Here is a 55125-nt window from a genome sequence, read left to right as displayed (position 1 = left end):
CGTGCACGACCGCCGCCTTGTCCTTGTTCCGGCAGTGCACGCCCTCCTGTGCCAGGGCGTGCTCGGCGGCGGCCTTCGCGGCATCGTCCATCCCGTCCACGCTGCGCGCCAGTGACGCCGTCCGGGCGGCGGACCGGGCCGCCGCCTCCACCGAGCCGCCGGCGGTCTGCACCCGGCCCGCCGCGACCGCGACCAGGATCAGCGCGACCACGGCGGGCGCGACGATCGCCGCCTCGATCGCGGCGCTGCCGCCGTCGCGCCCGCGCGCCGACCGGGCGGGGCGGCGCGCGGCGAACCGCCGCACCCACCCGGCCGGCCCGCTCACCGGTGCGCTCACGGGCCCACCACCACCGGCGGGACGAACCGCTCGCGCGGGGCCTCGGCGAACTGGGTGACGGTCGGCCGCTTGATGAACGGCACGATCAGCGGCGCCTCCACCTCCACGGTCACCCGGATCAGCACCGGTGAACTGCCGTCCGTGACCACCCGGTGCTCCGCGCTCCCCTGCCGCCGGAGGAAGTCCTCCGCCTGCCGGCGCGCGGCCTCGTTCTTCTGCTCGTCGCTCCGGCTCCCCTGCATCCGCCCCGCGTCGACGCCCTCGCGGGCAGCGGTCAGCGCGAGTTGGCGGTGGTACCACCACAGCCCGGTCTGGGCGACGGCCAGGACCAGGAGCAGGACGACCGGGAAGACGATGGCCAGGCTCAGGCTCATCGACCCCCGGTCGCAGCGGCGGAGGCGACGACGACGGGTCACTTGGGGCCGTTCTCCCCGTGGTAGTCCGGGTCCTCGTTGACCTTGTCGACGACCTTGTCCTTGAGGCCGACCAGCGCGAACGTCACCAGGCCCGCGATGAACACCAGCGCGATGACGGCGAGCGCGAGTTCGATGCTGATGGCGCCCTTGTCGCCGCGCGCCCGGGCGGCCTTGGCCCGGCCCATCCGGAAGTGGAACAGCATCACGGCGAACTGGAGCGGCAGCAGGGTCGCGCCGACCAATCGGCCGGCGATTGTCTTGAGGTGGGCGTTCATCAGGTGCTCCCGAGGGGGTGAGGTGTGGTGACGGAGGCGCTGACCTCCGTGCGGTGCGGTTCAGTTGAGCATCTTGTAGAGCGCGGGGTAAATGATCAAGACGGTCATCAGCATGGTCAGCGCGGAGCCCGGCGCGACCATCCGCTCGCTGTCGGCGTTGGCCCGGGCGAGGTCCTCGGCCATCAACTCACCGCGCAGGCCCTTGGCGCGGGCCCGCAGCGTGTCGTAGACGGCCGCGCCGTCGGTGCCGGAGATCCGCATGATGTCGGCCAGGTCCTGGAGCGGGATCAGGCCCAGCTCCACGGCCAGCGCCTCCAGTCCGGCCCACGGCGGCAGCCGGTCGGTGGCCGCCCGGTCCAGCGCGTCACGGATCCGGCGGAACACCGCGCCGCGCCCGACCGCGGCGGCCCGGCGCAAGGCCTCCGCCGGACCGAGGTCGGCGGCCCGCTCCATCGCGACCAGCTCCAGGTAGGCGGCGATGCCGTGCAGGTACTCGACCCGCGCCTCCTTGGCCTCGCCGCGCACGATCGCGTCCGGCACGAACCAGAGCATGGCGGCCAGCAGCGGCCCGACCACCAGCGGCAGCGCGAACGGAAGGTCCACGTCCAGCAGCAGCGCCGCCACCAGCAGGTACGGCGGCAGCACCAGGCCGAGCAGGGCGAACAGCAGCTTGTGCGCCATGAACCGGGCCGGGGTGCGGCCGATCAGGGCGAGTTCCCGCTCGGGGACGCGCACCCCGCGCAGGGTGACGGAGCGCTCGCCGATCCGGTCGAACCAGCGCGGCCGCTCGTCCGGGTCGGGGGTGCGCTCGGCCGGGGTGCGGTGCAGCCGGTCCAGCGCCTGGCCCAGGTCGGGCGGCGCGGGCCGGAGTTCGGCGATCAGCATGGCGACGCCGCCGGCCGCCACCGAACCGGCCAGTACGGCCCACGGCGAGATCATCGCGCCTCCCCGAACAGTCGTGCGCCGCCCTCGGTCCCGGTCGCGGAGCCGGGTTCGGCCCCCGCGTCCGCACCCTCCGCACCTTCCGCGCCCTCCGCACCGGGCCGGCGGCGGCGCAGCGCCCGGCCGGGACGGCTGCGCCGGTCCATCTCCAGCAGCCGCGGCACCGGCGGGTACGAGGCCAGCGCCCGCATCCAGGCGATCACGCCGACGAACAGCGCGCAGACCACGCCGAGCACGATCTGCCCGAGCACCGTGCCGTACGGGCGGGTGTACTCGGTGTTGAACGAGCCCACCACCACGACCAGCAGGATGATGCCGACCAGCCAGCGGATGGTGGTGCGGTGCTTGGCCCGGTCGGCCTCGATGGTGCGCCGCTGGCGGACCTCCTCGCGCACCGACTCCGCCATGTCGGACAGCGCCCGGGCCAGGCCCGGACCGCTGTCCCCGGCCCGCAGCAGCAGCGCGGCGAGCACCTTGTCGGAGGTGGCGTCCGCCATGCTGTCGGCGAACAGCCGCAGCGCCTCCTCCGGCCGCCAGCGGGCCTGGAGCCGGGCGGCCAGCTCGCCGACCTCGGCCTCGATCGCGGCGGGCGCGGTGCGCCGGCTGGTGACGATGGCCTGGTTGAGGCCGACGCCGAGCAGCAGCACGTCGGCGATCCGCTGGGTCCACTCGGAGAGCGCCTCCAGCCGCTCGATCCGGTCGGTGTCCGAGCGGGTGGCGTCGAACAGCCAGGGCAGGCCGAACACCGCCAGCGGCACCAGCAGCACGGTCAGCGGGATGCCGGTGAACAGCCAGCCGAGCGGCGCCCCGATGAGCGCGATCGGCAGCTGGATGCGGCGCAGCCGCGCCACCCGGTGCGAGGCGGTGCCGGGCGCGCCGTACCAGAACACGTGCAGCCGGGAGGCCAGCGGGTTGAGCGCCTCCGGCTCCTCGGCGCCCTCCGGGAGGGGCTCGCTGCCGCGCGCCCAGATCACCAGGGCGACCAGCCCGGCCGCGACGGCCAGGCCGCACAGGACGAAGAGCGGCATCATCGGGCGCCACCGCCGATCCGGAGCTGGAGCGGTGCGGCCCAACTGCCGTACCGGGAGCCGAGCAGCGCGGCGTCGAAGCCGGCCCGGCGCAGGTCGTCCAGGCACTGCGGCGGGGTGTGCGGGACGGCGCGCGGCTCGCCGAGGTCGGGGCGCGGCCCGAACACGGTGTTCAGCGCGGGCCGGCCGCTCTCCCCGAGGCCGGTGACCTCCAGGACGTGCGAGACGAAGCGGTGCCGGCGCCCGCCGACGGCCGTCTCGTCCACCATCGCCACGTGCACGATGAGGTCGACCGCGTTGGCGGTGAGCCGGTAGGCGAGCGCGTCGGTCATGTGCGAGCCGTACTCCAGGCAGAGTTCCGCGATCCGGTCGACGACCATGTGCGGCCCGCGCGCGTGCAGGGTGCACATCGAACCGCCCTCGCCGTTGGTCATGACGCGCAGCATCGGGACGACCTCGCCGGAGCGGACCTCGCCGACGATGATCCGCGAGAGCGTCATCCGCAGCGCGGCCGGGATGAGGTCGCCGATGGTCAGTTCGCCCGCCGAACGGCCGTCCACCCGTTCGCCGTTGCCCTCGCGGGCCTCCATCGGGACGACCTGGCGCAGATGGCCGAGGGTGTGCAGCCAGAGCTCGAACTCCGACTCCAGGGTGCCGATCCGCTCGTCCGGCGGGATCTCGGCGGCCATCGCGCGCAGCAGGCTGGTCTTGCCGACGCCCTGGGTGCCGGTGATCATCACGTTCTTCCGGGCCCGGATGGCCGAGGCCAGGAAGGCGGCGAGGGTGGTGTCCAGGGTGCCGAGCCGGACCATCTCGGGCAGCGTCGCCGAGGCCACCCGGTGCCGGCGGATCGCCACGTAGGGGCGGGGGGTGACCTCGGTGAGCGCCTGGAGGCGCATGCCGCCCTCCAGGCGCAGGGCGAGGGTGGGGCTGGCGGTGGACAGGGTGCGCTCGCCGCCGCCGTGCTGGCGGGCGAGGTCCTGGAGCAGCTCGACGAGTTCGGCGTCGCTGTCGGCGACCGGCGGGACCTGGCGCAGCGGCTGGTGGACCCGGGAGACCCAGACGTCGTCGCAGCCGTTGATCAGGATGTTCTCGATCTCCGGGTCGTCGAGGTAGGGCTGGAGCCGGCCGGCCCGGAACAGCAGGTCGAAGACGGCCTCGGCGAGCGCGCGGTCCTGGTCCCGGGTCGGCGGGATGCCGTGGGTCTGCGCGTAGGCGTCGGACCAGCGGGCCACGGCCTCCTCGATCAGCGCGCGCCCGCGCTGGCGGCGGGTGGCGCGGTCCGGCTCGGTGCCGGAGCCGGCGGTCAGCCGGGTGATCTGCTGGTGCAGTTCGGCGGCGACCTGGCGCTTGAGCTCGCGGGCGACCTGCGGGTCGACGGCCGGGCGGGTGCCGGCGCCGCGCAGGTCGAGCGAGGGCAGCTGGGAGGGGACGGCGGTGGGCACGGCGGACGCGGCCGACGCGGCGGGCGCGGCCGATGCGGCGGGCGCGGCGGGCGCGGCCGGGGGGTGGGCCGCCTGCGGCTGCGGCGGCGGCTGGTCGGCCGGGGTGACCCGGCCGGGGGCCACCGGGTGGACGGGGCCTGGCAGCGGCGTCGTCCAGGGCAGCGCGGCCGGGTCAATCGCGGGCTGCTGGTGCAGCGGGCTACCGCGCACGGAGCACCTCCCCGTCGACGGGCTCGTGGTGGGGCTGGGCGTACGGGTAGGGCTGCGGCTGCCCCGGCTGTCCCGGGTGTCCTGGGTGTCCCGGGTGCCCCGGCTGCCCCGGGTACGGCTGGGGCTGGGCGCCGTGCCCGGGGAACGGCGCGGGGGCGGCCGGCTGCGGCGCCAGCCCGGCGAGCGGCGCCACCGGGCCGGTGGTGATCACCGGCGGCACCGGGCCGTACGGCTGCTGGTGGTGCGCGCCCCCGTACGGCGGCGCGGGCTGGGCCGGCTGGACGGGCTGCCCCGGCTGCCCCACCGGTCCGGGCTGCGGAACGGCGCCCGGCGCGGGGCGCGCGTAGTCGTACCCGGCCGGGCCGGGCTGCGGTCCGAACTGCGGTCCGGGCTGGGCGACCGGACCGACCGGGCCGACCGGCCCCGGTGCGGGGGCCGGCCGGGGAGCCTGGGCCGGAGCGAGCTGGGCGGGCTGCGCCGGAGCGGGCGCGAGCCGCTGGCGCCGCCGGCGCACCGCCAACTGGATCTCGTCCGCCGCCGAGCGCGCCGTCCGCATCAGCTCCGAGCGGACGAACCGCCGGTCCGTGACGTCCCCGCCGTCCGACAGCACCTTGGCCGTGCGCGTCGCGTGCGGCAGCAGCCCGAGCACCGGCAGCCCGAACTCGCGGGACACCTCCGCCCCCGAGTACGGCCCCTCGGCGATCAGCAGCAGGCCCAGCGTGTCCGAGCCGGTGCCGGCCGTGGCGAGGTCCTCGGCGAGCGCGGTCAGCCGGGGCCGGACGGCGCTCAGCCCGCGCAGGGTGGTGCGCACGGTGGCGGCCACCACGTCGGCCCGGCGGGCCAGCACCGCGCTGGTGCCGGACGCGCCGGAGCGGCCGAGGTCGAGTATGACGTCGTACCCCTGCGGCTCCAGCCCGCGCAGCACCTCCATCAGCGGCTCCCAGGTGTAGGCGAGACCGGGGGCCTGGGTGGGGTCGGTGAGGCCGGGCAGCAGCAGCCGTTCGGCGTTGCCCTCCGGCGAGATGTCGATCAGCTGCTCCCAGAGGGCCTGGGCGAGCAGCCCGCGCCGGTCGGCCACCGCGAGGTTGCGCAGCCCGTAGACCGCCTCGACCCGGCCCTCCAGGGCACCGGCCAGCACGGCGCCGCCGTCCGGGTCGCACTCGACGAGCAGGACGCGGCGGCCGGGCTGCAGCGGCCAGGCCAGCAGCAGCGCCAGCGCCGTCGTGGTCGCGCCGGGCGCCCCCGGAGCGCCGACCACCGCGATCACGGCCATGTCAGTTCCCACCCGCCCCGGCCGGGGCCCCGGGCGTCGCGGGCCGCCCGGCGGCCGGGGTCCCGGCGGGGGCGCCTGCGGCCGGTGCCCCAGCGGCGGCCGACGGCGTGCCGGTGGCGGGTGCGCCGGTGGCCGGGGCACCCGCGGCCGGAGCCCCGGTCGCGGTCGGAGCCCCGGTCGCGGCGGGTGCGCCGCCGGCGGGTGCGCCGGCCGCCGCGCGCGGCGCCACCACCACCTGGATCCGCCCGGTGGCGACCCAGGCGGCGAGCCTGCCGGCCTCCGCCTGGTCGACGACGACGTCGAAGACCTGGCTGCCGTCGGTGTCCACCCGGCCCACCGTGTAGACGGTGGCGGCGAGCGTCTCGGCCCGCGCGCTGTCCGGGGTGTAGACGACGATCACCGGCTGGCCCGCCTGGAGCCGGGTGGCCGGCAGCTGGGTGCGCCGGGCCGAGACGCCGACCAGCAGCTGCCCGGGGTTGAGGACGAGCGACTGCGCGAGGTCGGACTTGGTGAGCAGCCCGCCCCGGTGGAGGTCGGTGGTGGCCCGCATCCCGACCGCCTTGGCCCGGTCGGCGGCGTCCAGCGGCTTGAGCGCCGGGTCGGTCGCGATCCGCACGACCACCAGGTCGGCCTCGGTCAGCACCTGACCCCACGGCACGTCCCGGGCCAGCGCCAGCACCGCGACCCGCTGGCCGGTGCTGTTGTACAGCACCGCGCCGCCCAGCCCGCCGGCGGCTATCAGGGCCACCGCCATCGCCAGCACGGCGGGACGCCGGCGCCGCGCACCGAGCGTCCGCCCGGGGCTGCGCGGCGCCCCGCGCCGCGACTCCGGCACGGCCGCCGGGGCGGACGCGGCAGTGGCCGCGGTCGCCGTGGCAGCCGTGCCGGGGCCGGGCGTGGCAACTGTACGGTTCTCCACCGGGTTTCGGCCTTCCTCGCGTTCGTTCGTCGGGGTTGCTGTGCGTGCCGCCGTGTCCGGCGGACTAGTTGAGGACCTGGACCTCGGCGACGCGGAACTCGAAGTCCTCGATGACCGGGATCTCGATCGGATCGATCCTGGTGCCGTCGGACACCGTGACGTCACCGAACCACTGTGCTCTGACCTTGCCGAAGAACTTGCCGTCCTTCCTGGTGCCCGAGCCGGTCTTGAAGACGTGGCCGCAGGTGGGCGACGGGCTCGCGCCGAACTTGGGGTCGTACGGCGTACCGGCGCCTTCGCAGGTGACGCTCGTGCCGTCCCCGAACTCCCACTTCACCCACGCCAGGCGGGGAGTGACGGTGACGGTGATGGTGTTGCCCTGGGCCTTTCCCGGTGCGGGCGGCTGAGCGTCCCGAAGCCAGAGCCAGACCGGCGCACCCACCACGGAACTGCCCTCGGGGGCGACACCCGGTTTGGTGTCCGGGAAGTCGACCTGGGCCCTGGCCTTGACGGCGAGAGCCTGCGGGTTGTCCGGCGGTGGCCCGGCGGGCGGCGTGGCGAAATACTCCAGCGGTGCCGGGGTCACGGCGCCGTCCGACCCGATGCAGGTAGGGCTGTAGACCACTCCGTCGCCGGGTGTACGCCCGCCCCACAGCGGGTCGCCGGCCGGCGGCTGCGGCTTGGCCGGACGGAAGTAGCAGCCCCTGGAAGCGCTGAACCACCCCAGTTCGGGGTCGTTGCAGGCGAACTCCTGGTCGTTGAAGGTGCAGACCTGCGGCCCGCTGGAACTGCCGCCCGACCCGCCGCCGGTGCCCCCGCCGCCGGAGGTCGGCTTGGTGCCGGGCTCCTCCGTATCCGCGCAGATGGCCTTCACCTCGCACTGGGTGGCACCCCCCGTGGGGGCCGGTTCCGCCGCCGCCACGGGCCCCGCCGGTGCCAGGAGTAATCCGGCGAACAACGGCGCGCCGATCACCAGTCGCCGTGCCGGTTTCAGCATGTGCGTCCCACCTCCCGCTTGAACTCGTTGATCAGCCAACGCGTCTCGAACTGTCGCAGGGAAACGGTCGCCACGTACCGGGTGGCCCGGTCGGGCGGGTCCTTCACCGTGAGGGTGGCGGCGTCCGCCTGGTGCCACCCGGAGACATCCAGGCAGTCCTCGATCACGGCGGTGTTCGGATCGGCCGTCAGATCGACCGACTTCACCACCGGGGAACTCCGCGGTTTACCCGTCATCACCAGTTTGGCTTCGTGGAGTTGCTTCAGATTGACCAGCGCGTCGGTCAGCGCCTTCCCGGAGGCGAAGGTCTGGAATCGGGAACCGTCCGAATCCGCCCGCCCGTACGCCTCCGCCTGGGCCTGCCACCAGTCCTGATACGTACTCAGGGCATCCCGGGCAGCCGCGCCTTCAGGTCCATCGGTCGGCGCATTCCCGACGTTTGCCGAACCACCCGAAGGAGGGACCGCCGTCACCCCCGCGACCGTGGGCGCGCTCGTCCCCAGGCGATCGGTGGAACCACCGGACCCGCCGCTCGCGCAGCCGCCCAGCAGCAACGCCGGAATCAGCACTCCGACCCCAACCGCCCCAGGGCGCAACACATTTCCGCGCTGCCGCATCGCCCCACCTCGTCGCAGCCGGCCCCGGGTGTGGACCGGGGTCGCCAGAAGAATTCCGCCGTCCCGCCGGCGTTTCCCCGCGAGCATCGATTCTTCGCCAAACCGGGCCTTCACGGCAACACCTACGGCCCCCTGACCTTACGCGGAAGGCGGATCCGTCGGAGCGCTTTCCCGCCACAGCAGGGCCAACAGTTCCTCGGAAAGCGACAATCCGGCCAATGCACCCCGAACCGCCGCCCGATTGCGCATCAGAAGGCGCCCGCCCTCCGGCGGAACGAGCAGGCGCACACCCGGCGCGTCGGGCTGGTTCGACGGCGCACCGGCGCCCCCTCCCTCGTGCGGGGCGCCGCCGTCGAGCAGCGCGCCGACGGCCGGCTGTAGCTCGTGCGGTCCGACGGCGGCGGGTGCGCCGGGGACGCCCTGGCGCAGCACGGTGGTGAGCGCCTGGCTGAACGAGCCGGGGCCGCCCGGCAGGACGGCCTCCCGCCCGCGCCGGCCCGGGGTGTAGCGGCCGGGCGCGTGGCGGCCGATCCGGCCCCAGAGCGGGACCCGCGGGTAGCTGAGCAGTTCGCCCGCGCCGTCCTCGCCGCCGCCGCGTTCCAGCGACGCCCAGGTGTCCTTGTCGGCGACCGCGTCGACCAGGAGCATCGCCTCCTCCTGGTGGCCGTGCACCATCGCGCTGACCACCCAGTCCCAGGCCAGCCCGCGCCGGTAGGCGTTGTCGGCGGTGGAGCCCGCCGTCACCAGGGCGAGCCGGCGCCCGCGCGGGTCGGCCACCAACTGGCCCACCAGGCAGACCAGCAGCCAGCGGCCCGGGCGGGCGGCCGCCTCCCGGACGGCGGTGAGCATGGCGTTGGCGTCCGCGCCCGGCTCGACCACGGTGACCCGGCTGCCGGCCGCGCCGGCGTCGAAGCACATCCCCGGCAGGACGTCGGCCAGCAACCGGGCGCCCTCGGCCGCCTGCGCGGACCCGCCGAAGGCACGGTCCGGCCCGCCGTCCGCCCCGATGACCACCAGATCGACCCCACTTGCCACCCGCACCGCCCCCTCCTGCCCGGCCCCGGGATCCCGGGACCGCCGAACCGTTCCGCCGCGTCCGTTCCGGCCCTGCCGCGCGCGCCGTCCGCCTTCTCCGGCGGCGCCGTCCGGCTCCCGGCACGCCCGGCGTGCCGCGGTGCCACCGCCGGGCAGGCTACCGTCCCGCGCCGTCACCCTCGGGCCTCCGGGTGGCGTTCCGGGGCCGGATCCCGCGTCCGGGCGCCGTCCGGACGCGGGACGTGCCGTCCCGACGCGCCGCCCCGACGCCTCCCCCGGCGCCTCCCCCGGCGCCGCGCGACGGCCGCAAGGCCCTATCGCCCAGGGACCATGGGCCCTGTCGGCCCACGCCCCGGAGAGGGACCATCGGACCCATGGACCGTGACGACCCCCTGGAGGAACTCGGCGCGGACACGTGCCTGCGTCTGCTTGGCACCGTGCCCGTCGGACGCGTGGTGTACACCGAACACGCGCTTCCGGCCGTGCTCCCGGTCTCCTTCGAGGTCGTACCGGACGGGCGCCTGCTGCTCGCCGTGCGCCGGGGTAGTGCAACCGCGCGCGGGTTGGACGGCACCGTCGTCGCCTTCCAGGCCGATCAGCTGGACCCGGTCACCCGGACCGGCTGGAGCGTGCTGGTGCACGGCCGGGCCGACATCGTGCGCGACCCGGAGCAGATCCGCCGCGCGCTGCGCTCGGGCCTGCGGCCCTGGGTCGGCGACCCGGACCCGATGTTCGTCTCCCTGGTGCCCGAACTGATCAGCGGCCGCCGGCTGACCACGGCCGGCCGCGCCGTCCCGCACGCCTGACGGCCGTCGGCCCGCGCCGGGGAGCCACCGGCCTTCCTGGGAACCCCTGACAGGTGACCGGCGAGTAGGCATACTCTGCGGAGTTCACCGCAGCATCCGCACCGCCGACCGTCCCGCCTGCCCCAGGAGTGCCCCCTTGACGACCTTCGCCTCCCTCGCCGAGCTGACCGCCGCCGTCGGCACCGAGCTGGGGACCAGCCGGTGGCACACCGTCGACCAGGCCCGGATCGACCTGTTCGCCGAGGCGACCGGCGACCACCAGTGGATCCACGTCGACCCGGAGCGGGCCAAGGAGAGCCAGTTCGGCTCGACCATCGCGCACGGCTACCTCACGATGTCGATGATCCCGGTGCTGGCCAAGGAGTGCTACGGCGTGGAGGGCGTGCGGCTGGCGCTCAACTACGGCTCGGAGAAGGTCCGCTTCCCCTCGCCGCTGCCGGTCGGCACGGCGATCCGGGCGAAGGCCGAGCTGGTCTCCGCCACCGAGGTGGGGGGCGGCGTGCAGGCGGTGGTCCGGTTCACCATCACCAGCGCGGAGAGCGCCAAGCCGCACTGCGTCGCCGAGACGATCACCCGTTTCTACGCCTGAGCGCGCGGGAAGGCCCCTGGTCGGCGGACTGCGGCCGCCGCTCGCCGGGTCCGGAAGGCCGAGCGCGAGTAATCTCCGACGAGATGGTTGTCGTACCGAATCGGCGTTCCGGTCGGTGGTACGCGCCCCGGCATGCCAGGTATCCGTCGCCGTCCTTGGAGGTGCCGTGCCCCGCCCAGCCGCCCCGTGGTACTCCCGCGCCCTCGGCCTCTCCTCGGCCCTGTCCTCCGCCGCCTCCGCCGCGTCCTCCGCGCTCGGCACGCCCCCCGGCCTGGCCGGACTGCCCCGGGCGGCCTGGCACCGGGTGCGGACCGACGCCTTCGGCGCCGAGCCGCGCGGCGAACGGCTGGCCCGGATCCACCGCTCGCCGCAGTTCACCGACGGCGCCTTCCGCAACCCCGTCCCGACCCGCCGGCTGGTCTCCGCGCGCAGCCCGCTGGAGATCACCCGCGCCCAGCTGGCGGCCGACCGCGCCCGGCGGACGCCGGCCGCCGCCGTACCGCTGCACCGGCTGCTCCCGGCCGACCTCGCCGCGCCGCCCGCCTCCGGCCTGCGGCTCACCTGGCTCGGCCACGCGACGGTGCTCGCCGAGATCGACGGCCGCCGGGTGCTGTTCGACCCGGTCTGGGGCGAGCGCTGCTCCCCGTTCTCCTGGACCGGCCCCAAACGCCTGCACCCGGTGCCGCTGCCGCTCGCCGAACTCGGCCCGGTCGACGTGGTGGTGGTCTCCCACGACCACTACGACCACCTCGACATGGGCACCGTCCGGGCGCTGACCGGCACCGGCGCGGTGTTCGCCGTGCCGCTCGGCGTCGGGGCGCACCTGGAGCACTGGGGGGTGCCGGCCGGACGGATCGTCGAACTCGACTGGTGGGAGTCGGCCGAGGTGGCCGGCCTCACCCTGACCGCCACCCCCGCCCGGCACTACTGCAGCCGCGGCCCGCGCACCAGCCCGCTCTTCCTCTGGGCGTCCTGGGTGGTGGCCGGCGGCGGCCGCACCGTCTTCCACAGCGGGGACAGCGGCTACTTCGCCGGCTTCGCCGAGATCGGCCGCCGGCTCGGCCCGTTCGACGCGACGATGATGCAGGTCGGCGCGTACAGCGACTTCTGGCCCGACGTCCACATGACGCCCGAGGAGGGCGTGCGGGCCCACCTCGACCTGCGCGGCGGCCTGCTGCTGCCGATCCACTGGTGCACCTTCAACCTCGCCCCGCACCCGTGGGAGGAGCCGGCCGAGCGGGTGGTCGCCGCCGCCCGGGCGCAGGGCGCCCGGCTGGCGGTGCCGCGGCCCGGCAAGCCCTTCGAGCCGGCCGGGCCCGGCGGGCCGGGCGAGCTGCGGCGCTGGTGGCGGGCGGTCGCCGCACCGCCCCGGGACGGCGCGCCGCTGGTGGTGCCGGACGGCCCGGCCGCCGCCACCGACGGGTCACGGCCCCGGGCCGCGGCCGAGGGCGACGGCGTGCCGGTCTGACCGGTCCGTTCTCCCGGCGGCTCAGGCGGGCCCGCGGTCGGCGGCGGCCCGGCGGCGGATGCGGCGCCAGACGCCGTGCTGCACCAGCAGCGTGAGCACCCCCGCCAGCACGATCCCCGCCATGTTGAGCAGCAGTTGCAGGCTGGAGCCCCAGAACTGCCGGACGTCCCCGTACCCGAGGGCGACCGCCGCGTTGGCGGCGGCGGGCACCGTGGTCACCGAGATCGCCACGCCGACCAGCATGCCGGCCTTGGACGAGGTCAACGAGAGCAGTCCGGCGATGCCCGCGAGGAAGGCCACCACGAACGAGGTGGCGTCCGGCTGCCAGATGAACGAGGTGTTCGGCCGCGCCGCCTCGAACCTCTCGTGGCTGAACAGTCCCAGGCCGTCCATCAGCAGCGAGAACGCGACGGTCAGCGCCATCGCCACCGCGAAACCGGCGACCAGCGCGTTCAGCGAGCGCAGTGCGGGCCGCGCGCGCCGCTGCACCAGGGCCACGCACAGTCCGGCGAGCGGCCCGAACTCCGGTCCCACCGCCATCGCCCCGACCACCAGGATCGCGCTGTCCAGCACCGCGCCACAGGCGGCCAGCATCGTCGCCACGGCGAGGAAGGCCAGATAGACACCGGTGAGGGTGGACTCCTCGTGGGTGATCTCGGAGACCGACTCCCACACCAGCGCGTCCGCGCCCTCGCCCGGGGCGAGCCGCTCGGCCTCGTCGGCGGCGGCCGAGAGCGTCAGTCCGACGTCCTGGACGTCGATCGCGCCGCGGTCGGTCAGCCCCGTGGCGCGCAGCCCCGCCAGCACCTCGTCCGCCGACTCGCGGGCCACGTCGCAGAGCACCACGTCCCCGACCGGCCGGACGGCCGCGTCGGGCAGCAGGACCACATGGGTCACGCCGACGCAGTCGTCCAGGCAGGTCAGCACGGGGTCGCGCAGGTCGACGGGGACGATGAGGCGCAGGTGCAGCATGGGTGCTCCGGACGGGCGCGGCGGTGGGGCACCGATCACCCTAGACGGACGGACCGCCGGCGGCCGCGCCGGGCGGCCGCCGGCCCGTCACACGGCGGGCCGCTTGGCGTGCTCGACGAGGTCGACGGTGGCGCGCGGGTCGTCGACCTCCACGACCAGCCGGCTGTAGCGCTCGTCGGCGAGTTCGATCACCACGGCCTTGGCGGGGTTCTTCACGTCCCAGAACACCCACTCGCCGCCCGAGCGGAAGGTCCCGGCGGTGATCACGCCGGGGAAGTGGGTGCCCCCGACCCGGACGCCCTTGGGCTCCCGGAAGATCCCGGGGTCGACGGTCGCGCCGCGGACGTTGCCGATCGGGATCTCTATCCGGCTGCGGATCGCCCAGAGCCGGTCGAGGCCCTCGATCTCGACGACGAGGGTCTGGTCGGTGATGCTGACACGGGCCATGGAACTGTTTCCTCCCTGATGGATGATCTGTGGTGACCGAGGTGACCGAGGTGACCGAGGTGACCGAGGTGACCGGGGTGACCGGGGTGACCGGGGTGACCGGGGTGACCGGGGGTCAGCCGACGCGGTCGGCGAAGGCCAGCACCGCGTCGGCGGACGGCCCCCCTGCTCCGGCGCGGGCGCGCAGCCGCAGGCCGAGGACGGTCGCGGCGAGCACCCCGGCGGTTCCGGACCCGCTGCCGCCGACCCGCTCGACCGCGCCGTCCAGCGCCGCCAGCCCCTCGCCGACCAGCGCACCGACCTCCGGATCACTCCCCGCCCGCTCCACGGCGGCCGACAGCAGCAACCCGGCCGCCGGCCCGCCGTCGAACGCGGCGACCGCCTGCGCCAGCAGCGCGCCGAGCCCGTCGGCCTCCCGCAACGCCGCCGCGAGCGGCAGCACCTCCTCGTCGAGATGCCGGCGCAGCGCGGCGAGATACAGCCCGCGCTTGCTCCCGAACACCTTGTAGAGGCTCCCCCGGTGCACCCCGAGCCCGGTGACCAGATCGTCCACCGAGGTCCCCTCGTACCCGCGAACGGCGAACAACTCCGCCGCCGCCCGCACAGCCTGCTCCTCATCGAAGGCGCGTGGTCTTCCCATGCCGAGGACTCTACGAGTTAAAGAACGCTCGGTCAAGAACGACCGTTCTCAAATCCTTGGCCGCCCGCACACGCCTCCGCTCCGCCCCGGCGGCCAAGGCGCCAGGGCGGAGCCTCCACGCCTCCCCGACCGCTGCCGCCGAGCCGCCAGGGCGGCCGGCGGCAACCCGGCCCACAGCAACGGCTGCCACGCCCCGGTCACACCCCACACGGCACAAACACTCCGCCCCGGCGACCAGGGCGCCGGGGCGGAGCGACCAGGACACCGCCCGCGTCCCGGCGACCCCGGCGACCGCCCCGATGACGACCGCCGCAACGCCCCCGACCGTGGGGGTGCGCTCCGTAACGAGGAGGCCGAGGACGGCACGGCGCCCCAGCAGCCGCCACCCCCGACCGATGGCGCACAACCCCGGCGGGGCCGCCAGGGGGCGGCGCGGACCTTCTCGGGAGGAGGCGGCCCGGCGGGCGGCCCGGGGGTGGGGTTGGGGCCAAGTGGAGGCCAGAGGGGCGTGAAGGGTGCGCGCCTCCCCCGGGTAGGCGGGCCACCCGGCCGACACGGGTGGATCAGGAGACAGCCGCCGCCGAGGGCCGGGCCAGGAGGCGGCGAGGACATCCCGGAAACTGCGGACCTCCTCAGCGGACGGCTACCGCCGAGGCGGCGCGCCAGAGAACCACGAGGACGTCACACAGAGGGCGCCCCCCACGCAGGCGAGCCACCCAGCCGGCACGGGGCCGGGCCACCACAAGAGGCAACCGGCGCCAAGGCGGACGGCCCGCCCACCCCCAGGTGGACGGGCCGCCGGCGCGGGCCGGGTCAGGAGGCGGCGAGGATGTCGCGGAGGGTGCGGGACTCCTTCAGGAGGCGGCTGGTGCCGGGGCGGGCCGCGATGGTGGTGACTTCGGGGATCGGGCCGCGGGCGGCGCTGCGGCGGGCGGTGTCGGCGGATATGGCGACGAGTTCCGCGGTGCCGCGCTGGGCCTCGCCGGTCAGGAGGGCGGGGAGGGCGGCGGCCAGCACGGACCAGACGGTGGCGTGGGCGCCGGTGTCGGCGGCGGCGGTCAGGGACTGGGCGAGGCGGTTGGCCTTGACCGTGCCGAGCTTCACCAGCTCGCCCAGTTCGCGGCCGAGCAGGGCGCCGTCCAGGTCGCCGCGGGCGGCGAGGACGAGCAGGGCGTCGACGGCGGCGGCGCGGTCCTCCGGGTGGCGGGCGCCCAGGCCGTACGCGAGGGCGAGGTGGAGGGCGCGCCCGGCCGGGCCGCCGGCCTCGGCGAGCACGACCAGCATCCGGGCGGTGCCGCGCCCCTCCCGGTCCGCGCAGTCGGCGAACCGGTCCAGCCAGCGGGCGGCCAGTTCCTCGCGGTGGTGCGGAAGGATCGCGGCCCAGTGCGCGCTGGGCTCCCGGAGCCACCCCTCCCAGCGGCGGACCCGGACCACGCTGGGCTCGGTGCCCTCCAGCAGCGCCCGGAACTCGGCGGCGAGCCGTTCGCCCGCCGGGCCGACCGGGCCGCCGGTGCCGCGCTGGGTGACCGCGATCCGCCGCAGGTCCTCCCACCACGTGGTCCAACGCCGTTTGCGCGTGGAGTCGGCGGCGGGTGCGAAGTGCACCCGCTCCGAGGCCTGGTCCGGCAGGCCGCCGTCGCGCAGCCAGGCGGCCGCCCACCGCCCGGCCGCCGAGCTCAGCCGGTCGGCCGCCGCCAGCACCGCCGGGTCCGTCGTCGGGGTGACCCGCAGCAGCGCGGCGCTCAGGTCGGCCCGGCCGGCCGCCACGCCCGCCGCCTCGTACCCGGCAAGGCGCTCGACCAGCGCGGTCGCGGTGATCGCGCCGGTGACGTCGGTCGGCGTGGCGAGCAGGTACGGCGGGCCGTCGGCGGTGGCCCGCTCGGCGGCCTCGGAGATCCGGGCGGCCAGCACGTTGCCGTACTCGGTGGTGTCCGTGCCGCGCAGCGGGTCGTGGCCGTTCCTCCGCAGGACGAAGCCGGGCCGGTGCAGTTCGGCCTGCCCGGCGAGCACCGCGGCGAGGTACAGCACGTCGCCCGGGCCGCAGTCCCGCCAGCGGGCGATGTCCTGCCACTGGTGGACCCGCAGCACCGGCTCCAGCGCCCGCGCGAGCGCCGCCCGGTCGCGGTGGGCGTGCCGGACCAGGCCGTCCAGGACGCGCTCGAAGACGGCGACGTCCGGCCGCTCGGCCGCCCGCAGCACGGCCAGCTCCTCGGCGACCTCCTCCGGGGTGGCGAGCGGCTCGCCGAGCGGGGCGGGGACCGGGACGGGCGGCAGCAGTTCGGCCCAGGCGGTGTCGTCGTCCCCCGAGCCGGCCACGGGCGCGCCGAACAGCTCGCCGGCCCGGGCGTGGTGGGCGGGATTGAGCGCCTCGGCGGCGGCCAGCAGCTGCGGCAGCACGGCCTCGCCGGCCGCCTTGAGCCGGCGGGCGACCACGTTGAGCGCCCGTTCCTGGATCGCGCTGTCGGGGTGGCCGAAGGCCTCGGCCGCGGCCAGCACCACCGGTCCGGCCCGCTCGGGCGAGCGCTTCGCGGCCTGCTCCAGCCAGCCGAGCTGGGCGCGCACCAGCTTCTTCTCGCTGCGGAACAGCACCACCGCCGAGGCCTCGCCGACGACCTCCGGCTCGATGAGCCCGGCCTCGTCCAGGCCGAGGAGCACCTGCTGGGCATGACCGGCCACCGCCGAGAGGCCGTCGAGCAGCGCCAGCAGGTCGCGGACCCGGGCCGCGTACTCCTGCGGGGTGGGCGCGAGCGCGGTCAGCACGGCGAGGAACGCGCGCTGGTCGGCGAGCTTGCCCCCGCGCACCAGACGGCCCAGGCAGAGGCCGAGCAGTTCCTCGCGCCCGAAGTGCCCGGACTCGGCGAGTCCGGCGATCGCGGCCGGCCAGTTGTCACCCGAACGGGTGGTGTAGTCACGCTCCAGCAGCCAGGCGACGTCGTCGAGTTCGAACACCCGGGGCAGCAGGACGGGGGTGAAGGTGTCCGTCCACAGCCGCTCCAGCAGGGTGGTGGAGGTGCCGCGAGGGCTGTTCTCCGCCCCGGCGGCCGAGCGCAGCCACTCGGTGGTGAAGTCGTCGGAGGCCGGCACCGCGCAGCCGGTGCGCCGCACCACCCGCTCGATCAGCGGGTAGAGGTCCCAGCTCCAGCCGCTGCCGCGCTTGGCGGCGAGCCGGCCGACCACGTCGGTCTGCCATTCCACCGGCTGCGCCTCGACGACGTCGGCGAGCGCGGGGTGGCGGGCCCAGGAGCGGCCGGTGAAGTCCCGGGCGCCGATCCAGGTGGCGGCACCGGCCGCGCCGAGGTGGCAGCCGGCGCCGGCCACCAGCAGCGCGCCCATCCGCTGGCGGGCCTCCTTGGACCAGTCGCCGCGGTTGGCCCGGCGCAGTTCCTTGAGCTCCAGGAGGCAGGAGCGCCGCTCGGCCGGGCCGAGGGCGGCCAGCAGCCCCGGAAGCCGCCCGGTCTCGCCCTCGTGGACCGCCGCCAGCACGGCCTTCACCGCCTCCGTCAGGGCCGTCGCCGGCCGTGCCTTCACGGCCTTCACGGCCTTCGCGTCGTTCACGGTCCCGCTGCTCATCGCGCCGCCTCCTGTGCCGGTCCGTCCGCCGTGCCCTGCGCCCGCGCCTCGCGGACCATGCCGACCGCCAGCACGTGCTTGCACGGCCCGCGCCCGCCCCGGTACTTCGCCCACCACAGACAGGTGCAGCCGACCGCGCCGCCCGCGTCCGTGCGCACCCGCTGGACGTGGTCGTCCACCGTGACGACGGCCGTCGCGCCGCCCTTCTCCAACCGCACCGCCCCGGCCGCGACCAGAGCGCGGGCCGCCTTCAGCCGCGGGTTGGCCGCCTCCGCGCGCCCCGCGTCGTACGGGAGCTGACGGTGGAAGTACGCCGCCTCGGCGGCGTCGTAGCCGATCTGCCCGGCGGTGCCGAGCCTGGTGAGCGCGGCCCGCACCCGGGCCGCGGTGAGCCCGGACTGCTCGGCGAGGTCGGCGATCTCGATCCGCGGCTCCCAGGCGAGCAGCGCCGCGACCAGGTCGGCGTCCTGCTCGGCGGCGCCGGTGGCGAGCGCGCCGAGCACCCCGCCCTCGCCGCTGAAGCCCCGGGAGGCGTCCGGCGAGAGGGTGAGGGTCAGCCGCATCCCGGGCAGCTCGACCTCCCAGGCGGAGGCCGCCGGGCCGCTCCCGGTGACCGGCGGGCCGTAGACCCGCAGCGCCAGCGCGTGCCGCAGCACCCGCTGCAGGGCGGCCAGCCGCTCGGGCCCGGGCAGGCAGACCGCGCCGGGCACCGGCCGGGTGGTGGGCCGCAGCGTCCGCCCCGCCGGGACCACCCACTGCGCGACCCGGGCCCCGGCCCGGCCGCCGCCGCGCGGCAGCGAGCGCAGGAAGCGGACCGCCTCGGCGGCCGGCAGCTCGGCCCGCAGATCGAAGCCGGCGGCGGTGACCTGGGTCTCGGCGAAGCCGCGCAGCCAGCGCTCGGGCAGCGGGACCTTCTTCTCGACGACCGGCCCGTCGAAGGTGGTGACCTCCAGCGCGTCCGGGCCGACGGCGAGGTGCAGCGGCTCGGCGGGGCCGATCCGGGTGAGCGCCTCGCGCAGCGGGTTGTTGACGTCGACGTTGGTGGTGCCGTGGCCGATCTCGTCGCCGTCCAGGCCGGCCGCGAGCACGTCGAGGCGGGCGTAGACGCCGCAGCAGCCGGAGAAGGACTCGAAGCGCAGCCGGTCGCCGTTGGCGGTGACCACCGGGTCGAGCGAGGCGCGCAGCTGGGGCTGGTAGTAGCGGGCGGCGGCGACGTCGGCGACGGCGAGCAGCGCGGCGGCGGCCGGCGCGGGCTCGGCCAGGAAGCCCGCGAAGAACCGCGGGTGGGCGGCGGCCCCGAGCGGGGTGGTGCCGCCGGAGGTCTCCAGGGCGAGGCTCCGGCCGGCCGCACCGTCGAGGACGGCGGACGGGCGCAGATAGGCGTACGCGTGTGCGGATTGCGACATGCCGAGCACGCTAGGTGGGGGCACTGACAATCACCTTCCGGCAATCCCCCGCCCTTCGAAATATGGAACACGTTCTAGCAAGCGTGTTCGCCCGTCGGGGTTACCCAGGTCACACCGGCACCCGGCCCGCGTCTGCCACTATTGGGCCTGTGACAGAGCTGACCGAACAGGACAGACGGGCCACCGGCACGATCGGCCCGTTCGCCGAGCTGCTGCGGATCGAGCGCCTCGACGAGAACACGTTCCGCGGCCACTGCCACGCCGGTGCGCCGATGCGCGCGTTCGGCGGGCACGTCGCCGCGCAGGCCCTGGTGGCGGCCGGGCGGACGATCGGCACGGACCGCTCGGTGCACTCGCTGCACGGCTACTTCCTGACGCCGGGCGACCCGACCCGCCCCATCGAGTACCGGGTCGACCGGGTCCGCCAGGGCACCTCGTACGCCACCCGGCGGGTGACCGCGGTCCAGCGGGGCGAGGCCGTCTTCAGCCTCTCCGCCTCCTTCAAGCGCCCCGAGCCCGCCGCCGACCGGCACCGCGAGGGCCCGCCGCTGCCCGGCCCCGAGGAGCTGCCGGACGCCTTCTCGCTCTGGGACGAGGCGGCCCGCGCCGCGCTGGCCGACACCGGCTTCGGCGATCTGGAGCTGCGGTTCGTCCCGCCGGACGCCCCCGGCGTGCCGCCGGCCGTGCCCGGCATGCCGCAGCAGTTCGTCTGGCTGCGCACCGGCTCGCCGCTGCCCGCCGACGACCCGCTGCTGCACGTCTGCGCGCTCACCTACCTCTCCGACCTCACGCTCGCCTCCACGGCCGGGCTGCACGTCCAGCCGAACTTCTTCCAGCGCACCGAGGCGCCCCGGCTGCTGATGGCCTCCCTCGACCACGCGATGTGGTTCCACCGGCCGTTCCGGGCCGACGAGTGGCTGCTGTTCGCGCAGCGCAGCCCGTCCTCCTCGGACGGCCGCGGACTGGCGCTGGGCGAGTTCTACGACCGCGGCGGCCGTCTGGTGGCCTCCGCCGTCCAGGAGGCGCTGATCCGCGAACGCCTGGTCACGCCGCGCTGAGCCGCCTCCGGCCCGCCCCGGCCGCCCGCCGCCGGCCCGCCGCCACCACCCGGTGGCCGGGGAGCGAACGGCGGGCGGCCGGTCGGCGTCATATTCCTGAGCGGCCCCGGCCCGTATCATGGTGCGGGTGACCAAGGTTGACCTGTCACCACGACCGGTGGAGGCGATGTCTCCGCGTCAGCTCGAACGCCGCGAAAGCCTGATCGCGGCCGCGCTCGCCCTGGTGAACGAGATCGGCGTCGAGCGGCTGCAGATGAAACAGGTCTGCGAGCGGTCCGGAGTCGCCCTGGGGACGGCGTACCGCTACTTCTCCTCCAAGGACCACCTGCTGGCGGCGGCCATCGCCGAGTGGCACCGGCTGCTGCTCGCCGACCTCGTGGCGGAGCTGCGCGGACCGCGTGCCGGCCTGGGCGCCACCGACCGGGTGGTGCGGTTCGTCCGCGGCGGCATGCGGGCCTACCAGCGCCAGCCGGAGCTGGCCCGGCTACGGGTGGCCGTCGCCGCCTCCACCGACCCCTTCGCCAGCGAGTCCCTCCAGGGCATGGCCCGGGCCGACAGCACGGCGCTCCAGGCGGTGATGGCCGACGAGGTGCCGGCCGCCGCGAGCGACCTGGTGCGGCACATCGTCGGCCACGCCTGGCAGGGCGAGCTGACGGCCTGGGTGACCGGGCGCACCACGCTCGGCGACGCCCGGCGGCGGCTGGAGGACGTGGTGCGGCTGGTGCTGACCCCGTACGAGACCGCCTACCCGCCTCCGTACGAGATCCCGTCCAACGTCGGATGACGGCGGCCGGGAACGGTCCGGTCAGACCGCCGTCACCGGGTGGACCACCACCGCGTCGAAGAGGTAGCCCTCCCGGTTGAACACCGTCACCTCGGGCTGGGTCCTCCCCCGGCGGTCGGTCGCCCGCGCCCGCAGCTCGTACGGGCCGGGGCGCTGCGGGCGCCACTCGAAGCTCCAGCGCGTCCAGTCGCCGTACCGCGGCTGGTCGCGCAGCTCCGCCGGGCGCCAGCGCCGGCCGCCGTCGACCGACACCTCGACCCGGCGGACCGGCGCCGCGCCCGACCACGAACGCCCGTGCAGCCGGTGCGCGCGGCCGGCCGGGAGCACGGCGTCGCGGGGGAGTTCGAAGGCGCTCTTCACCACCTGGGTGGTCAGCGGCGCGCTGCCGCCGGGCGGGTGGTCCGGGCCGAACAGGCGGTAGGAGTCGGTGTTCCACGGCGAGAACAGCGGCCGGTCCGCGACCTCGATGCTGCCGACCCACTTGATCGAGGCGATCCCGACCCACCCCGGCACCACCACCCGGACCGGCGCGCCGTGGTCGGGGGTCAGCGGCTCGCCGTTCATCTCATAGGCCAGCAGCACGTCGTCGAGCGCCTTGGCGACCGGCAGCGGACGGCGCACCCGGCCCAGGTTCACCCCGCCGACGACCGGCTCCGGGTCCAGGCCGGCGGGCATCACGTCCACCGCGTCCGGCGTCAGCCCCGCACGGCGCAGCACCTCCGCCAGCCGTACCCCGCGCCAGCGGGCCGAGCCGATCCCGCCGAGCGTCCACGGGGTGCCGGGCACGGTCTGGTGCTGCTGGGCGGCGAAGAAGCTGCGGCCGTTGCCGGCGCACTCGATCAGCGCCGTGGTGGTGTGGGCGGGCAGGGCGCGCAGGTCGGCGAGCGAGAATTCGAGGGGCCGGTCGGCGGTCGGGGCGCCGCGCAGGCCGCTGCCGAACAGCCTCAGCCGCCAGGTGGCGGCGTCGATCAGCGGGGTGCTGGTGTGGTTGCGGACGAAGAACCGCTCCACCGGAACCAGCCGGCCCACCGGTGCGCCGTCCGCTCCGGCGCGCAGCGCGTCGAACCGCATCTCGGCGTTGGTCCCGCGCGGTACGAACCACTCGGCGGGCAGCGGTTTGACGATCCCGGGCACCGGCCCGGCGGCCGGGGGCGCAGCTGCCGGTGCGGGGGCGGCGGCGGGGGCGGACGGGGCCGCCGCCGCGGGCCGTGCCCCGGCCAGCGCGCCCGCGGCCGGGGCGGCGACGGCGCCGGCCGCCGCGAGCAGACGCAGCAGCTCGCGGCGTTCGATGCCCCGGCGGTGGCCGTTCGGCCCGTCGTGGGCGGCTTCCGAGGGGATGTCGGAGGACATCGGCACACTCCCGTTCGAATCAGGGGTCGTGGTCGTGGTCGTGAACGTGATCGTGATCGTGATCGTGAATCGTGGTCGTTGCGTCGGTCGTGGTCGTGACGCGGGAACAGCCACGGACGTTCGACGGCGCGCGCGGGGACTCAGCGACAGCGGCAACAGCGGCGACAGCGGCCGCGGTGGGACGGAACGGGCGCGCCTGCGGCGCCGACGACGGCCACGGGCCGCCCGGCGGGTATCACGGCGCGCACTCCCCCGGCCACGGTCGGATCATAGGGCCGCCGCGGACGCCGCGTCAGGCGAACCGGGGCTTGACCCTCACACCGGTGTGAACTCCTACCGTGCGGAGCGGGCCGACCGCCCCCCGATCCCCGGACCTCCCGTACAGGAGCACGCCATGGCCACCACGCCCGCCCCCGTCGCACCGCTCGCCCGCATCCTCCGCGGCACCGGCCCCGGCCTGCTGCTCGCCCACGGCGCGGGCGGCAGCGCCCACGACAACTGGGGCCCGCTGCTCGACGGCCTCGCCGCCCACCGCACCGTCGTCGCCCCCGACTACCCGGGCTCCGGCGACAGCCCCGACGAACCCGGCGCGCGGCACTCGCTCGACGAACTGGCCGACCGCCTGGTGGCCGCCGCCGACGACGCCGGCCTCGCCGGCTTCGACCTCGCCGGCTACTCGCTCGGCGCCGCCGTCGCCGTCCGGATCGCCACCCGCCACCCCGGCCGGGTCCGCTCGCTGCTGCTGCTCGCCGGGGTGGCCGGCGGCTCCCAGCGGTTCCGGCTGCTCGCCGACCATGCCATCGCCCTCACCGGGCACCCCGCGCTGTGGGCCGACCACACGCTGACCACCGGCTTCGGCCGCAGCTGGGTGGAGGCGCTGCCCGCCGAGGAGCTCGCCGGGCTGCGCACCGCCCTGGCCGCCGCGCCCGTCCCGGCGGGCTTCCGCTGGCAGTTCGACCTCGCCGCCCGCGCCGACGTGCGCGCCGAACTGGCCCGCGTCACCGTGCCGACCCTGGTCGTCTCCACCACCGAGGACGGCCTGGTGCCGCCGGAGCAGCACCGCGCCCTGGCCCAGGGCATCCCCGGCGCCAGGCTGGCCGAGCTGACGTCCGGCCACCTGCCGATGGTGGAGCGGCTGCCCGAGCTGCGGGAGCTGCTGGTGGGCTTCCTGGCGAACCCGGCCGGACCGGCCGGACCGGCCGCCGGATAGGGCGTGAGCGCCGGGCGGACGGGAACACCCCGCCGGGCGGAGGCGTTCGTCCGATCATGCGCATCGGAGAACTCGCCCGCCTGACCGGGGTGTCCACCCGCCTGCTGCGGTACTACGAGGAGCAGGGCCTGCTCCAACCCACCCGCTCGGCCGGCGGCTACCGCGAGTACGGCGAGGGCGACACCGTCCGCGTCCGCCAGATCCGCAGCCTGCTCGCGGCGGGCCTGTCCACCCGGGTGATCGCGCAGATCCTCCCCTGCGCGACCGGCCCGATGCCCGCCCTGATGGCCTGTCCCGACCTGCTCGGCACCCTCCGCGGCGAACTGGCCGAACTCGACGCGCGCATCGACGAGCTGACCCGGAGCCGGAACGCCCTGGCCGGGTACCTGGACGCCGCCGTGCCGCCGTCCCTCCCGTACGCGGCCGCCTGACACCCGCTCAGGTCGCGCCTCCCCGGCGTGCCCTGCCGCCTCTCCCGGCGAGAACTGGACATAGTACGACATGTATCCCGATTTCGATCATGTCGTCGACGCATGCCGTCGATCCGCCAGTACGTTGCGAGAGGTACCCCATGACCAGTCAGCCGCCCGAGCCGCCGCCGGACGAACCCGCCGCCACCCTCCCCCTCGACCGGGTCGTGTTCGGGGTCGGCGCAATCGCGGTGCTCGGGGTCGTCGCCTGGGGCGTCTTCGCCGAGGACTCGCTCGGCCGGACCTCCGACACCGCCCTCGGCTGGGTCCTGCACAACTTCGGCTGGCTGTTCGTCGCCGCCGCCGACGTGTTCCTCGTGCTCACCGTGGTGCTCGCCTTCAGCCGCTTCGGCCGGATCCGGCTCGGGCGCGACGACGACGAGCCGGAGTTCTCCACCGTCGCCTGGGTCGCCATGATGTTCAGCGCCGGCATGGGCATCGGCCTGATGTTCTACGGCGTCGGCGAACCGCTCCAGCTGTTCGCCTCCCCGCAGCCCGGCTCCGGCCTCGAACCCGAGTCCGCGGCCGCCGCCCAGCAGGCGCTCGAATTCTCGCTCTTCCACTGGACCCTGCACCCCTGGGCGATCTACGCCATCGGCGGCCTCGCCCTCGCCTACACCACCTTCCGCAAGGGCCGGGGCAACCGGATCTCCGCCGCCTTCATCCCGCTGATCGGCGAGCGCGGCGCCAACGGCTGGCGCGGCCGGGCGATCGACCTGCTCGCCGTGTTCGCGACCGTCTTCGGCTCCGCCACCAGCCTCGGCCTCGGCGCCCTCCAGGTGGCCGACGGCCTCGGCTACATCTCCGACGTCAACAACAGCGAGCGCACCCAGCTGGTGATCATCGGCGCGCTGACCGCCGCCTTCGTGCTCTCCGCCTTCTCCGGCGTGCACCGGGGCGTCAAGTGGCTCTCCACCGCCAACGTCGTGCTCGCCTCGCTGATCATGGTCTTCGTCTTCCTCGTCGGCCCGACGGTCTTCGTGCTGGACTCCATCCCCTCGACCGTCGGCGGCTACCTCTCCAACCTGACCACCATGTCCACCCAGACCGGCGCCTTCACCGACGAGGACTGGCTCGGCAGCTGGACCATCTTCTACTGGGCCTGGTGGCTCTCCTGGGCGCCCTTCGTCGGCACCTTCATCGCCCGGATCTCGCGCGGCCGCACCGTGCGGCAGTTCCTCGTCGGCGTGCTGCTGGTGCCCAGCGGGGCCACCGTCATCTGGTTCTGCGTGATGGGCGGCACCGCGATCCGGCTGGACACCACCGGCGCCGCCGACCTCGTCGCCACCATCCCGCAGGGCGCCGAGGCCTCGCTCTTCGAGATGCTGCGCGCGCTCCCCGGCGGCACGGTGACCAGCGTGGTCGCGGTGCTGCTGGTGATGACCTTCTTCATCACCAGCGCCGACTCCGCCTCCCTCGTGCTCGGCTCGCTCTCCAGCCGCGGCTCGCTGCACCCGCGCACCTGGCTGGTGGTGGTCTGGGGCGTGCTGATGGGCGGCGTCGCGGCCGCCCTGCTGCTGGCCGGCGGGCTCACCGCACTGCAGAACGCCACCATCCTGGTCGCGCTGCCGTTCGTCGCGGTGATGCTGATGCTGTGCGTCGCCCTGGTGAAGGAACTGCGCGCCGACCCCTCCGCCGGTCCGTCCCGCTTCCAGCCCTCCCACGGCCTGCGGGACGCCGTCCGGGTCGCCGTCGGCGAGGCCCTGGCCGACGTCCGCAAGGGCACCCGGCGTCCCCCGTCCGAGTGAACCGCAGGCCCCCGGGGAGGGCCGAAAGTCCCTTCCCGGGGGCCGTGACCTGCGGCGTTGCACATATCGCCCAAACCGACGCCCACCTCCCATCCGGACTTCACCCGCACGTAGCGATCGTTCACACCGGCGTGGAACCTTCGGTGCCATGAACGCCAGCCTCCAGGCGACCCTCCAGGAACCGCGCTTCCCCCTGCCCCAGCGCCACCGCCGCTTCCTGGCCTGCGCCGCCGTCCTCGCCTCCATCGCCCTGGGCACCCTCGGCGTCGCCGCCACCGTCGAAACCGTCCAGCACACCACCCTCACCACGGCCACGGCCCACAAGTAGCCTCCCCGGCCGGCGGCCAGGCGCGGCAGCGGCGAGCACGACCCGGGGCGCGGCCCGGCAGTCGGCGGCAGGCGAACCGCCGCCCTCACACGTGATGCCCGGGGTCGAGGGAACGTCGACGGCCGGACATCCGCCCCCCGTTCCGCTCGCCCACCACCAGGCACGCATGAATGCCGCAGACCAGTGGCAACCTCGCGCTCTTCCCATGGCTCCGCCCCGCGCGGGGCGGAGCCATGGGAAGCTGCCGGTCGACGGACAAGGGCAGCGGCCTCGCGTCCGGTCCGCCGCCCCACGGCCCCACCCACTCAGCTGGGCCGACCAGTGCCGGAAGGTGGTCCCGCAGCCGCACCGCCGGTCGGCACAGGGCAGGCTCCAGTCGGTTGACCGGCATGGATGATGCCGCAGCCCGTGGCGGGCATCCGACGCAGGCCTCGGGGGTGGCGGCCTCATGCCCAGGCCGCCACCCCACGGTCCCACCCGCCCACCCAGGCGGGCAGCGCGGGTGCCGGGCGGGCTGGCCGGCGCCGGGGGGATCATCCCGGCCAGGAAGGTGACACCGCGCCCACGCGCCCGGCCAGGCCCCCGACTCCACCACCCCACGACCCCACCCCGCAGGCCACCGGGGTAACGGCCTCGGGTCCAGCCCGTCATGCCACGGCCAGGCCCACCCAGGCGGACAGCCCAGGTACCGGGCGGGCTGGCCAGCGCCTGGGCGATCATCCCGGCCAGGAAGGTGACACCGCGCCCACGCAGCCAACCAGGGCGGCGGCCAGGATCCCAACTCCACCACCCCACAGCCCCGCCCCACAGGCCACCGGGGTGGCGGCCTCATGCCAGGCCGCCACCCCACGGCCCCACCCACCCAAGAAGCGCGGGTGCCGGACGGGCTAGCCAGCGCCGGGGGGATGATCCCGGCCAGGAGGGTGACGCCGCGTCCGCGTAGCCAACCAGGGCGGCGGCCAAGCCCCCGACTCCACCACCCCACGACCCCACCCCGCAGGCCAGCCGGCCCGTGCCGGGAAGGCGGTGCCGCGGCCGCCTGGCCGACCGGTGCAGGGCAGGTTCCAGGCGGGTTGGACAGCGTGGATGACGCCGCGGCCTGTAGTGGCAGCCGGCGCAGGCGGCGGGGGTGGCGGTCTCGTGTCCGCCCCGTCAGGCGGGTTGGCCGATGCGGGGAAGGGTGACGCTGCGCCCGGCGCAGGGAGCGGCAGCCTCGCGTTCGCCAGAGAGGCGGGCCGGCCACCGCCCGGGAGGCGGCGCCGCGATCGGCACAACGGGGCGGTAACCCCGCGCCCACACCGACAGGCAGGTCCGCCGACGCCCGGGAAGTGACGCCGCGACCGGCACAGCAGGACGGTAACCCCGCGCCCACACCGACAGGCAGGTCCGCCGACGCCCGGGAAGTGACGCCGCGACCGGCACAACGGGCGGGAGCCCCGTGTCCGCCCCGTCATGCAGGTCCGCCGGCGCCCGGGAGACGAGACCGCGACCGGCAGAGCGGGGCAACAGCCCCACGCCCACCCCGTCAGGCGGGTCGGCCGGTGGGGATGGGGCGGGAGTGGCGGCCGGTGCCGGGGGTGGGGAGGAGGTCGGGGGCCGGGGCGTAGCGGGCGGCGGGGGCTCGCAGGAGCCAGCCGGAGGGGCGGGTGGTGATCAGGCCCATGCGGTGGAGCAGGTCGAGGGCGTCGCGGCGCAGGGCGGTGCGGTCGGCGAGGTAGTCGCGGCGCCAGCCGGCCGGGAGGCCGTACTCGTCGGCGATGTCGCCGAGCACGCCGTCTATCAGCGCGTCCGGGACGGGCACGTCGGCGCCGGTGGTCTCGCCCGGCAGCGGGCGGACCTCCTCCACCAGGCGTTCGACCAGCAGCAGGGCCGCCTGGGCGGCCGTCCCCGCGCCGGAGAGGGCGAGGTCGGTGAGTTCCTCCGCCGGGTCGAGGAGGGCGACGCCCTCGGCCCGGTGCTCCGCCTCCAGGCCGAGGAAGTCGGCGAGCGCGGCGGGGCCGGAGTGCCGGTGGTCGCGCAGCCAGGCGCGCTGCTCCTCGGACAGGTCGGCGGCCAGGACGGCCGGGGTCTCGGCGAGGCGGCGGCGGACGGCGGTGCCGGGCTCGGCCTCGGCGGCGCGGCGGATGAGGTCGGCGGCGTCGTCGGCGAGCGCGGGCGGGCCGACCGGGACGGCGCGGGCGAGTTCCCGGTCGACCGTCAGGACGGCGGACGCGTCGGCGAGGTCGGCCGGGACGTCCGCGACCACCTGCCAGTCGGCCAGCACGGCGAGCGCCATGGCGAGGTCGGAGGGGTCGGCGAGGTCGCAGCGGCCGTCGGCCCGCAGCGCGGCCAGCAGGCGGCCGAGCGGCAGCCGTTCGGGGGCGTCGACCAGCAGCGCCAGGACGAGGGCGAGCCGGGCGTAGCCGCCGGGGGTGAACGGGGCGCCGGTGGCGGGGTGTTCGAGGCGGCGGACGGCGCCGCGGCCGGGGCCGGCCTTGTGCAGGCGGGCGTGCCAGGGGCCGACCGCCAGGGGGTAGCCGAGCAGGGTGTCGAAGCGCTCGGCGAGCCAGTCGCGGTGACGGCGGATCAACGGGAACCCGTCGGCGTGCGGCCCGGAGGCGGTGACCAGCGGGTGGGCGAGGAGCAGCCGGGCGGCGATCCGGCGTTCGGCGGCGGTGGTCGCGGCGCAGCGATCATGCGGTACGAGGGCGGTGGCGGTGGTACGGGAGCGTTCGGGCCTGCGGTGGCGCCCGGGCGTGCCCGGCTTGGCGCCCGAGAGGACGACGGGCAGGGCGGCGGCGTCCCGCCGGGCGCGGCGCAGGCCGGGGGCGGTGCGCGGTTCGCGGGTGCGCAGCGGCGCGGGGGCGTGCGCGGTGGGGCCGTGCCACCAGCTGACCTCGGCGCCGGACACCCCGGCACCGGCGTCGGACGGTTCGGCGGGGGCGCCGAAGTGACGGGCCGGGTAGAGGCCGAAGGAGGCGGCGCACAGGTCGTCGGCGGTGCCGGGGTCGGCCTCCGCGAACCAGCGCGCGAGCCGGAGCAGCCCCGGGTCGGGCGAGAGCTCCGGCGGGGCGTCAGCTCCGGTCGCGGGGCCGGGTACGGTGCCGCGAGCGGGTACGCGTACGAGGACGACGGCGTCGGTGGTGCTCCGCCCCGCCCCGCCCGTGCGTCCGTCCGACGTGCCACCGGCCGTCCGTACGACGCCGGTCGCGTACTCCTGCTGCTTCATGTCGGGGACCAGACTAGACGCTGGGCGCGGCCCTCGCTGGCACCCGCCCGGGGCGCGGCGACATCCGGCCGGACCGTGACCGGACCACGGTCGCCCCTCGTGCGCGGCCCCCGGGACGTCCGCCGGCCCGGTGGCACGTCACCCCGGCCGCACCGCCCGGTCTACGCGCGGGTAACAATCTCTTCCGTACCCCCGCCCCGGTCGCCTATCGTGCCCGGCACGGGCCATTCGCCCGCGACCGGCTCCCCCGCCCGCTCCCCCACCCACCCGGAGGACACCGCCGTATGAGCATCCGTACGACCACCCGCGCCGTTCTCGGCGGCCGGCTGCGCTCGGCCTCCGGCCTGCTCGCCGGCTTCGCCGCCACCTCGGCGGCCCACCTGGGGGCGCTGCTGACCGACACACAGGTGCTGCGGCACGCCACCAAGCCCGCGCTGATGCCCCTGCTGGCCGCGCACAGCGTCGTCAGCGCCGCCGCGGCCGGCCGGCGGGCGCCGAAGCTGCTGGCGCCGGCGCTGCTGGCGAGCGCGAGCGGGGACGTGCTGCTCCAGCTCGACTCGGACCCGGCCTTCCTGGCCGGAATGGGCTCGTTCGCGGCGGCGCACGTCTGCTACGTGACGATGTTCGTCGGTCAGGGCGCGCTGACCGACCGGCGCCGGACGCTGGTGGTCGCGGCGGCGTACGCGGCGGCCTGGGCGTCGATGGTGGGCCTGCTCTGGCCGGGCCTCGGGGACCTGCGGATACCGGTGGCCGGCTACAGCCTGCTGCTCGCCTCGACGGCGGTGGCCTCGGCCGGGCTGGGTGTGCGGACCGGGCTGGGCGGGGCGCTGTTCCTGCTCTCGGACACCCTGATCGCCACCAAGCTGGCCGACTGGCGGGAGCTGCCGGGGCACGACTTCTGGATCATGGCGACGTACATCCTGGCGCAGTACCTGCTGGCCACCGGCGCCCTGCGGGCCGCCGAGGCCCGGGAGGAGGCCCGGGAGGAGGCCCTGGATGAGGCCCGGGAGGAGTGGAAGCCGCAGGGCGCTTCGACGGCCCCGGCCGACGGGCCCGCCTGACCGCCTGACCGCCTGACCGCCTGAGCGCACGGCGGTGGGGGCGGGCGGCCCGGCCGGCGGCGGGCCCCCCCCCCCCCCCCGGCCCCCCCGGGGGGGGGGGGGGGCGCCCCCCCGCCCCCCCGCCCCCCCGCCCCCCCCCCCGGGCGCGGGGGGGGGCCGCGGGCGGGCTGGGGGGGGGGCGCCACCGCCCGCGGGCACGGCCCGCGGCGGCGTTTCCTCAGGCGGACCCGGCGCCCGAGCGCCGCCGCAGCAGCCAGAAGCCGCCGATACCGCCCACGACCAGCAGCGCACCGCCCGCCAGCTCCACCGGGTCGGCGGCGATCGAGCCGCCCAGACCGGTCTTCACCGCGCCGTGCGGGGCGACCTGCTGGCTGCCGGCGCCGGACTGCCCCAGCGAGCCCGCCCACTCGCCGGCGGCCTCGCTCCATCCGCCGATGCCGGAGGGCGCGGAGCCGCCCGCGGCCGGACCGCCGGCCGCGGCCGCACCGCCCGCCCCCGAGGCGCCACCGGAGGAGGTGGAGACCGAGACCGTCGTCACCGTGACGCTGGTGGTGAAGGCGGCGCCGTCCGGGCAGCTGCCGTCGACCTTGTTGTCGCCCCCGTGCTTGTCCGCCAGCCGGGCGGAGCCGGTGTGCCTGCCGTCCGAGCCGAGCGTGAGGGTGGCGGGGCCGCCCTCGAAGGCCGGGGAGTTGGCGGTGATCGTCTTGGCGGTGGGCTTGTCGGACTTCTCACAGGCGACCGTGACCGTCACGGTCTGGCCCGGTGCGGCCTGGGACGGGCTGACCGAGGCGGTGCCGTCCGTGGCCGCCGCCAGCGGGGCGGTCAGGCCGGTCAGCAGCGTCGCGCCGATCAGGGCGGCGGCGGCCGTACGCGTGGGGCGCATACCGGAACCTCCGGGATTCTCTCGGGCGCGGCCGGGGACTCCGACGTCCACGTGATCGAACAACCACACCCGGTCACTCACCGACGGTAGGCACCCACCGCGCGCCCGGCCACCGCTCTGGCCCGTTCGAGGGAGAGCCGGCCACCGTGCGTCACCCGAACGTGGTCAGAGGTCCAGGTCGACGACGACGGGGGCGTGGTCCGACGTGCCCTTGCCCTTGCGCGCCTCACGGTCGACGTAGCTGTCGGTGACGGCGTCCACGAAGGGCTTGTTGGCGTAGGTGAGGTCGATGCGCATGCCCCGGTTCTTCGGGAAGGCCAGCTGGCGGTAGTCCCAGTAGGTGTAGGGGCGGTCGTACTTGAGCGGGCGCGGCACCACGTCGTGCAGGCCGGCCGCGTCCAGGGCGGCGAGGGCGGCCCGCTCGGCGGGGGTGACGTGGGTGAGGCCCTCGAAGGCGGCCACGTCGAAGACGTCGTCGTCGCCCGGCGCGATGTTGAAGTCGCCGAGGACGGCGAACGGGCGCTCGCCGGCCGCGTCCTCCAGCGAGGCGCGGCGCAGCGCCTCCAGCCACTCCAGCTTGTAGCGGTAGTGGGCGTGGTCGACCTCGCGGCCGTTGGGCACGTAGACCGACCAGACCCGGACCGGGCCGCAGGTGGCGGCGACGGCGCGCGGCTCGACGTCGGGCAGCAGGGCGTCGTCGGCGAGGTAGCCGGGCTGCTCGGGCAGGTCGCGCACCACGTCGTCGAGGCCGATCCGGGAGACGATCGCCACGCCGTTCCACCGGCCGGTGCCGTGCGCGGCGGTCTCGTAGCCGAGCTCGCGCACCGGCTCGTACGGGAAGGCGTCGGCGGCGCACTTGAGCTCCTGGAGGCAGAGCACGTCGGGCTTGGCGCTCTCCAGCCATTCGAGGAGCTTGGGCAGCCGCGCGGTGACGGAGTTGATGTTCCAGGTGGCGATGCGGACGGTCACGGCGGGCGGCCTTCCCGGTGGCGGTTGAGGTACGGACGGTCAGGGGCGGGCGCCCGTCAGGACGCCCACCCCGAATCTACCGAACGGCACCGACAGTCCCGCCCGGCCTCACGGCGCGGGCCGCACCACCGCCGCCGAGCCGCCGCCGCGGCGCACCGGTTCGGCGGCGGCGATCCAGCGGCCGTCCGGGAGCCGCTCGACGCCGGTCGCGGCGCCGATCTCCGGCGTGCTCGCGAACACATGGCCGAGCGCCTCCAGCCGGGCCCGCTCGGGCAGTGCCAGGAAGGACGGCTCGGCCTGGGTGGCCGCGGTGTTGCGCTGGCTGGCGCGCGGCGCGGCGATCGCCTGCTCCAGGCTCAGCCCCCGGTCGAGGCGGCCGAGCAGCACCTGGAGGGTGGTGGTGATGATGGTCGCGCCGCCGGGCGAGCCGGCCGCCAGCAGGGGCTCGCCGTCGCGCAGCACGATGGTCGGCGAGAGCGAGGAGCGCGGGCGCTTGCCGGGGCCGGGCAGGTTGGGGTCGGGCACCCCGGGGAAGAGCGGGGTGAAGTTGAAGTCGGTCAGCTCGTTGTTGAGCAGGAAGCCGCGGCCGGGGACGGTGATGCCGCTGCCGCCGGTCTGCTCCAGGGTCAGGGTGTAGGAGACGACGTTGCCCCAGCGGTCGGCCACCGTGAGGTGGCTGGTGCTCAGGCCCTCGTAGGGCTCGGCGGCGGGCGCGGGGGCGGCGTCCGGGCAGCCGGCCGGGTGGCGCGGGTCGCCGGGGGCGACGGGGCTGGTGAGCGCGCGGTCGGGGCTGATCAGGCAGGCGCGGGACGCCGCGTAGCGCGCGGACAGCAGTTCCTTGACCGGGACGTCGTTGAACGCCGGGTCGCCGACCCAGCGGTTGCGGTCGGCGAAGGAGAGCCGGGAGGCCTCCAGGAAGTGGTGGTAGTACTGCGTGGCGTCGTAGCCGGCCAGCTCGCCGTCCTCCAGGATGCCGAGCGCCTCGCCGACGGTGGTGCCGCCGGAGCTGGAGGGGGCGATCGAGTAGACGTCGTAGTCCCGGTAGGCGACGTGGGTGGGCTGCTGGCGGCGGACCCGGTACGCGGCCAGGTCGGCGGCGTCCACCTGGCCGGGGCGGGCGGTCCGGCCGGAGGCGGGGTCGACCGGCGGGTGCTGGATCGTGCGCACGACGTCCTCGCCGATCGCGCCCCGGTAGAGCGCCCCGGTGCCCTCCTTGCCGAGCTGGCGGTAGGTGGCGGCGAGGTCGGGGTTGCGGAAGGTGGAGCCGACGGCCGGGAGCGCGCCGCCGGGCAGGAAGAGCTTCGCGGTGTCGGGGAAGTCCTTGAACCGGGCCTGGTTGAGCGCGGTCTGGTCCTGGAAGGTCTGGTCGACGGTGAAGCCCTGCTCGGCGATCCGCTGGGCGGGCTTGAGCACCTCGGCGAAGCTGCGCCGGCCCCAGAGCCCGACGGCGGTCTCCCAGGTGGCCGGGGAGCCGGGCACGCCGACCGACAGGCCGCTGGTGACGGCGTCGGCGAACGGCAGGGGCCTGCCGTCCTCCAGGAACAGCGAGGCGTCGGCCTTGCGGGAGGCGGTCTCCCGGCCGTCGATGGTGTGCACCCGGCCGGAGGCGTGGTCGTAGTAGACGAAGTACCCGCCGCCCCCGATCCCGGCCGAGTACGGCTCGGTGACCCCGAGTGCCGCCGCCACCGCCACCGCCGCGTCCACGGCGTTGCCGCCCTTGCGCAGCACCTCGATGCCGGCCGCCGTGGCGTCGGCGTCCACGCTGGCCACCGCCCCGCCCCAGCCGACCGCCTCCGGCACCTTGGCGGGCGGCGGCGCCGCCCCGGCCGGTCCGGCGGTGGACCACACCAGGGCGGTGGCGAGCAGGAACGGAGGGGCGACGCGGGCCAGTGCTCTCATCCGATACTCCTCTGAATCGACGTCAACTCCGTTGTTTCACAGGAGCCATGACCCCGACAACAGTGCCGCGTCGCTACCAACGGGTAGTTGACGCGCCACCGGGAGGAACCCTCGAACGGCCGGGGCCGACGTGCACCGTCGGCCCCGGCGGGCGGGCGGTCACGGTACGGCGCGCTCCACCCGGCGGCGCTTGATGGTGCGAAAGCGCCGGGCGACCTGGCGGGCGAGGTCGGCGGCGCCGACCAGGCCGGCCTCGTTGCCGAGGGCCGCGTGCACGATGGTGGCCTCGGGGCGGAAGCCGCGGCCGGTGAGGGTGCGGCGGAAGGTGTCGCGGGCCGGGCCGAGCAGGAGGTCGCCGGCCTCGGAGACGCCGCCGCCGATGACGAAGCGGCCCGGGTCGAGGGCGGCGGCCAGGTTGGCGATGCCGACGCCGAGCCAGGTGCCGACCTCGTAGAGCAGTTCGGTGGCGGTCGGGTCGCCGGCCCGGGCGGCCTCGGTGACCAGCGGGCCGGTGATGCCCTCGACGGCGCCGCCGGCCCGGGCCAGCAGCGGCTGGACCACCGGGGACTCCTCGGCGACCAGCTCGCGGGCGTCGCGCACCAGCGCGTTGCCGGAGGAGTACTGCTCCCAGCAGCCGCGGTTGCCGCACGGGCAGCGGTGGCCGCCGGGCACCACCTGCATGTGCCCGAACTCGCCGGCCAGCCCGTACTTGCCGCGGTCCACGAAGCCGTCGCGGACGACGGCCCCGCCGATGCCGGTGCCGAGGGTGAGCATCACCATGTGCTCCTCGCCCCGGCCGGCGCCGAAGCGCCACTCGGCCCAGGCGGCGGCGTTGGCGTCGTTCTCGACGATCACCGGGAACCGCAGGCGCCCGCTGAGCGCCTCCTGGAGCGGTTCGCCGCGCCAGTTGAGGTGCGGGGCGAAGAGCACGGTGGAGCGCTCGGCGTCGACCCAGCCGGCCGCGCCGACGCCGACCGCGTGGACGTCGTGCCGGTCGGCGAGCTCCAGCACCAGCTCGACGATGACGTCCTCGACCACCTTGGGGCTCTTGGACTTGTGCGGGGTGTCGGTGCGCAGCTTCTCCAGCACCTTGCCCTCGCCGTCGACCACACCGGCGACGACCTTGGTGCCGCCGATGTCGACGCCGATGGTCGGCAGCCGCAGCACGCCGGCGGGCAGGGCCCGGCGGCGGCGCTCGGCGCGCGGCCCGAGGCCGAGCAGGGTGGGCAGGACCGGCGGCCGGGTGCCGCCTTGGGGGCTGGTCACGGCTGCGGACGCTCCTCGGCGGGGTCGACGGGATCGGGTCCGGCGGGACCGGGCCCGGCGGGCCGGTCACCGGGGCTTCCGGAGGCGCCGGAGCCGCCGGAGCCGCCGGAGGCCCGGTCGCCGGGGACGCCGGGGACGTCGGCGCGGGACAGCTCGTGGGAGAGCTCGGCGAGGTCGGAGCCGCCGGCCATCTCGGTGGTGAGCTGTTCGAGGCCGATCTCCGCCCGGGGGTGGCTGCCGGCCATCCGGCCCCGCTTGAGCAGGGTGAAGTGGTCCCCGACCAGGTACGCGTGGTGCGGGTTGTGGGTGATCAGCACCACGCCGAGGCCGGCGTCCCGGGCGGCGGTGACGTACTTGAGCACCACCCCGGACTGCTTGACGCCCAGTGCGGCGGTCGGCTCGTCCAGGATCAGCACCTTGGCGCCGAAGTGCACGGCGCGGGCGATCGCCACGCACTGGCGCTGGCCGCCGGACAGGGTGCCGATCGGCCGGTCGACGTCGGGCAGGTCGATGCCCATGTCGGCGAGCGCCGCGCGGGTGGTGGCGCGCATGCCGTCGGCGTCGATCCGCAGGCCGCCCCAGCGCTTGTACCCCTGCTCGGAGCCGAGGAAGAAGTTGCGCCAGACGGGCATCAGCGGCACCACGGCGAGGTCCTGGTAGACGGTGGCGATGCCGCGGTCCAGGGCCTGGCGCGGGGAGTCGAAGCGGACCTCCTCGCCGCCCACCGTGAAGGTGCCCTCGTCGTGCCGGTGCAGCCCGGCGATGATCTTGATCAGGGTGGACTTGCCGGCGCCGTTGTCGCCGAGCACGCAGCTGATCTCGCCGGCCCGCAGGGTCAGCGAGACGTCCTCCAGGGCGCGCACGGTGCCGTAGGTCTTTCCGACCCCCCGCAGGGAGAGGAGCTCGGTCATCGGGGCCCCCGTTCGGCGCGGCGCTTGACCCAGGAGTTCAGCAGGGCGGCCAGCAGCAGCATCGCACCCAGGAAGAACTTGAACCAGTCGGGGTTCCACTGGGCGTAGATGATGCCCTTGCTGGCCATGCCGAAGATCAGCGCGCCCAGTGCGGAGCCGGCCACCGAGCCGTAGCCGCCGGTGATCAGGCAGCCGCCGATGACGGCCGCGACGATGTAGATCAGCTCGTTGCCGACGCCCTCGCCGGACTGCACGGTGTCGAAGGAGAACAGCAGGTGCTGGCCGAGCACCCAGGCGCCGAAGCCGACGAACAGGTAGAGCACGGTCTTCGTGCGGGCGACCGGGACGCCCACCGCGCGGGCCGCGTCGGCGTCCCCGCCGACCGCGAAGATCCAGTTGCCGAAGCGGGTGCGCAGCAGCACCCAGCTGCCCGCCAGCAGCAGGCCCAGCCACCACCAGACGGTGGCCTTGACCGTCAGCCCGCCGACGGTGACCTCGGAGGCGAACAGCCAGCGGCAGGAGGCGAAGCCCTCCATGTCGGAGATCGGCTTGGTGGAGACGGTGCCGGAGACCAGCTTGGTGACGCCGAGGTTGGCGCCGGTCAGCATCAGGAAGGTGCCGAGGGTGACGATGAAGCTCGGCAGCCTGGTGCGCGCCAGCATCCAGCCGTTGAACAGGCCGACCGCCAGCGTGACGGCCAGCGAGACCAGCACGCCCACCCAGGTCACCGCGGTGAGCTGGTAGGAGACCATCGACGAGGTCAGCGCGGCGGTGGTGACCAGGACGCCGGCCGACAGGTCGAACTCGCCGCCGATCATCAGCAGCGCGACCGGGACGGCCATGATCCCGATGGTGGAGGCCGCGTACAGCACGGTGCCCAGCGAGGAGACCCGCAGGAACGGCTCGGCGACGGCGGCGAAGACCAGGAAGACCGCGGCGGCCGCGATCAGCGCGCCCAGCTCGGGCCGCCCGGCCAGCCGGCGCAGCGCGGCCGGACGCTCCCGGTGCTCGGACGCCAGGACGTCGGAGGTGCTCACCTGGTCCCCCTGGCGACGTACTCGGCGAGGGCGTCCGCGTTCTCCGCGGTGAGGATCTGCGGGCCGGTGGCCACCGGCTTGCCGCCGCCGAGCATGTTGAGGTTGAAGCGGTACAGCCAGAGCAGGTCCACGCCCTGGTAGCCCTGGAGGTAGGGCTGCTGGTCGACGGCGAAGCCGACGGTGCCCGCCTTGAGGCCGGCCACCACCTGGGTGCCCAGGTCGAAGGTGTCGAGCTCGACCGGGCGGCGGGCGTCCTGGATCGCCTGGAGGCCGGTGGCCGCCATCGGGCCGGAGAGGGTGAGCACGGTGTCGATCGCCTGGTCGGCCTGGAGCTTGGCGGAGATCGCCGCGCGGGCGTCCGGCATGTTGACGCCGTCGACGTACATCACCTGGAAGGCGCCGGCGGCGGTGCCCCGGGCGCCGGAGCAGCGCTGCTCCTGGCCGACGTTGCCCTGCTCGTGGATCACGCACAGGACGTTCTTGCGCCCGCGCTCGGACAGCTCGGTGCCGGCCGCCTGGCCGGCGGCGGCCTCGTCCTGGCCGATGTGGGTGAGCGCGCCGAACTTGGCGGAGTACTCCTGGCCGGAGTTGATGGTGATCACGGGGATGCCGGCGGCCTTGGCCTTGCCGAGCACGTCGGCCATCGCGTCGCCCTTGGCGAGGGTGACCAGCAGGCCGTCGACCTTCTGGTCGACGGCGGCCTGGACGAGCTGGACCTGGTTCTGGGTCTGCGCGTCGTTGGAGTACAGGAAGGTGATGTTGTCCTTGGCGGCGGCCTGCTCGGCGCCCTTGCGCACGGTGTCCCAGAAGGCGTCACCGGCGCCCGCGTGGGTCACCATGGCGACCTTCCAGCGCGGGGTGGTGACGGCGCCGCCGGCGGCGGCCGCGGCCTTGGAGCGGGCCTCCTCGGCGCGTCTGCCTCCGGTGCTGCTGCAGCCGGCGACGGCGACCGTGAGGGCCAGGACGGCCAGCGCGGCGGCGGCGGGCCTCAGCCGGCGGACGGGACTCATGCGGGTTGTGCTCATCCCCATAGTCTCGCTTCCCGGCGGACGCGCCTTCGCACCGCCTCGCCCGGTGGGGCGATCCGTCCGGACGGTATCGTGCCCCGCGGGCCGGATTCCCGGGGGCGGGCCGGGTGCGGGGTCCGGGGGCAGCCCGCCAGGGTGGCACACTGGGGCGGACCCGAAAAGGGGGGCAGCGTGCGAACGTGATGTTCCTCTCAGGTTCCGTACAGATTCGGACGGCAACCGTTCCCGGTTCCCTGCCGTCCAATGCCATTGAGGTGGCGCTCCGGGCGAGTGGGGCCCGGGCGGCTTCGAACCCGGATACGAGAACTTCATGCAACTGACAGGTACGCCATTCCTCCTCTGCACGGTCCTCCTGGTACCGGTCTCCATCGCGGTGGCGATGTGGTTCTGGGGCCGGGTCAAGGGCCCCGGGCCGGTGCGCGTCCTGTCCAGGCTCGCCATGATCGTGTTCTGCCAGGCGACCGCGGTGGTCATGGTCTTCGTCATGGTCAACAACGCCAACCTCATCTACGGCAGCTGGGACGACCTGCTCGGCACCGGCAACCACGTGCGGGCGGTGCCCTCCGTTCCGCCGCAGGAACCGGCCGCGCCCGCCGCCGGGCAGAGCGCGGCCCCGGCGGCCGCCGCCGGGGGCGGTGCGCCGGCGGGCGACGCGGCGGCCCACCCGCCGGCCAACAAGGTCCAGCAGGCCTTCCGTGGCGTGGACGACCCCAAGGTGCCGGGCGACGTCCAGAAGACCGACCTCAAGGGCGGGCTGTCCGGCGTCGACGGCGAGGTGCTGGTCTGGCTGCCGCCGCAGTACAACGACCCGGCGTTCAAGGACAGGAAGTTCCCGGTGGTCGAGCTGATCCCCGGCTACCCGGGCTCCTCCTCCACCTGGTACGGCACGCTCAAGGTCTCCGAGCAGCTGAAGCCGCTGATGCAGCAGGGCAAGGTGGCGCCGTTCATCCTGGTCTCGCCGCGCACCCTGCTGCTGGGCAACCGCGTCGACGCGGGCTGCACCGACGTGCCGGGCAAGGTCAACGCGGACACCTGGCTGACCCGGGACGTGCCGCAGATGATCCTGGACAACTTCCGGGCCGACCCGGCCGCCGACCGCTGGGCGATCGCCGGCTACTCGGCGGGCGCGCACTGCGCCGCCAAGCTCTCGCTGGCCCACCCGAACCGCTACCGGGCCGGCGTCAGCCTCTCGGGCTACAACGACCCGGCGACCGAGAAGGACTCGCTGGTCGGCAAGGACCCGGCGCTGCGCGAGGCCAACAACCCGGTCACCATCGTCAAGGGCGCCGCCCAGCCGCCCAAGGTCGCGCTGTACGTCTCGGGCAACAAGGGCGACGGCTACGAGGACGGCCAGGCGATCGCCGCCGCCGCCAAGGCGCCCACCACCGTCCAGGTGGTCGAGACCACCGGCCCGCACTCCAGCGACGTGTGGAAGGACATGGTGCCGGGCGTCTTCGAGTGGCTGACCGGCGTCATCCCGGCCCAGCCGGCCCAGTAGAGCGGCACCCCCACGACGGCGGCGGCCCCGGAGCACTCCGGGGCCGCCGCCGTTCGCCCGCGCGGCCTCTAGGGCCCGTCTTCAAACCCCCGTCGTCCGCCCGGAGGGCGGGCCGGGCGGCGTCTGGGTGCGTGCATCGCAAGGCGGAGGAGGGAGTCCATGCGGAGCATCGGCGACTGACGACAACGCGGCGAGGTGCGTGCCCAGGCGTCGCCCGGCAGGCGGGGGTTTGAAGACGGGCCCTAGGCCAGTTCGAGCGCCAGGTAGAAGTCCACCCGGTCCTCCAGGCGCGAGAGGTCGCGCCCGGTCAACTCCTCGATGCGCCCGATCCGGTAGCGCAGCGTGTTGACGTGGACGTGCAACTGCGCGGCGCACCTGGTCCACGAGCCGTCCGAACGCAGGAACGCCTCCAGGGTCCGCACCAGCTCCGCCTGGTGCTCCTGGTCGTAGGCGGTCACGGTGTCCAGCAGCCGGCTGCGGAAGGCGCGGCGCACCTCGTCCGGGACGGCCGCCAGCAGCAGGACGTGCGAGGCCAGTTCCTCCGGCCCGGCGACGCAGACCCGGCCGGCCCGGGCGGCGGCGATCCGGCGGGCGTGCCGGGACTCCTCCAGCGCGCCGCGCAGGCCGACCGCCTCCCGGGCGGGGGCCGAGACACCGACGGTGATCCGGCCCTCGGGCCCCAGCCCGGCCTCCAGCGGGGCGAGCAGCTCGCGCAGCGCCTCGGCGGGCACCGGGCCGTCCGGCGCGGGCATCACCACCACCGCGCCGGTCCCGGCCCCGGCGACCAGCGCCCGGTCCGCGGCGCCGCCCAGCGCCTCCTCCAGCACGGCCCGCATCACGCCCTCGGGCAGGCCGGCGCCCTCGGCGCTGACCACCAGCCAGGAGGAGCCCTCCGCCGCCCGGCCGCCGGGCTCGGGGCCCTCGTCGCGCACGGACATCGCCGAGGACGCGTACAGGGTGCGGCTGATCTCGGCCGGGTCGGCGTCGCGCCGCAGCAGGGCGAGCACCTCGTCGGCGAGGCGGCGGCGCAGCCGGCGGCCCTCGTCGCGGCGGTGGCGCTCGACGGCGACCAGCCGGGCGAGGTTCTCGGCGAGCTGCCGGCGCTTGGCGGTCCACTCGGTCACGTCGCCGGCCACCACCAGCACCCAGTCGGCCAGAGGGGAGGGCGCGTCCGGGGCGGCGGGCGCGGGCAGCAGCGAGTAGGCGCCGCCCTCCAGGCGGGTGCGCAGCGGGGGCCGGCGGCTCAGGCGCCGGCCGGTCAGGTGGGCGCGGACCAGCTGGTCGCGCTCCTCGGCGGGCAGCCGGTCGGCGGGGCCCGCGATCACCGCACCGGTGGGGGTGAGCACCCAGCAGTCCAGGTCGAGGTCGCCGCCGAGCAGGTCGAGGACGGCGTCCAGCCCGCCGCCGCCGGCCGCCGAGACCAGCATCCGGTGCCGGTCGACGAGGGCGGCCAGGTCGGCGGCCCGGTCGGCGGAGACCTGGCGGCCGACGAACTCGGTGACGGTGCCGAAGGCGATGTCGTCGGGCACGGCGAGCAGCGGCATCCGGTGCCGCCGGCAGGCCTCCACGAGGTCCTCGGGGACCGGCCCGACCTCGGCCTCCCCGGCCGCCAGGGCGACCGCGCCGCCGGCCGCGAGGGTGCGCACGAAGCGCTCGGAGTCGGCCGGGGCGGAGCGCCAGAGCATGCCGGTGAGGACCAGCTCGCCGCCGTGCAGGTACCGGCCGGGGTCGTGCAGGTCCGTCGTCATCACACCGCTGACCTGCCGGTCCAGCTCCTCCTCGGCCGCGAGCAGGCGCAGGCGCGGGGCGCCGGGGGCGAGCAGGTCACGGACACGCATCCGCGGGCTCCTTCGGGGGCTGGTGGTGGGGCGAGGGGGTCCGAGCGCTCGGTCCGCGGTCACAGTGTGCCCGAACACCCGTGCTCCGCGTCACGTTCGCCGGGTGCCGGGACCGCGCGGCCGTGGCCCGGGGCCCCCGGCCGGATTACGGTCGTAGGTGGGACCGTGTGCACGGCCGGGCCGCGGCGCCGTCCGCGCGCGGAGCCCTTCGGGAGTCCCGCTGCCGTCGGGAGCCCTTTAGAGGAACGTACAGGATCCTCGGCGCCGCCGCGGCCGGGGCTTCATGCCATCGGTGACTGCCGCACGGCCCGCTGTCGGGGTTCACTGGCGGGACGGCCCCGGACACGTCCCCGGCCGGGCGGCGACGACGTGAGGAGGCGTCCGCATGGAGTTCCTTCGCCCCGCCACCTGGGACGAGGCGCTCGCGGCGAAGGCCGGGCACCCGGGCGCGCTGCCGGTCTCGGGCGGCACGGACGTCATGGTCGAGCTGAACTTCGACGCGCGCAGGCCGCCCGCCCTGCTCGACCTGAACCGCGTCGGCGAGCTCGCCCGCTGGTCGCGCGACGGTGCGGTGTTACGCCTCGGCGCGGCCGTCCCCTACAGCCGGATCATCACCGAGCTGTCCGGCCCGCTGCCCGGCCTGGCACTGGCCGCCCGCACCGTCGGCTCCCCGCAGATCCGCAACCGGGGCACCGTCGGCGGCAACCTCGGCGCGGCCTCGCCGGCCGGCGACGCCCACCCGCCGCTGCTGGCGGCCGGCCGGGACGTCCTCGTCGAGGCCGCCTCGGTGCGCGGCACCCGGCTGATCCCGATCGACGACTTCTACACCGGGGTGAAGCGCAACGCGCTGGCGCCCGACGAGCTGATCCGCGCCGTACGGATCCCCGTCGCCGACGGCCCTCAGCAGTTCTCCAAGATCGGCACCCGCAACGCCATGGTGATCGCCGTCTGCGCGTTCGGCCTCGCCCTGCACCCGCGCACCGGCACCGTCGGCACCGGCATCGGCTCGGCCGCGCCCACCCCGCGCCGCGCCGCCGACGCCGAGGAGTACCTGGGCGCGGTGCTCGCCGGACGCGGCCTGTGGGAGAGCGGCGAGCCGCCGGGCGAGGAGGTGCTGCGGCGCTTCGGCGAGCTGGTCACGGCCGCCGCCGACCCGATCGACGACGTCCGCGGCACCGCCGGCTACCGGCGGCACGCGCTCACCGTCATGGCCCGGCGCACCTTCACCTGGGCCTGGAACGACTACCGCCGGGAGATCAGGAGCGCGGCATGAGGGTCACGTTCACCGCCAACGGCAGGCCGGTCGAGGCCGACGACGTCTGGGAGGGCGAGAGCCTGCTGTACGTGCTGCGCGAGCGGGTCGGCCTGCCCGGCTCCAAGAACGCCTGCGAGCAGGGCGAGTGCGGCTCCTGCACCGTCTACCTGGACGGCGTGCCGGTCTGCGCCTGCCTGGTCGCGGCCGGCCAGGTGCAGGACCGCGAGGTGCGCACCGTCGAGGGGCTGGGCGGAGCCGACGGCGGGCTCGGCCCGGTCCAGCAGGCGTTCCTGGACGCCGGCGCCGTCCAGTGCGGCTTCTGCACCCCGGGCCTGCTGGTGCAGACCGACGCGCTGCTCGCCCAGGACCCGCGGCCGTCCGACGCGGACATCCGCGAGGCGCTCTCGGGCAACCTGTGCCGGTGCACCGGCTACGAGAAGATCATGGACGCGGTGCGGCTGGCGGCCTCCCGGGCCCGCGCCGGCCGGGAGGCGGACGGATGAACGCGCGCACCCCTCAAGGGCAACGGGCCGCCCGGGCCCGGGAACAGCGGGCCGCCCGGGGGCAGCGGGCCGCCCGGGGACAGCGGACCGTCCGGGGCGAGAAGAACCTCCAGGCGATCCGGCAGAGCGGCACCGGCGGCAGCGACGGCGTCGGCGGCTCGCCACCGCGCCCCGACGGCGCGCTGAAGACGCGCGGCGAGTTCGCCTACGCCTCCGACCTGTGGCACGAGGACATGCTCTGGGGCACGGCGCTGCGCTCCCCGCACCCCCGGGCGGACATCCTCTCCGTCGACACCGCCGAGGCGCTCGCCGTCCCCGGCGTGTACGCGGTGCTCACCCACGAGGACATCCCCGGCACCAAGTACTACGGGCTGGACGTCGCCGACCAGCCCGCCCTGGCCGTCGACCGGGTCCGCTACCAGGGCGAGCCGGTCGCGCTGGTCGCCGCCGACCACCCGGAGACCGCCCGGCGCGCGGCCGGGCGGATCAAGGTCGAGTACCGGGTGCTGACCCCGATCGTCACCGAGGAGCAGTGCCTCGACCCGCAGACCCACGGCTACGTGCACCGCCCGCCCGGGGGCACGACGCCCGCGAACGGCAACATCTGCCACGAGCAGCGGCTGGTCTGCGGCCTCGGCGTCACCGACGAGGTGCGGGCGACGGCGGACGTCGTGGTGCGCGGCAGCTACGAGGTCGGCATGCAGGACCAGGCCTTCCTCGGCCCGGAGTCCGGGCTCGCGGTACCGGCCGAGGACGGCGGCGTCGACCTCTACATCGCCACCCAGTGGCTGCACGTGGACCGCCGCCAGATGGCCCCGGTGCTCGGGCTGCCCGAGGAGAAGGTCCGCCTCACCCTGGCCGGCGTCGGCGGCGCGTTCGGCGGGCGCGAGGACCTCTCGATGCAGATCCACGCCTGCCTGCTGGCGCTGCGCACCGGCCGGCCCGTCAAGATCGTCTACTCCCGGGACGAGTCCTTCTTCGGCCACGTCCACCGCCACCCCGCGCGGATGACCTACGAGCACGGCGCCACCCGGGACGGCCGACTGGTGTACGCCGACGCCCGGATCGTGCTGGACGGCGGCGCGTACACCTCCACCTCGCCCGCCGTGGTCGGCAACGCGGCCTCGCTCGGCCACGGCCCCTACGTGATCCCCAACGTGCGGATGCACGCCCTCGCGCTGTACAGCAACAACCCGCCCTGCGGCGCGATGCGCGGCTTCGGCGCGGTGCAGGCGGCGTTCGGCTACGAGAGCCAGATGGACCGGCTGGCCGCCGAACTGGACATGGACCCGGTCGAGTTCCGGCGGCTCAACGCCGTCCGGCAGGGCGACCGGATGCCCACCGGCCAGGAGATCGACGCGCCCGCCCCGGTCGCCGAACTGCTGCGCCGGGTCAAGGCCATGCCGCTGCCGCCGCCGCTCGACCCCGACGACCCGGACCCGCGGCTGGTGCCCGGCGCGCTGTCCAACTCCACGCGCGGCGAGGGCGTGGTGCGCGGCGTCGGCTACTCGGTCGGCATCAAGAACGTCGGCTTCTCCGAGGGCTTCGACGACTACTCCACCGCGCGGGTGCGGCTGGAGGTGATCGGCGGCGAACCGGTCGCCCTGGTGCACACCGCGATGGCCGAGGTCGGCCAGGGCGGCGTCACCGTGCACGCGCAGATCGCCCGCACCGAGCTGGGCGTCGAGCACGTCACCATCCTCCCGGCCGACACCGCGATCGGCTCCGCCGGCTCGACCTCCGCCTCCCGGCAGACCTACATGACGGGCGGCGCCGTCAAGCTGGCCGCCCGGGCGGTCCGGCAGGAGCTGATCGAACGCGGCCGGCGCCGCTACGGCTGGACCGGGCACGACTTCACGCTCGCCCGCGGCATGGTCGTCTCCGCCTCGGCCGGCCCGCTGCTGCCGCTGGCCGAACTGCTGGGCGAGGACGCCGTCGACCTGACCCGGGTCTACCGCCACCGCCCGACCTTCCCCTTCGACAAGGAGACCGGCCAGGGCTTCGGCCACGTCCAGTACAGCTTCTGCGCCAACCGCGCGGTGGTGGACGTGGACGTCGAGCTGGGCCTGGTCAAGGTGGTCGAGCTGACCGCCGTCCAGGACGTCGGCAAGGCGGTCAACCCCGTGGCGGTGGTCGGCCAGATCCAGGGCGGCTGCGCCCAGGCGCTCGGGCTCGCGGTGATGGAGGAGATCGTCGTGCGGGACGGGAAGGTGCGCAACGCCTCCTTCACCGACTACCTCATCCCCACCATCCTGGACACCCCGCCGATCCCGGTCGAACTCCTCGAACTGCCCGACCCGAACGCCCCGTACGGGCTGCGCGGGGCGGGCGAGGCGCCGACCGTCTCCGCCACGCCGTCCATCGTGGCGGCGATCCGCGACGCCACCGGCCTGGCCCTGCGGCGGATCCCGGTCCGGCCCGAGCACCTGACCACCGAGCGGCCGGGGCCGCTGCGGCGCGGCGCGCCGTAGCGGAGGCGCGGCGCGGTTGCGGAGGCCGCGGTCGGTTCCTCTCGGTTCCTCCCCGCGCGGGCGGGGCGCACCGGGGCCGCCGGGGCGGATGCCCTCCGCCGTACGGGATCGTTCTCCGTACGGCGGCGGTGCCCCCCGGTGGCCCGGTTCGCCTACCCTCGAAAGCGCGAAGGAGCCCCCGTCATGCAGGACATCGCCGAGCAGCTGCTGGCCTGGCACGCGTCCGGCCGCCGCTTCGCCGTGGCCACGGTGGTCGGCGTCACCGGCAGCGCCCCGCGCGAGCCGGGCGCCGCGCTCGCCGTCGACGCGGACGGCGAGGTCGTGGGCAGCATCTCCGGCGGCTGCGTCGAAGGGGCCGTCTACGAGCTGTGCCGGGCCGCCCTCGCCTCGGGCGAGACGGTGCTGGAGCGCTTCGGCTACAGCGACGAGGAGGCCTTCGCGGTCGGTCTGACCTGCGGCGGGGTCCTGGAGGTCCTCGTCCGGCCGGTGGTCCCCGGCGCCGACCCGGCGCTCGACGCCGGCGTCGCGCTGATCGCCGCCGGCACCCCCGTGGCGCTCGCCAGGGTCGTCGCGGGACCGGCCGGGAACGCCGGGTCCACCGGGTCGGCCGGGACCGCCGGGCTGCTGGGCGCTGCGGTCGCCGTCACCGCCGACGGCCACCACGGTGCCCTCTCCCCCGGCGCCGCTGGAGCGGCGCCGCTGGAGCGGGCCGTCGTCGCCGAGGCGCGCGCCATGCTCGACGCCGGCCGCACCGGCCGGCTCGTCCTCGGCCTCGACGGACGCCCCTGCGACCGGCGCGGGCGGGGCACCGTCACCCTGTTCGTCGAGTCGTACGTGCCCGCGCCCCGGATGCTGGTGTTCGGCGCGGTCGACTTCGCCGCGGCGGTCGCCCGGATCGGCCGCTTCCTCGGCTACCGCGTCACCGTCTGCGACGCCCGCCCCGTCTTCGCCACCGCACGCCGCTTCCCCGACGCCGACGAGGTCGTCGTCGACTGGCCGCACCGCTACCTGGACTCCCAGCTGGACCGGCTGGACGGCCGCACGGTGCTCTGCGTGCTCACCCACGACACCAGGTTCGACGTCCCGCTGCTGGAACGCGCGCTGCGGCTGCCGGTCGGCTACGTCGGCGCGATGGGCTCGCGCCGCACCCACCGCGAGCGCGCGGCCAGGCTGCGCGCGGCCGGGCTGACCGAGGCCGAACTGGCCCGGCTGCACTCCCCCATCGGCCTCGACCTCGGTGCCCGCACCCCCGAGGAGACCGCCGTCTCGGTCGCCGCCGAGATCGTCGCCCACCGGCGCGGCGGCGGCTGCCTGCCGCTCGGCGCCGGGAACGGGCCGATCCACCACGACGTCCCGCGCGGTGCCGGGCACGGGCTCCCGACGGTCGCGGACCGGGCTCAGCCGACCACGTTGTAGGCCTCGCAGATCATCGGCGGAGCGGTCGCCATGCCCACCTCGCGGAGGATCGGCAGCAGCACCGCCGCGAAGTGCTCGAAGGCCTCCCGGGACTCCCAGACGTCGGTGACGTGCCAGCCCCCGCCGTCCGGCAGCGGACCGGCCGCGTGCAGCAGCAGGCCGCGCACCGGCCAGTCCTCCGGCCGGTTCAGCCCGGTGCCGCCGGTCAGCCGGTCCACCGACTCCTCGTACTGCTCCTGGGTGACCCCGGGGAGGTCGAACACCACGATGATCGCCATGGGGCGGGCTCCTGTTCCTGCGCTGCTGCGGCCCCGGGCGTCGAGGGTCCGTCGACCGTCCGCCGACGCCCGGTCGCCTCCAGTGCAGCCCGCGCACCTTCGCGGCGACCAATCCGGTACCGCCGATCGGGTGAATTGCGGGCCCCTGCGGACGGCGGGAGGCTGGAGGCGAGGACTCGTCCGAGCCCGGGAAGGAGCACCGCCATGCGCGCGCTGCTGGAGATCGAACTCGACACCCAGACCGCCAACCGGGTCATCGCGGACGGAGCCGTCGCGACGACGTTCAACCGGATCATGGCCGACCTCAAGCCCGAGGCCGTCTACGCCTTCCCCCGCCACGGGCGGCGCTGCCAGATCGTCGTGGTCGACGTGCCCGACGAGGCGGCGATCGTCAAGATCTGCGAACCGTTCTGGCTGGAGTTCAACGCCCACATCGACATGCACATCTGCATGACCCCGGACGATCTCCAGGAGGGCCTGAGCCGGCTGGACCGCTGACCCGCGTCCCCGAGGGGTCAGTCGGAGACCGCCAGCTTCACGCCGAACCCGACCACCACCACACCGGTCACCCGGTCCATCGCCCGGCGCGCCGCCGGACGGCGCAGCCAGCCGCGCAGCACCCGGGCGAAGCCCACCAGCACCATCGACCAGAGCATCCCCTCCACCACGTGCACGAGGGTCAGCGCCACCCCTGCGGCGAAGTGCGGCGCCCCCGCCGGGATGAACTGCGGCAGCACCGCCACGTAGAAGACGCCCACCTTCGGGTTGAGCAGATTGGTCAGCACACCGCGCCGCCAGCCGGACGCCAGTCCGCCCGCCGGGGCCTGCTCCTCACCCGGTCCCGGCTCCGGCTGCTCCTCGTCGCCGCCCTTGACCCGGGCCCGGATCATCCCGATCCCCATCCACACCAGGTACGCGGCGCCCGCCCAGCGCAGCACCTCGTAACCGACCCGAGAGGCCGTGAGCAGCGCCGTCACACCCGCCGAGGTGAGCGTCCCCCAGATCAGCGTGCCGGTCTGGATGCCGAGCACCACGCCCCACGCCTGCCGCCGGTGGCCCAGCGCCGACGTTCGCAGAATGAGGGCGGTGTCCAGCCCCGGGGTGAGCGTCAGCAGCCCCACGACAAGGGCGAAGGACCAGAGGGCAGTCGTCATTTCCATGGACCCTCATCGTACGGGGGCACCGATCGTCGGCCGAACCGGTTTTCCACCTGCGGATTCCCGGGGGAGGGCGGGGTTTCCCAGGGAGCGTGCGGTTTCCCGGGGCGAGCGCGGTTACCCGGGGCGAGCCGGGAGGGGTCAGTCCAGCCGCCGCACCCGCTCGGCGACCCGGCGGCCCTCCTGCTCGGTCGGGTCGAACTGCACCCGCTGCCCCTCCACCAGCACCCGGTCCGCACCGGCCGCCGTCAGGACCGAGTCGTAGTACACGTACAGCGGCGGCCCGTCGTCGTCGGGGGTGATCAGCCCGTACCCGTGGTTCGCGTGGTAGGACTGCACGGTGCCGGTGGCCATCGGGTCTCCTCGGGTCCGGTGGTGGGCGCGTGGGCCGGAAACACCCCCCGGCCCTCCATGATCGGTGCTGGAGCGGCCGGGCGCTCGCCCTGGCCCCGGAACGGGAGGACGTCGGCCGATGCGCACCGCCCGGGCGATCTCGCTGCTCCTGCTGCTCCAGGCGCGCCGCAGCATGACCGGCGCCGAACTGGCCGCCGAACTGGAGGTCTCCGAGCGCACCGTGCAGCGCGACGTGCTGGCGCTCGCCGAGGCCGGCGTCCCCGTGTACGCGGACCGGGGGCGGGCCGGCGGCTACCGGCTGCTCGACGGCTACCGCACCCGGCTGACCGGCCTCGACCGCACCGAGGCGGAGGTGCTGCTGCTCGCCGGACTGCCCGGGCCGCTCGGGGACATGGGCCTCGCCGATCCGGCGCTCGCCGCCCGGCTCAAGGTGGCCGGGGAACTGGGCGAGGCGCCCGGCGCCGGGGCCCGGCGGTTCCACCTGGACGCGCCCGGGTGGTTCCGCGACGCGCCCGTGCCGCCACTGCTGGCCGAGGTCGCGCGGGCGGTGTGGGGCGGGCGGCTGCTGCGGGTGCGCTACCGGCGGCGCCCCGGCGCGGGCGCGGGCCCGGAGGCGGCTGCGGTCGAGCGGGTGCTGCGGCCGTACGGGCTGGTGCTGAAGGCGGGCACCTGGTACCTGGTCGCCCGGCCGGACGGCGACGACCCGGCACCCGCCCACCGCGTCTACCGGGTCGAGCGGCTGACCGCCGCCGAACCGCTGGCCGACCGGCCGTTCCGACGTGACGAAACGTTTGACCTCGCCGCGTTCTGGGACGCCAAGGCGGCCGAGTTCGCCCGCTCCCTGCTGCGCGAACAGGTGACCGTCCGGCTGAGCCCGCACGGCGCCGCCCGGCTGCCGCACCTGCTCGAAACGGCCACCGCCCGGGAGGCGCTCGCCGGCGCCGGGGAACCGGACGACCACGGCTGGGTGACCGTCCGGCTCCCCGTCGAATCCCTGGAGGTCGGCTACGAGGAACTGCTGCGGCTCGGACCGGAGGCCGAGGTGCTCGAACCGCCGGCGCTACGGCGGCGGCTGGCCGAGGCCGCCGCCCGCGCCGCCGCCCTCTACGGCCCGCCTCGGCGGTAGCCGGACCTCAGCGGTAGCCGGCCGGGTCCACCGGGCCGTCCACGCCCTCGACGTCCACCAGGTAGCGGAAGGCGTCCGGGCGGCTGCCGTCCACGTCGGTGAAGCCGTACTCCAGGGCCAGGCCGCCACTGGACAGCGAGGCGCCGTTGAACCGCGCCACCTGCGGATCGGCGGCCAGCGCCACCACCGCGCGCCCCACGTACAGCGGGGACTCCGAGATGCCGAACTGCGGCTCGGCCACCGTCGCCTCCCGCCAGGTCTCCTCGGTCACCCCGAAGTGCTCCAGCATCAGCTCCGAACGCATCCACCCCGGCGTCAGCGCCACCGCCGTCGCCCCGCGCGGCGCCAGCTCGTGCCCCAGCGCGAAGGCCATCCGCAGCACGGCGGACTTGGCGACGTCGTAGAAGAACGAGTTCCGGTAACGGGTCCCGTTGTACTCGGCGGTGCCGTCCGTCATCTCCACCGCCAGCCCGCCGGGACGGCGCAGCAGCAGCGGCAGCAGGTGGTGACTGGTGATCGCGTGCGTCTCCACGGCCAGCCGCAGCAGCCGTAGCCCCTTGTCGAGGTCGTGCTCCCAGACCGGGAGGTCCCTGGCGAACAGCTGCTCGCCGCCCCAGATGTCGTTCACCAGGATGTCCAGCCCGCCCTGCTCGGCCTCGATCCGCGCCGCCACCGCCGCCACCTCGGCGGGCACCAGGTGGTCGGCGCGCACCGCGATGCCGTGCCCGCCGGCCGCCGTCACCAGCTCCGCCGTCTCCTCCAGCGTCTCCGGGCGCCGCCCGTACTCCCCCTGGTGCCCCTCGGCGCTGCGCCCCGTCCCGTACACCGTCGCCCCGGCGGCCCCCAGCGCCACCGCGATCCCCCGCCCTGCCCCGCGCGTGGCCCCCGCCACCAGCGCGACCTTCCCCTTCAGCGGCTGCTCCGTCATGCCTCGCCCTTCCTCACGGTCCACGGTGTCTCCACCCGTCCCCACCGATGCTCCCCCGGAATCCCGACACCTCCTGTCGGGATTCGCCGAAGTGATCCACCCCACCGGGAGGTATGGCGGCGGTACCATACGCATATGGCTCTCAAGCGCACGACCGTCTACGTCGAAGCCGAGGATCTCGCCGTCATCAAGGAGGCGGCGGCCCGGGAAGGGATAGCCGAGGCCGAGATCATCCGGGAGGGGATCCACCTCGCGGCGATGTCCCGGCGCACCTGGGACGAACCGTTCTTCAGCCGGACCTACAAGCCGATCGGCGAGGCCACCGAGGAGGACGTCTGGGCCGACAAGGCTGCGGCATACGAGCGGACGAAGCAGGCCGCCGTCCCGCCGGAGCGGGAGCGGGGCACCGCGTGATCGTTGTGGTGGCGGACACGTCCGGCCTGCTCTCGGCCCTCGACGAGGAGCACCCGACCGGCCCCGCCGCACGCGAGGTACTGGACGGCTCGGGCCTCCTGGTGATCTCCCCCGTGCTGCTGAGCGAACTCGACCACCTCGCTCGGCGGATCCTGGGATTCGACGCGGCCCTCGACGCGGTGAACGACGTCATGCGACGGGTCCGCTCCGGACGAGCGGTGATGCCCGAGATCACCGCCGAGACCCTGGAGGCCGCGCAGGCCGTTCGGACCCGTCATCTCGGCCTTCGCCTCGACCTGACGGACGCCGTCAACGTCGCCCTGGCCGCGGAGTTCCGGACCGACGCGGTCCTGACGCTCGATCAGCGCGACTTCCGGGCGGTCCGCCCCCTGACGGCCGAGCACAAGGCCTTCCGGATCCTGCCCTTCGATCTGTGAGGCACTTCCACCGGCCCGGGGCGCGCGGGTCTCACCCACGCGCCCCGGGCCTCGTCGTCTCCGCTCAGGTGACGTTGAGGCGGGCGGCGAGGCGGAGGAGGCCGGGGGCGAGGCGGCTGAGGAGGCGGGCGGCCTTGGCCTCGGGGGTGACCGGGACGACGGGCTTGTTGGTGCGCACGGCGGCGAGGATGGCGGCGGCGACCTTCTCCGGCGGGAAGCCGCGGCGGGCGTAGAGGCGGGCGGCGCGGGCCTGCTTGGCGGCCTGCTCGTCGGCGGTGGTGGCGGAGAAGGTGGAGGTGCGGGTGATGTTGGTGTTGACGATGCCCGGGCAGATCGTGGAGACGCCGATGCCGTGGGCCGCGAGTTCGGCGCGCAGGCAGTCGGAGAGCATGAAGACCGCGGCCTTGCTGGTGGCGTAGGCGGTGAGCGCCTTGGACGGCAGGTAGGCGGCGGCGGAGGCGAGGTTGACGATGTGGCCGCCCTCGTCGCGGTCGGCCATCAGGGCGCCGAAGGCCCGGCAGCCGTGGATGACGCCCCAGAGGTTGACGTCCAGGACCCGCTGCCACTCCTTCTCGGTGGTCTCCAGGAAAGTGCCGGAGTGACCGATGCCCGCGTTGTTGACGACCACGTCGGGCACGCCGTGCTCGGCGGCGACCTGCTGGGCGAAGGCGTCGACGGCGGCGCCGTCGCTGACGTCCACCCGGTAGGCGTACGCGGTCGGGCCGATCAGGCCGGCGAGGTCGGCGGTGCGGCGGGCCGCGTCGAGGTCGAGGTCGCAGACCACCACCCGGGCGCCCTCCTCGGCGAAGGCGAGCGCGGTGGCGCGGCCGATGCCGCTGCCGCCGCCGGTGACGACGACCAGCCGGCCGTCGCCGGGCCCGCCCGCGCCGGCGGCGGTACGGGCGGCCGGACCGGCCTCGGTGCGGGCGACGTGTTCGCGGACCATTCCGGCCACGGTGGTTCCCTTCTCCAGCAGCGCGGACCAGTGGGTGGCACGCAGGGTACGACGGGTCAGCCTGGGCACCCAGCGCTCCAGGCCCTCGGAGAGGTGGCCGCCGACGTAGCGGTCCTCGGTGAGGGTGATCAGCTGGACCGGCACCTCGGTGGGGCGTTCGCGCGGGTTCCGCAGGACCGGGCGCATGTTGGCCCGGTAGAGCTCGATGCCGCGCACCGCGTCGCGCCGCAGGCTGGGCTGCGGGTGGCCGGGGCGCGGGGTGACGCCCTCCAGGTCGCGCAGCACCCGGGGCCAGGCGCGGGCGAGGCCGAGGCGCCAGACGCCGGGGGCGAGGTAGGGCAGGTGGAAGGCGGTGATGTACCAGGAGTGCAGGCCCTGGGTGAGCAGTTGCCGCAGGTGGCGCGGGGTGGGGCGGCGCAGGCGCTCGCGCAGCCAGTGGCCCAGGTGGTCGAGGCAGGGCCCGGACATGGTGGTGTAGGAGGCGAGGCGGCGTTCGGCGCCGGGGGCGGTGACGGCCTCCCAGGACTGCAGGGAGCCCCAGTCGTGGGCGACGACGTGCACGGGGCGGTCGGGGCTGACGGCGTCGGCGACGGCGAACAGGTCGGCGGCGAGGTGTTCGAGGCGGTAGCCGGCGCGGTCGAGGGGGACGCCGGAGGCGCCGGCTCCGCGCACGTCGTAGCGGACCACGTGGTGGTCGCGGGCGAGGTCGGCGGCGACGTCGTCCCAGACGGCGTGGGTGTCGGGGTAGCCGTGGACCAGCAGGACGGTGGGCGCGGCCGGGTCGCCCTGCTCGTGGACGGCGAGCGGCAGGCCTGCGGAGTGGACCGTGCGGCGGCGGGCGGGGGTGCTCATCGGGCGGCTCCCTCGGTGGCTGCCGTTGCAGTGGTGGTGCTCTCGGTGAGGGCAGTATTCCAGCGGCGGACGTGCGGGAGGTCGTCGTCGAGCCAGTACGCGTCGTCCTCCGTGACCACCAGCAGCTCCTCGAACTTGATGCCGGTGTCCCGGAAGCCGATGTGCGGCTCCACCGCCCAGAGGCCGGGGGTGGGCGCGTGCCGGGAGGAGCGGCCGTCGGCCCAGAGCGGGGAGCGGCCGTGCAGGCGCTCGCCGATGAGTTCGCGCCCCAGCGTCTGGAGGGTGCGCACGCCGAAGCCGAAGACGTTCACCCCGGCCGGGCCGCGGGCCGTCGTCCGGGTGACCTGATGGCCGATCACCCGGCCCGGGTAGACGCGGTGGCGGTTGTCGTAGCCGTGCGCCTCGATCTGCGCGTCGACGGCCGCGTACACCTCGGAGAGCGGCTTGCGGGCGCGGACCTCGGTGAGGATCAGCTCGCGGTAGGCCCGCAGGTCGGCGGCGAGGCGGTCCCAGACGCGGTTCTCGCCGACCTTGCCGCCGTAGCCGATGTCGGCGGTGTAGCCGTCGACCACGGGCGCGCAGTCCAGCACGTACGGCATGCCCTCCTCCAGGCGGCGGTTGCCGGCGAAGAACTGCAGCGGGGTGTGGAAGTGCCGGAACGCCGTCCGGTCGCCGAACCAGGCGAAGGGGACGTGGAAGAAGTCCTGCACACCGGCGGCGACCAGGCGGCGGCGCAGCTCGCCGGTGGCCTGGCGTTCGGTGACGCCGGGTTCGATCCAGGCGGCGACCTGCTCGGCGCAGTCGTAGGCGAGCTGCTGGGTCTCCCGGAAGCGGGCGAGGTCGCGCTCGGCGAACGGGAAGGCGGGGGTGCTGCGCGGCACGGCGGGGCTCCTTCTACGGGCTACGGGTCGCTACGGGTCGCGGGTCGCTAGAGGTCCACTACGAGGGTCTCGCCCGCGGCGGCGCGGGAGACGCAGGGCAGCAGGGCGCCGGCGGCGCGCTGCTCGGGGGTGAGGCGGCGGTCGCGGTGGTCCGCGGTGC

At 75.6% G+C, this 55125-nt stretch carries 52 protein-coding genes (2 of these 52 cut by a window edge); 19 read left to right on the top strand and 33 right to left on the bottom strand.

Features of this window, described 5'->3' with window-relative positions:
• From ACFZBX_RS07330 to ACFZBX_RS07280, 11 genes are all read right to left on the bottom strand, one after another.
• Positions 1-337, bottom strand: partial view of a TadE/TadG family type IV pilus assembly protein gene (locus ACFZBX_RS07330; RefSeq protein WP_391531967.1) — the 5' portion only. 158 nt of this gene lie to the left of the window's left edge; only the first 337 of its 495 coding nucleotides appear in the window; it begins with the start codon at positions 335-337; its stop codon lies off the left edge, out of view.
• Positions 334-711 (bottom strand): TadE/TadG family type IV pilus assembly protein, encoded by a 378-nt coding sequence (locus tag ACFZBX_RS07325; RefSeq protein WP_391531966.1) that lies wholly within the window; start codon positions 709-711, stop codon positions 334-336. The genes ACFZBX_RS07330 and ACFZBX_RS07325 overlap by 4 nt, the downstream gene beginning before the upstream one ends.
• Positions 712-749: 38 nt before the next feature.
• Positions 750-1028, bottom strand: a complete 279-nt coding sequence (locus ACFZBX_RS07320; protein WP_391531965.1) for a hypothetical protein — start codon at positions 1026-1028, stop codon at positions 750-752.
• A gap of 60 nt (positions 1029-1088) precedes the next feature.
• Complete coding sequence (locus ACFZBX_RS07315) at positions 1089-1967, bottom strand: type II secretion system F family protein (protein WP_391531964.1); 879 nt, start codon at positions 1965-1967, stop codon at positions 1089-1091.
• The gene (locus tag ACFZBX_RS07310) at positions 1964-3001 is read right to left on the bottom strand and encodes a type II secretion system F family protein (protein ID WP_391531963.1); all 1038 of its coding nucleotides are present in this window, start codon (positions 2999-3001) and stop codon (positions 1964-1966) included. The genes ACFZBX_RS07315 and ACFZBX_RS07310 overlap by 4 nt, the downstream gene beginning before the upstream one ends.
• On the bottom strand, positions 2998-4653 hold the full coding sequence (locus ACFZBX_RS07305; RefSeq protein WP_391531962.1) for a CpaF family protein: 1656 nt from the start codon (positions 4651-4653) through the stop codon (positions 2998-3000). The genes ACFZBX_RS07310 and ACFZBX_RS07305 overlap by 4 nt, the downstream gene beginning before the upstream one ends.
• Positions 4643-5926, bottom strand: a complete 1284-nt coding sequence (locus ACFZBX_RS07300; RefSeq protein ID WP_391531961.1) for a hypothetical protein — start codon at positions 5924-5926, stop codon at positions 4643-4645. Before ACFZBX_RS07300 ends, ACFZBX_RS07305 begins: the two co-directional genes overlap by 11 nt.
• 1 nt (position 5927) lies before the next feature.
• Positions 5928-6845 carry an SAF domain-containing protein gene (locus ACFZBX_RS07295; protein ID WP_391531960.1) on the bottom strand — a complete coding sequence of 306 codons (918 nt, stop codon included), beginning with the start codon at positions 6843-6845 and terminating at the stop codon, positions 5928-5930.
• Between the two features lie 64 nt (positions 6846-6909).
• On the bottom strand, positions 6910-7719 hold the full coding sequence (locus ACFZBX_RS07290) for a hypothetical protein (RefSeq protein ID WP_391531959.1): 810 nt from the start codon (positions 7717-7719) through the stop codon (positions 6910-6912).
• Positions 7720-7835: 116 nt separating this feature from the next.
• The gene (locus ACFZBX_RS07285; RefSeq protein WP_391531958.1) at positions 7836-8573 is read right to left on the bottom strand and encodes a hypothetical protein; all 738 of its coding nucleotides are present in this window, start codon (positions 8571-8573) and stop codon (positions 7836-7838) included.
• A 24-nt stretch (positions 8574-8597) separates the two neighbouring features.
• A complete protein-coding gene (locus ACFZBX_RS07280; protein ID WP_391531957.1) occupies positions 8598-9494 on the bottom strand; it encodes a hypothetical protein in 897 nt (298 codons plus the stop codon).
• A gap of 374 nt (positions 9495-9868) precedes the next feature.
• Here ACFZBX_RS07280 and ACFZBX_RS07275 point away from each other — a divergent pair, with 374 nt between their 5' ends.
• The 3 genes from ACFZBX_RS07275 to ACFZBX_RS07265 all read left to right on the top strand — a co-directional run bounded on the left by ACFZBX_RS07275 (position 9869) and on the right by ACFZBX_RS07265 (position 12357).
• Positions 9869-10300, top strand: coding sequence for a pyridoxamine 5'-phosphate oxidase family protein (locus tag ACFZBX_RS07275; protein ID WP_391531956.1), 432 nt, complete (start codon positions 9869-9871; stop codon positions 10298-10300).
• Positions 10301-10436: 136 nt separating this feature from the next.
• Positions 10437-10889: a MaoC family dehydratase gene (locus tag ACFZBX_RS07270; RefSeq protein WP_391531955.1), complete on the top strand. Its 453-nt coding sequence runs from the start codon at positions 10437-10439 to the stop codon at positions 10887-10889.
• Between the two features lie 271 nt (positions 10890-11160).
• Entirely contained in the window at positions 11161-12357 is a 1197-nt protein-coding gene (locus ACFZBX_RS07265) for an MBL fold metallo-hydrolase (RefSeq protein ID WP_391532095.1), read from the top strand.
• Positions 12358-12378: 21 nt separating this feature from the next.
• Here the strand turns inward: ACFZBX_RS07265 and ACFZBX_RS07260 are convergent, their stop codons facing one another.
• The 5 genes from ACFZBX_RS07260 to ACFZBX_RS07240 form a co-directional block, all read right to left on the bottom strand.
• Positions 12379-13329 carry a DUF389 domain-containing protein gene (locus tag ACFZBX_RS07260; RefSeq protein ID WP_391531954.1) on the bottom strand — a complete coding sequence of 317 codons (951 nt, stop codon included), beginning with the start codon at positions 13327-13329 and terminating at the stop codon, positions 12379-12381.
• An 87-nt stretch (positions 13330-13416) separates the two neighbouring features.
• On the bottom strand, positions 13417-13776 hold the full coding sequence (locus ACFZBX_RS07255; RefSeq protein WP_391531953.1) for a hypothetical protein: 360 nt from the start codon (positions 13774-13776) through the stop codon (positions 13417-13419).
• 115 nt (positions 13777-13891) lie between these two features.
• Positions 13892-14416, bottom strand: coding sequence for a TetR/AcrR family transcriptional regulator (locus tag ACFZBX_RS07250; protein ID WP_391531952.1), 525 nt, complete (start codon positions 14414-14416; stop codon positions 13892-13894).
• A gap of 813 nt (positions 14417-15229) precedes the next feature.
• A complete protein-coding gene (locus tag ACFZBX_RS07245) occupies positions 15230-17986 on the bottom strand; it encodes a DUF6493 family protein (RefSeq protein WP_391531951.1) in 2757 nt (918 codons plus the stop codon).
• Positions 17983-19392, bottom strand: a complete 1410-nt coding sequence (locus ACFZBX_RS07240; RefSeq protein WP_391531950.1) for an SWIM zinc finger family protein — start codon at positions 19390-19392, stop codon at positions 17983-17985. Before ACFZBX_RS07240 ends, ACFZBX_RS07245 begins: the two co-directional genes overlap by 4 nt.
• 149 nt (positions 19393-19541) lie before the next feature.
• Here ACFZBX_RS07240 and ACFZBX_RS07235 point away from each other — a divergent pair, with 149 nt between their 5' ends.
• Positions 19542-20450 (top strand): acyl-CoA thioesterase, encoded by a 909-nt coding sequence (locus tag ACFZBX_RS07235; protein ID WP_391531949.1) that lies wholly within the window; start codon positions 19542-19544, stop codon positions 20448-20450.
• A 127-nt stretch (positions 20451-20577) separates the two neighbouring features.
• Positions 20578-21234, top strand: a complete 657-nt coding sequence (locus ACFZBX_RS07230) for a TetR/AcrR family transcriptional regulator (protein WP_380753062.1) — start codon at positions 20578-20580, stop codon at positions 21232-21234.
• A gap of 21 nt (positions 21235-21255) precedes the next feature.
• Here ACFZBX_RS07230 and ACFZBX_RS07225 read toward each other — a convergent pair whose 3' ends face one another.
• Positions 21256-22584 (bottom strand): sulfite oxidase, encoded by a 1329-nt coding sequence (locus ACFZBX_RS07225; RefSeq protein ID WP_391531948.1) that lies wholly within the window; start codon positions 22582-22584, stop codon positions 21256-21258.
• A gap of 394 nt (positions 22585-22978) precedes the next feature.
• Here ACFZBX_RS07225 and ACFZBX_RS07220 point away from each other — a divergent pair, with 394 nt between their 5' ends.
• The 4 genes from ACFZBX_RS07220 to ACFZBX_RS07205 all read left to right on the top strand — a co-directional run bounded on the left by ACFZBX_RS07220 (position 22979) and on the right by ACFZBX_RS07205 (position 26340).
• Positions 22979-23794: an alpha/beta fold hydrolase gene (locus ACFZBX_RS07220; RefSeq protein WP_391531947.1), complete on the top strand. Its 816-nt coding sequence runs from the start codon at positions 22979-22981 to the stop codon at positions 23792-23794.
• 56 nt (positions 23795-23850) lie between these two features.
• Complete coding sequence (locus tag ACFZBX_RS07215; protein WP_391531946.1) at positions 23851-24225, top strand: MerR family transcriptional regulator; 375 nt, start codon at positions 23851-23853, stop codon at positions 24223-24225.
• A 140-nt stretch (positions 24226-24365) separates the two neighbouring features.
• Positions 24366-26012, top strand: a complete 1647-nt coding sequence (locus ACFZBX_RS07210) for a BCCT family transporter (protein ID WP_391531945.1) — start codon at positions 24366-24368, stop codon at positions 26010-26012.
• 148 nt (positions 26013-26160) lie between these two features.
• Positions 26161-26340 (top strand): hypothetical protein, encoded by a 180-nt coding sequence (locus ACFZBX_RS07205; protein WP_391531944.1) that lies wholly within the window; start codon positions 26161-26163, stop codon positions 26338-26340.
• A gap of 1525 nt (positions 26341-27865) precedes the next feature.
• Here ACFZBX_RS07205 and ACFZBX_RS07200 read toward each other — a convergent pair.
• Positions 27866-29548, bottom strand: a complete 1683-nt coding sequence (locus ACFZBX_RS07200) for a DUF2398 family protein (protein WP_391531943.1) — start codon at positions 29546-29548, stop codon at positions 27866-27868.
• A 284-nt stretch (positions 29549-29832) separates the two neighbouring features.
• Between ACFZBX_RS07200 and ACFZBX_RS07195 the strand changes: the two genes are divergently transcribed.
• Positions 29833-30609 carry a lysoplasmalogenase gene (locus tag ACFZBX_RS07195; protein ID WP_391531942.1) on the top strand — a complete coding sequence of 259 codons (777 nt, stop codon included), beginning with the start codon at positions 29833-29835 and terminating at the stop codon, positions 30607-30609.
• A gap of 217 nt (positions 30610-30826) precedes the next feature.
• On the opposite strand, the gene ACFZBX_RS07190 is transcribed toward ACFZBX_RS07195, so the two are convergent.
• The 7 genes from ACFZBX_RS07190 to ACFZBX_RS07160 all read right to left on the bottom strand — a co-directional run bounded on the left by ACFZBX_RS07190 (position 30827) and on the right by ACFZBX_RS07160 (position 38584).
• Positions 30827-31492, bottom strand: a complete 666-nt coding sequence (locus ACFZBX_RS07190; protein ID WP_391531941.1) for a hypothetical protein — start codon at positions 31490-31492, stop codon at positions 30827-30829.
• A gap of 165 nt (positions 31493-31657) precedes the next feature.
• Positions 31658-32461: an exodeoxyribonuclease III gene (locus ACFZBX_RS07185; protein WP_344345731.1), complete on the bottom strand. Its 804-nt coding sequence runs from the start codon at positions 32459-32461 to the stop codon at positions 31658-31660.
• Between the two features lie 108 nt (positions 32462-32569).
• Positions 32570-34360: a gamma-glutamyltransferase gene (gene ggt, locus ACFZBX_RS07180; RefSeq protein ID WP_391531940.1), complete on the bottom strand. Its 1791-nt coding sequence runs from the start codon at positions 34358-34360 to the stop codon at positions 32570-32572.
• Between the two features lie 159 nt (positions 34361-34519).
• Positions 34520-35626, bottom strand: coding sequence for an ROK family glucokinase (locus tag ACFZBX_RS07175; RefSeq protein WP_391531939.1), 1107 nt, complete (start codon positions 35624-35626; stop codon positions 34520-34522).
• Positions 35623-36537 carry an ATP-binding cassette domain-containing protein gene (locus tag ACFZBX_RS07170; protein WP_391531938.1) on the bottom strand — a complete coding sequence of 305 codons (915 nt, stop codon included), beginning with the start codon at positions 36535-36537 and terminating at the stop codon, positions 35623-35625. The genes ACFZBX_RS07175 and ACFZBX_RS07170 overlap by 4 nt, the downstream gene beginning before the upstream one ends.
• Entirely contained in the window at positions 36534-37574 is a 1041-nt protein-coding gene (locus tag ACFZBX_RS07165) for an ABC transporter permease (protein ID WP_391531937.1), read from the bottom strand. The genes ACFZBX_RS07170 and ACFZBX_RS07165 overlap by 4 nt, the downstream gene beginning before the upstream one ends.
• Positions 37571-38584, bottom strand: coding sequence for a substrate-binding domain-containing protein (locus ACFZBX_RS07160; protein WP_391532094.1), 1014 nt, complete (start codon positions 38582-38584; stop codon positions 37571-37573). The genes ACFZBX_RS07165 and ACFZBX_RS07160 overlap by 4 nt, the downstream gene beginning before the upstream one ends.
• Positions 38585-38912: 328 nt before the next feature.
• On the opposite strand from ACFZBX_RS07160, the gene ACFZBX_RS07155 reads away from it, so the two are divergent.
• Entirely contained in the window at positions 38913-40100 is a 1188-nt protein-coding gene (locus tag ACFZBX_RS07155) for an alpha/beta hydrolase (protein ID WP_391531936.1), read from the top strand.
• A gap of 242 nt (positions 40101-40342) precedes the next feature.
• Here the strand turns inward: ACFZBX_RS07155 and ACFZBX_RS07150 are convergent, their stop codons facing one another.
• Positions 40343-41938, bottom strand: a complete 1596-nt coding sequence (locus ACFZBX_RS07150) for a PucR family transcriptional regulator (RefSeq protein WP_391531935.1) — start codon at positions 41936-41938, stop codon at positions 40343-40345.
• Between the two features lie 385 nt (positions 41939-42323).
• Here ACFZBX_RS07150 and ACFZBX_RS07145 point away from each other — a divergent pair, with 385 nt between their 5' ends.
• The 4 genes from ACFZBX_RS07145 to ACFZBX_RS07130 all read left to right on the top strand — a co-directional run bounded on the left by ACFZBX_RS07145 (position 42324) and on the right by ACFZBX_RS07130 (position 47583).
• Positions 42324-43211 (top strand): FAD binding domain-containing protein, encoded by an 888-nt coding sequence (locus tag ACFZBX_RS07145; RefSeq protein ID WP_391531934.1) that lies wholly within the window; start codon positions 42324-42326, stop codon positions 43209-43211.
• Positions 43208-43696, top strand: coding sequence for a (2Fe-2S)-binding protein (locus ACFZBX_RS07140; RefSeq protein ID WP_391531933.1), 489 nt, complete (start codon positions 43208-43210; stop codon positions 43694-43696). The genes ACFZBX_RS07145 and ACFZBX_RS07140 overlap by 4 nt, the downstream gene beginning before the upstream one ends.
• On the top strand, positions 43693-46167 hold the full coding sequence (gene pucD, locus ACFZBX_RS07135; RefSeq protein WP_391531932.1) for a xanthine dehydrogenase subunit D: 2475 nt from the start codon (positions 43693-43695) through the stop codon (positions 46165-46167). The genes ACFZBX_RS07140 and pucD overlap by 4 nt, the downstream gene beginning before the upstream one ends.
• Before the next feature lie 183 nt (positions 46168-46350).
• Entirely contained in the window at positions 46351-47583 is a 1233-nt protein-coding gene (locus ACFZBX_RS07130; protein WP_391531931.1) for an XdhC family protein, read from the top strand.
• Here the strand turns inward: ACFZBX_RS07130 and ACFZBX_RS07125 are convergent.
• Positions 47565-47861 carry a hypothetical protein gene (locus tag ACFZBX_RS07125; RefSeq protein WP_391531930.1) on the bottom strand — a complete coding sequence of 99 codons (297 nt, stop codon included), beginning with the start codon at positions 47859-47861 and terminating at the stop codon, positions 47565-47567. The genes ACFZBX_RS07130 and ACFZBX_RS07125 overlap by 19 nt on opposite strands.
• Positions 47862-48065: 204 nt before the next feature.
• Here ACFZBX_RS07125 and ACFZBX_RS07120 point away from each other — a divergent pair, with 204 nt between their 5' ends.
• Positions 48066-48359: a hypothetical protein gene (locus ACFZBX_RS07120; RefSeq protein ID WP_391531929.1), complete on the top strand. Its 294-nt coding sequence runs from the start codon at positions 48066-48068 to the stop codon at positions 48357-48359.
• Positions 48360-48376: 17 nt separating this feature from the next.
• On the opposite strand, the gene ACFZBX_RS07115 is transcribed toward ACFZBX_RS07120, so the two are convergent.
• Together ACFZBX_RS07115 and ACFZBX_RS07110 are read right to left on the bottom strand one after the other, a co-directional pair.
• Positions 48377-49021, bottom strand: a complete 645-nt coding sequence (locus tag ACFZBX_RS07115) for a LysE family translocator (RefSeq protein WP_391531928.1) — start codon at positions 49019-49021, stop codon at positions 48377-48379.
• A 138-nt stretch (positions 49022-49159) separates the two neighbouring features.
• Positions 49160-49372, bottom strand: coding sequence for a cold-shock protein (locus ACFZBX_RS07110; RefSeq protein WP_391531927.1), 213 nt, complete (start codon positions 49370-49372; stop codon positions 49160-49162).
• Between the two features lie 118 nt (positions 49373-49490).
• Between ACFZBX_RS07110 and ACFZBX_RS07105 the strand changes: the two genes are divergently transcribed.
• On the top strand, positions 49491-50498 hold the full coding sequence (locus ACFZBX_RS07105) for a helix-turn-helix transcriptional regulator (RefSeq protein ID WP_391531926.1): 1008 nt from the start codon (positions 49491-49493) through the stop codon (positions 50496-50498).
• Positions 50499-50505: 7 nt separating this feature from the next.
• On the opposite strand, the gene ACFZBX_RS07100 is transcribed toward ACFZBX_RS07105, so the two are convergent.
• Entirely contained in the window at positions 50506-51426 is a 921-nt protein-coding gene (locus tag ACFZBX_RS07100) for an SDR family oxidoreductase (protein WP_391531925.1), read from the bottom strand.
• Between the two features lie 135 nt (positions 51427-51561).
• Here ACFZBX_RS07100 and ACFZBX_RS07095 point away from each other — a divergent pair, with 135 nt between their 5' ends.
• Together ACFZBX_RS07095 and ACFZBX_RS07090 are read left to right on the top strand one after the other, a co-directional pair.
• The gene (locus tag ACFZBX_RS07095; RefSeq protein ID WP_391531924.1) at positions 51562-51840 is read left to right on the top strand and encodes a CopG family transcriptional regulator; all 279 of its coding nucleotides are present in this window, start codon (positions 51562-51564) and stop codon (positions 51838-51840) included.
• The gene (locus tag ACFZBX_RS07090) at positions 51837-52277 is read left to right on the top strand and encodes a PIN domain-containing protein (RefSeq protein WP_391531923.1); all 441 of its coding nucleotides are present in this window, start codon (positions 51837-51839) and stop codon (positions 52275-52277) included. The genes ACFZBX_RS07095 and ACFZBX_RS07090 overlap by 4 nt, the downstream gene beginning before the upstream one ends.
• 64 nt (positions 52278-52341) lie before the next feature.
• Here ACFZBX_RS07090 and ACFZBX_RS07085 read toward each other — a convergent pair whose 3' ends face one another.
• The 3 genes in view from ACFZBX_RS07085 to ACFZBX_RS07075 are tightly spaced (at most 47 nt apart) and all read right to left on the bottom strand, a layout consistent with a single transcriptional unit that may run on beyond the window.
• Entirely contained in the window at positions 52342-54084 is a 1743-nt protein-coding gene (locus tag ACFZBX_RS07085; protein WP_391531922.1) for an SDR family oxidoreductase, read from the bottom strand.
• On the bottom strand, positions 54081-54965 hold the full coding sequence (locus tag ACFZBX_RS07080; RefSeq protein ID WP_391531921.1) for a M24 family metallopeptidase: 885 nt from the start codon (positions 54963-54965) through the stop codon (positions 54081-54083). Before ACFZBX_RS07080 ends, ACFZBX_RS07085 begins: the two co-directional genes overlap by 4 nt.
• Before the next feature lie 47 nt (positions 54966-55012).
• Positions 55013-55125: the final stretch of a PDR/VanB family oxidoreductase gene (locus ACFZBX_RS07075; protein ID WP_391531920.1), read on the bottom strand. The gene runs 1033 nt beyond the window's last position; only the last 113 of its 1146 coding nucleotides appear in the window; its start codon lies off the right edge, out of view; the stop codon is at positions 55013-55015.

The sequence above is a fragment of the Kitasatospora sp. NPDC008115 genome, from assembly GCF_042957205.1.
Taxonomy (GTDB): domain Bacteria; phylum Actinomycetota; class Actinomycetes; order Streptomycetales; family Streptomycetaceae; genus Kitasatospora.
Note: the sequence above shows the minus strand (reverse complement) of the source record. Positions and strands in the feature narration are given on the sequence as shown.

Excerpts from the sequence above, each read along its gene's own strand:
- ACFZBX_RS07325 (WP_391531966.1), bottom strand. The coding sequence starts at position 711 with ATGAGCCTGAGCCTGGCCATCGTCTTCCCGGTCGTCCTGCTCCTGGTC.
- ACFZBX_RS07320 (WP_391531965.1), bottom strand. The coding sequence starts at position 1,028 with ATGAACGCCCACCTCAAGACAATCGCCGGCCGATTGGTCGGCGCGACC.
- ACFZBX_RS07315 (WP_391531964.1), bottom strand. The coding sequence starts at position 1,967 with ATGATCTCGCCGTGGGCCGTACTGGCCGGTTCGGTGGCGGCCGGCGGC.
- ACFZBX_RS07310 (WP_391531963.1), bottom strand. The coding sequence starts at position 3,001 with ATGATGCCGCTCTTCGTCCTGTGCGGCCTGGCCGTCGCGGCCGGGCTG.
- ACFZBX_RS07300 (WP_391531961.1), bottom strand. The coding sequence starts at position 5,926 with ATGGCCGTGATCGCGGTGGTCGGCGCTCCGGGGGCGCCCGGCGCGACC.
- ACFZBX_RS07275 (WP_391531956.1), top strand. The coding sequence starts at position 9,869 with ATGGACCGTGACGACCCCCTGGAGGAACTCGGCGCGGACACGTGCCTG.
- ACFZBX_RS07260 (WP_391531954.1), bottom strand. The coding sequence starts at position 13,329 with ATGCTGCACCTGCGCCTCATCGTCCCCGTCGACCTGCGCGACCCCGTG.
- ACFZBX_RS07255 (WP_391531953.1), bottom strand. The coding sequence starts at position 13,776 with ATGGCCCGTGTCAGCATCACCGACCAGACCCTCGTCGTCGAGATCGAG.
- ACFZBX_RS07250 (WP_391531952.1), bottom strand. The coding sequence starts at position 14,416 with ATGGGAAGACCACGCGCCTTCGATGAGGAGCAGGCTGTGCGGGCGGCG.
- ACFZBX_RS07245 (WP_391531951.1), bottom strand. The coding sequence starts at position 17,986 with ATGAGCAGCGGGACCGTGAACGACGCGAAGGCCGTGAAGGCCGTGAAG.
- ACFZBX_RS07240 (WP_391531950.1), bottom strand. The coding sequence starts at position 19,392 with ATGTCGCAATCCGCACACGCGTACGCCTATCTGCGCCCGTCCGCCGTC.
- ACFZBX_RS07225 (WP_391531948.1), bottom strand. The coding sequence starts at position 22,584 with ATGTCCTCCGACATCCCCTCGGAAGCCGCCCACGACGGGCCGAACGGC.
- ACFZBX_RS07220 (WP_391531947.1), top strand. The coding sequence starts at position 22,979 with ATGGCCACCACGCCCGCCCCCGTCGCACCGCTCGCCCGCATCCTCCGC.
- ACFZBX_RS07215 (WP_391531946.1), top strand. The coding sequence starts at position 23,851 with ATGCGCATCGGAGAACTCGCCCGCCTGACCGGGGTGTCCACCCGCCTG.
- ACFZBX_RS07210 (WP_391531945.1), top strand. The coding sequence starts at position 24,366 with ATGACCAGTCAGCCGCCCGAGCCGCCGCCGGACGAACCCGCCGCCACC.
- ACFZBX_RS07205 (WP_391531944.1), top strand. The coding sequence starts at position 26,161 with ATGAACGCCAGCCTCCAGGCGACCCTCCAGGAACCGCGCTTCCCCCTG.
- ACFZBX_RS07200 (WP_391531943.1), bottom strand. The coding sequence starts at position 29,548 with ATGAAGCAGCAGGAGTACGCGACCGGCGTCGTACGGACGGCCGGTGGC.
- ACFZBX_RS07195 (WP_391531942.1), top strand. The coding sequence starts at position 29,833 with ATGAGCATCCGTACGACCACCCGCGCCGTTCTCGGCGGCCGGCTGCGC.
- ACFZBX_RS07190 (WP_391531941.1), bottom strand. The coding sequence starts at position 31,492 with ATGCGCCCCACGCGTACGGCCGCCGCCGCCCTGATCGGCGCGACGCTG.
- ggt (WP_391531940.1), bottom strand. The coding sequence starts at position 34,360 with ATGAGAGCACTGGCCCGCGTCGCCCCTCCGTTCCTGCTCGCCACCGCC.
- ACFZBX_RS07170 (WP_391531938.1), bottom strand. The coding sequence starts at position 36,537 with ATGACCGAGCTCCTCTCCCTGCGGGGGGTCGGAAAGACCTACGGCACC.
- ACFZBX_RS07160 (WP_391532094.1), bottom strand. The coding sequence starts at position 38,584 with ATGAGTCCCGTCCGCCGGCTGAGGCCCGCCGCCGCCGCGCTGGCCGTC.
- ACFZBX_RS07155 (WP_391531936.1), top strand. The coding sequence starts at position 38,913 with ATGCAACTGACAGGTACGCCATTCCTCCTCTGCACGGTCCTCCTGGTA.
- ACFZBX_RS07150 (WP_391531935.1), bottom strand. The coding sequence starts at position 41,938 with ATGCGTGTCCGTGACCTGCTCGCCCCCGGCGCCCCGCGCCTGCGCCTG.
- ACFZBX_RS07145 (WP_391531934.1), top strand. The coding sequence starts at position 42,324 with ATGGAGTTCCTTCGCCCCGCCACCTGGGACGAGGCGCTCGCGGCGAAG.
- ACFZBX_RS07140 (WP_391531933.1), top strand. The coding sequence starts at position 43,208 with ATGAGGGTCACGTTCACCGCCAACGGCAGGCCGGTCGAGGCCGACGAC.
- pucD (WP_391531932.1), top strand. The coding sequence starts at position 43,693 with ATGAACGCGCGCACCCCTCAAGGGCAACGGGCCGCCCGGGCCCGGGAA.
- ACFZBX_RS07130 (WP_391531931.1), top strand. The coding sequence starts at position 46,351 with ATGCAGGACATCGCCGAGCAGCTGCTGGCCTGGCACGCGTCCGGCCGC.
- ACFZBX_RS07125 (WP_391531930.1), bottom strand. The coding sequence starts at position 47,861 with ATGGCGATCATCGTGGTGTTCGACCTCCCCGGGGTCACCCAGGAGCAG.
- ACFZBX_RS07120 (WP_391531929.1), top strand. The coding sequence starts at position 48,066 with ATGCGCGCGCTGCTGGAGATCGAACTCGACACCCAGACCGCCAACCGG.
- ACFZBX_RS07115 (WP_391531928.1), bottom strand. The coding sequence starts at position 49,021 with ATGGAAATGACGACTGCCCTCTGGTCCTTCGCCCTTGTCGTGGGGCTG.
- ACFZBX_RS07110 (WP_391531927.1), bottom strand. The coding sequence starts at position 49,372 with ATGGCCACCGGCACCGTGCAGTCCTACCACGCGAACCACGGGTACGGG.
- ACFZBX_RS07105 (WP_391531926.1), top strand. The coding sequence starts at position 49,491 with ATGCGCACCGCCCGGGCGATCTCGCTGCTCCTGCTGCTCCAGGCGCGC.
- ACFZBX_RS07100 (WP_391531925.1), bottom strand. The coding sequence starts at position 51,426 with ATGACGGAGCAGCCGCTGAAGGGGAAGGTCGCGCTGGTGGCGGGGGCC.
- ACFZBX_RS07095 (WP_391531924.1), top strand. The coding sequence starts at position 51,562 with ATGGCTCTCAAGCGCACGACCGTCTACGTCGAAGCCGAGGATCTCGCC.
- ACFZBX_RS07085 (WP_391531922.1), bottom strand. The coding sequence starts at position 54,084 with ATGAGCACCCCCGCCCGCCGCCGCACGGTCCACTCCGCAGGCCTGCCG.